This window comes from Mesorhizobium sp. M8A.F.Ca.ET.202.01.1.1, assembly GCF_004791595.1.
In the GTDB taxonomy this organism is placed as follows: domain Bacteria; phylum Pseudomonadota; class Alphaproteobacteria; order Rhizobiales; family Rhizobiaceae; genus Mesorhizobium.
In genome coordinates this window covers 53538-110317 of record NZ_SRUN01000018.1, presented here as the reverse complement: position 1 = coordinate 110317, position 56780 = coordinate 53538, and the positions used below count along the sequence as shown (strand labels likewise).

Genomic DNA, 56780 nt, shown 5'->3' with positions numbered 1-56780 from the left:
AGATATCGGAGTTCACCCGCCAGGGTCGCGATGGCGGCACGAGCGGATCGAGCCCGATGGACACCCCGCGGAAGAGAGCCGAGGGCACGGCAATGGTTCACCGTGGCGATGATATCCGGCCGTCAGCTATCGTCGAGGTCACGCGTTCGCGAGCCCTTATGTCGGCAAGCATCCATGCCGACAGCGACAAGGGCACCAACACGCCGATGCCAAGCCCGATGCCGTTCACCAGATGAGCGATGGCAGGATAGAGCCAGACGAGCGCCAGGAAAATCCGGGGCATGCTGGCGCGCCTCGAAAACAGGTAGGCGACGGCAACGGCGAGACCGACGGTGTCGTAGCTGTAGCCGTACGGCGTCGCGACCGTTGCCAGCACGGCGGTGAGGACCACTCTTTCGCCATGCACGACCTGCCGCCGTGGCAACCAGACCCAGATGGCGGCGCAGATTGCGGCAATGGTCGCAGCGGCTTGCATCGCATAGGCCACTGTCAGCCCGGCGCCGCATGCGCGCGCCAGGAAGAACATGGTTGCGGCATTGGCCTGGTAGGGTTGCGGATAGGGTGCCTCCAGGATCGCCGTCATCAGGGGGCGGGTTTCGGTCCAGAACAGATGCCAGACGTCGAATCCGAGTGAGAGCCCGGTCAAAATGAACAGCGCCGCCGATGACAGAGCCGCTGCGGCGATGGCACGCCAGTTGCCGCTGGCCAGCAGGCAGAACGGCACCAGAATGCCCAGATGCGGCTTGATCGTCAGCAGACCGAACAGCAGCCCGGCCAGGATTGGCCGCTTCGGCGCCACCGCCAGTCCGCCAATGAGAAGAGCGGTGGTCAGGGCGCCGTTCTGGCCGAAGATGGCGTTGACGAAGACGGCTGGACACACAAGGACGGCCGCTTCGGCCAGCGTGCCCAGTTTCAGCGGCCGCACCGCCAGCCACAGGCAGAAGACGGTGCCGAAAGTCCAGATGAAATAGGCCGCAAAGATCGGCAGCAGCGCGAGCGGCGCACCGAAGATCAGGATGCTGGGCGGGTAGCTCCATTCCTGGTTGGGAAGATCGGGCGAAAACATCCGCCGCAAGGCCGCGCGATAGCTGTCGACGTCAAACAGCCAGGCTACATGGCCGTCGAGCGCCATGCGTCCGCCGGCCCACAGATTGGTGAAATCCCAATAAGGCAGCCGGTCGCTGAGTTCGGAGAAGCCGTGCTCGTCGAAGGTCCACAAGGCAAGATGGTAGCGCAGCCCGATCAGGATTCCGGTGCACAGCACAAGTGCCGCGAACCGAAAATCGGCTCGATTGCGGGCAGTCTGATCGGCCTGTGCCATTGCGCTGTTTCCAAGACCCTGTCCGCCTTGATAAGCGACGCGCGTTAAGATCGGCTTATGTGGAGGTCTCGCCGGGCTTCGTCACCCGCCGCAGCGTCAGATTGATCCTGCCGCCGTTCTTGAGCAGCGCGGAGGTCGAAGGGTAGATGCGGTCGACGCCATGGAAGGCAAGACGGCCCTCGCCGCCAAGCACGACGACATCGCCGCTTTTCAGCCTGAACGATTTGGTAGCGCCATCGCGCGTTGTCTGGCCGACCCTGAACAGACAGTCGTCGCCCAGCGAGACAGAGACGACGGGAGCCGAGAAATCGGCCTCGTCGCGATCCTGATGCAGGCCCATCTTTGCGTCGGGCGTGTAGAAATTGATCAGGCAGGCCTCCGGTGGATTCGGATAGCCCGACACCTGCCGCCACAGGTCGAGCAGGCTGTCGGGGATAGGCGGCCATGGCTCTCCGGTCAGCGGATGCGTCGGCTGGTAGCGATAGCCGCGTTCCTTGTCGGTGACCCAACCGAGCGGACCGCAATTTGTCATGCGCACGCTCATCTCCTTGCCGGTCCGCGGCATGGCCGGCACGAACAACGGCGCTTGCTGGACGATGCTCCTCACCTCCTCGACCAGCGTCTCCTGGACGGCGCGGGACAGATGGGCCGGCATGTGGCGGACGCCTTTGGGCAGAACGAGCATGGACTGGTTCACCTTGCTAATGTTCGGAGCCGCAAGATGCCACCATCACAGGCAGAGGGCGACCCGAAAGCCGTCGTCGTTTTTCACTGAAATTGCCCGGGCAGAACGCGCGATGAATTCGTTTGCCCAATTGGCCAAAGGCGGTTGACGGGCACGATTGGCGTGCTGCTTAATCGTTCTCCACCCGGCCGCGCAGCCTCTTCACTGTCGATCGCCCGGCCTTGGTCTTGAGCCGCCGCTCGACCGCGCCTTTCGACGGCCGCGTCTTCTTGCGCGGCGGCGGCGGTGGTTCGGCGGCCTTGGCGACCAGTGCCGTGAGCCTGGCCCGCGCATCGGCGCGGTTCTGTTCCTGGGTACGGAAGCGTCCGGCCTCGATGACGATGACACCGTCCTTGGTGGCGCGCTGGCCGGCAAGTTTTATGGTCCGCTCGCGCACACGGTCCGACAGGCCCTCGGCGTTCTGCGCGTCGAAGCGAAGCTGCACCGCCGTCGCCACCTTGTTGACGTTCTGGCCGCCGGGACCGGACGAGCGGATGAAATCCTCGTGCAAGTCGCCCGGGTGGATCACGGCCTCGCCTGAGATGATGATGTCGTCGTCGATCGGCATGCCGCAGTCATGGCGCGACGGACCGAAAAAGAAAAGGCCCGATCGAAACCGGGCCTTCACTGGTGCCACGCGGCAATGATGCTGAGCGGCTTGGCGATTACTCCGCCGCTTCCTGCATGCGAGGTGCTGCCCCCAGCACCACGGCGTCGACATGGCTTTCGAATTTCTCGAAATTGACGGCGAACATGCCGACCAGCCTTGCCGCCTGCCGGTCGTAGGCCGCCTTGTCCGCCCAGGTTGAGCGCGGGTCGAGAATGGCGCTGTCGACGCCCGGCACCGCCACCGGCACCTCGAAGCCGAAATTGGCGTCGGTGCGGAAAGCGCCTGCCTTCAGCGAGCCGTCGAGGGCGGCAGCGAGCAGCGCGCGCGTCGCCTTGATCGGCATACGCTTGCCGGCGCCATGCGCGCCGCCGGTCCAGCCGGTGTTGACCAGCCAGCAATCGGCGCCATGGCGGGCAATAAGTTCGCGCAGAAGGTTGCCATATTCCGACGGATGGCGCGGCATGAAGGGCGCGCCGAAACAGGTCGAGAAGGTCGCCTCGGGCTCGGTCACGCCCTTTTCGGTTCCGGCGACCTTGGCCGTGTAGCCGGAGAGGAAATGATACATGGCCTGCGCCGGCGTCAGCCGGGCGATCGGCGGCATCACGCCGAAAGCGTCGGCGGTCAGCATGATGATGTTCTTCGGATGACTGGCGCGCCCGGTCTTCGAGGCGTTGGGGATGAAGTCGAGCGGATAGGCACAGCGTGTGTTTTCGGTGAGCCTGCCGTCATTGAAATCCGGCACTGCGTCGGCATCGAGCACGACATTTTCCAGCACCGTGCCAAAGCGTTGCGTGGTGGCGAAGATCTCCGGCTCGGCTTCCGCCGACAGCTTGATCGTCTTGGCGTAGCAGCCGCCTTCGAAATTGAAGATGCCGTGCGGGCCCCAGCCATGCTCGTCGTCGCCGATCAATGTGCGCGACGGATCGGCCGACAGCGTCGTCTTGCCGGTGCCCGACAGGCCGAAGAAGATGGCGGCATCGCCGGCCGGTCCTTCATTGGCCGAGCAGTGCATCGGCATCACGCCCTTCTCCGGCAGGAGGTAGTTGAGCATGGTGAACACCGACTTCTTCATCTCGCCGGCATAGGAGGTGCCGCCGATCAGGACGATCTTGCGCGTCAGGTCGACGGCAATAACCGTTTCAGTGCGGCTGCCATGGCGGGCGGGATCGGCGTGGAAGGACGGCAGGTCGATGATCGTCATTTCGGGCACGAACTGTTCGAGTTCGGCCGCTTCGGGACGGATGAGCAGGTTGCGGATGAACAGCGAGTGCCAGGCAAATTCGGTGATCACCCTGGTGGGCAGCTTGAGCTCCTCGTCGGCGCCGCCGACCAGATCCTGTACATAGAGATCCTTGTCCGCTGCGTGGGCCTGGAAATCGGCGAGCAAAACGTCGAATTGGGCCGGCGAGATCGCCTTGTTGTTGTCCCACCAGACGTGCGGCTCGGTAGCGGCATCGCGGATGACGAACTTGTCCTTGGGCGAGCGGCCGGTGTGCTGGCCGGTTTCGGCGACCAGCGCGCCATGCGCGGTCAGCCGGGCCTCGCCGCGTCGGATCGAGTCCTCGTAAAGGGCGGCCGCGCCGAAATTATAGTGGACCACGCCGGAGGTTCTCAGACCGATATGATCGATCGCGCAAGCAGGATTGCGTTTGCCGACTTCCGACATTGGTGTCCCTTCTTCGATTTTCCGCATCTTTGCCGGCGTCTTTCCGGCAAGCCCACTCCGCAGGCTGAGATGGTCAAAACCAGAAAAGCCAAATGATATCAAATCATTAATCGATTTAAATATTTTGAAAGTTGTTTAAATCGTTTATATATGCGAAAAGTTTCGTGGTTGCCCAAAGGATTGGCGATGTTGGTTCGTCCAATCCGTGTCGAGGTTGAATTGTGGCCGGCGGCACCTGCTCGTGACAGCGGACAAGGCCTACGCCACATTTTGTACCTAATTTGTCCTGCAAAAGCCCCTTCTCTACGAAAGAAGGGACAGCTCATGAGGGAGCCGCTTGAAATGGCAACAATCGCGCTTGTCGATGACGACCGCAACATTCTGACGTCGGTGTCGATCGCCCTCGAATCCGAGGGATATCGTGTCGAGACCTACACGGATGGTGCGTCCGCGCTGGAAGGCCTGGCGGCGCGGCCGCCGAATCTCGCCATCCTCGACATCAAGATGCCGCGCATGGACGGCATGGAGCTTCTGCGCCGGATGCGCCAGAAATCCGACCTGCCGGTGATCTTCCTGACCTCCAAGGACGATGAGATCGATGAATTGTTCGGTCTCAAGATGGGCGCCGACGACTTCATCCGCAAACCGTTCTCGCAGCGCCTGCTGGTCGAGCGGGTGCGCGCCGTATTGCGCCGGGCCAGTGCCCGCGAGGCCGCGGCAAAAGCGCCCAGCCAGCAGGCTCGCTCGCTCGAACGCGGCCAACTCGTCATGGATCAGGAGCGCCATACCTGCACCTGGAAGGGCGAGCCGGTAACGCTCACCGTCACCGAGTTCCTGATCCTGCATTCGCTGGCGCAACGCCCCGGTGTGGTAAAAAGCCGTGATGCGCTGATGGATTCGGCCTATGATGAGCAGGTCTATGTCGACGACCGCACGATCGACAGCCACATCAAGCGGCTGCGCAAGAAGTTCAAGGCCGTCGACGACGACTTTGAAATGATCGAAACCCTTTACGGAGTCGGATACCGGTTCCGCGAAGCGTAAAGCCTAGGCAGGAGCTGCTATTCGATGGCAGTGGAAGCACAACGAAGCAGACCGGCGGCCGCTGCCAGGCGGCCGTCGCGCATCATGCCGTCCTTCGTGTCGAAATTCACGGTGCCTATGCGCCGATTCCTCGGCCACCATATCTTTTCCAGCCTGACGCGGCGTATCCTCTTCCTCAATCTCGCCGGGCTGGCGGTGCTCGTCACCGGCATCCTCTACCTCAACACCTTCCGCGACGGTCTGATCGACGCGCGCGTCGAAAGCCTGATGACGCAGGGCGAGATCATCGCCGGCGCCATCGCGGCGTCGGCGACGGTCGAGACGGATTCGATCAGCATCGACCCGGAAAAGCTGCTCGAGCTGCAGGCCGGCGAAAGCCTGGGACCCGGCTCGGACCAGCTCGACAATCTGGATTTTCCGATCAACCCGGAGCGCGTGGCGCCGGTGCTGCGGCGGCTGATCTCGCCGACCCGCACGCGCGCCCGCATCTATGACCGCGACGCCAACCTGCTGCTCGATTCACGCCATCTCTATTCGCGCGGCCAGATCCTGCGCTACGACCTGCCGCCGGTCGAAGAGGAAGAACCCGACCTTGTCGAGCGCGTCCAGAAATTCATCTTCGACTTCTTCCGCAACACCGACCTGCCGGTCTATCACGAACAGCCGGGCGGCAACGGCGCCGCCTTTCCGGAAGTGGTCAAGGCGCTGACCGGCAGCCCGTCGACCATCGTGCGTGTCTCGGAACAGGGCGAGCAGATCGTCTCGGTGGCGGTGCCGATCCAGCGTTTTCGCGCCGTTCTCGGTGTGCTGATGCTGTCGACCGAAGGCGGCGATATCGACAAGATCGTCGCCGCCGAACGCAAGGCGATCCTGCGCGTCTTCGGCATCGCGGCGCTCGTCACCGCAATCCTGTCGATGCTTTTGGCTTCCACCATCGCAAACCCGCTGCGCCGGCTGTCGGCGGCGGCCGTGCGGGTGCGCCGCGGCGTCAAGAGCCGCGAGGAAATCCCCGACTTTTCCGACCGCCAGGACGAGATCGGCAATCTGTCGATAGCCGTGCGCGACATGACCAACGCGCTCTATGCGCGCATCGAGGCGATCGAGAGTTTCGCCGCCGATGTTTCGCATGAGCTGAAGAACCCGCTGACGTCGTTGCGCAGCGCCGTCGAAACATTGCCCCTGGCGAAAAATGATACCTCGCGCGCACGTCTGATGGAGATCATCCAGCATGACGTCAAACGGCTGGACCGCCTCATCACCGACATTTCCGATGCCTCCCGCCTCGACGCCGAACTGGCGCGCGAGGACGCGGGAACCGTCGACCTGAAGAAATTCGTCACCGACCTCGTCGCTGTTTCGCGTGAAACGACGCGCAACAAGAAGGCGGTCGAGATCGAGCTCAAGGTTGCCAAGCTGCCACAGGGCGCCAAGGGCTATGTCGTCGTCGGCCATGACTTGCGCATCGGCCAGGTCATCACCAACCTGATCGAGAACGCCCGCTCCTTCGTGCCCGAGGATCATGGCCACATCAGCCTGTCTCTGGCGCGCGCCGGCAAGTTCAACATCCTGACCGTCGACGACAATGGGCCCGGCATCCGCGCCGACACGATCGACCGCATCTTCGAACGCTTCTACACGGACCGGCCGGCCGGCGAGGCGTTCGGCCAGAATTCGGGGCTTGGCCTGTCGATCTCCAGGCAGATCGTCGAGGCCCATGGCGGCACGCTGACCGCCGAAAACATTCCCGGCACCAAGCCCGGCGAGATCAAGGGCGCACGCTTCGTCGTGACGCTGCCGGCCGAGGGATGACCTTGGCCCTGATATAACCATGCCCGAAGCCGCCGCGCAGCCTGAAAACATCCACGGAACCGCGATCCTGATCGGCGATCGCGGCGTACTCATCACCGGCCCGTCCGGGGCCGGCAAGACGACACTGGCGCTGACGCTCCTGGACCATTGCCGGGCGCGCGCGCTGTTCTCGCGGCTGATCGGCGACGACAGGCTGCTTGCCTCGGCACACGCCGGGCGGCTGGTCTGCCGCGTGCCGCCGACCATCGCCGGTCTCGCCGAGGTGCCTGGGTTCATGCCGCGCCCGCTACCATTCGAGCCGGGCGGCGTGATCGACCTGCATGTGCGGCTTGTGCCGAAGGCGGAAATGGCCCGTTTCCAGGAGGAACTCAGTGAGCCGGTCGCAGGCTGCCCGGTGCCGCGTATCGACCTTGCGGAGCGCAACGCCGCCACGGCCTTGCCGGCCATCATGGCGGGGCTGTCGATCGCGCCTTTTCTATGATCCGCCCTGGGTTTTTTGCTGCAATGCGTCAAAATGGCATGGGCCGGCGCAATTTTGGGCTTGTCAACGGGCCGCGCGTCGACAAGATAGCGCTCCCGCCGCCTGGATTGGCTGGCGAGCATAAAATGCGCCTGTGAAGCGGCGATGACGGGAGCCACCAAAGAATGATCGGACTCGTGCTTGTAACGCACGGTCAACTGGCCACCGAGTTCCGACATGCCGTCGAACATGTCGTCGGGCCACAAGACAATTTCGAAACCGTGGCGATCGGTGCCGACGACGATATGGAGCAGCGTCGCCGCGACATCGTCGACGCGGTCGCCCGTGTCGATACAGGGGCAGGTGTGATCGTGCTGACCGACATGTTCGGCGGCACGCCATCCAACCTGGCCATCTCGGTGATGGAGTCCGGCCGCACGGAAGTGATCGCCGGCATGAACCTGCCGATGCTGATCAAGCTGTCGTCGATCCGCAAGGGCGACAACATGGCGGCGGCGCTCGATGAGGCGCAGGCCGCGGGCCGCAAATACATCAATGTCGCCAGCCAGCTTCTGAGCAGCAAATGAACGCGATATTCCCGGAAAATGACCAGATCGTCCGGGAGTTTCCGATCGTCAACCAGCGCGGCCTGCATGCGCGCGCTTCGGCGAAATTCGTCCAGCTCGCCAGCGGCTTCAACGCCTCTGTCCATGTCGAGAAGGACGGCGTCCAGGTCGGCGGCACCTCGATCATGGGCCTGATGATGCTGGCCGCCAGCCCGGGATACTCGATCCGCGTCACCGCCAGCGGCCCGGAGGCGCTCGAGGTCATGGACGCGCTGGAGCAGCTCGTCGCCTCCCGTTTCGGCGAGGAGTGCTGACCCCGAAATCAGCCCTCCGGGACATGCACGAATAAAGATTTCTTTATATCCCATTGTCGTGTGAAGCCTGATCTGCTAGTCAGGCCGGCAATTCGCGCCCTTGGAAATGTCTTCCGGCACGGGCGCATCCGCAAACAATTCGCACGCATAACAATTCGCATCGGAGTACTGCCATGACGGGTAGCAAGGACTATGTGGTCGCCGACATCTCGCTTGCCGGCTGGGGCCGCAAGGAACTCGATATCGCCGAGACCGAAATGCCGGGCCTGATGGCCTGCCGCGAGGAATTCGGCGCCAAGAAGCCGCTCAAGGGCGCGCGCATCACCGGCTCGCTGCACATGACCATCCAGACGGCGGTGCTGATCGAGACGCTGAAGGTGCTCGGCGCCGATATCCGCTGGGCTTCGTGCAACATCTTCTCGACCCAGGATCACGCCGCCGCGGCGATTGCCGAGGCCGGCATTCCGGTCTTCGCCGTCAAGGGCGAAAGCCTCGAACAGTACTGGGACTACACCGACAGGATCTTCCAGTGGGCCGATGGCGGCCTCTCCAACATGATCCTCGATGACGGCGGCGACGCCACCATGTACATCCTGATCGGCGCCCGCGCCGAGGCCGGCGAGGACGTGCTGTCCAATCCGCAGAGCGAGGAAGAGGAATACTTCTACGCCCAGGTCAAGAAGCGCCTGAAGGCTTCGCCGGGCTTCTTCACCAAGCAGAAGGAAGCGATCCGCGGCGTCACCGAAGAGACGACGACCGGCGTCAACCGGCTCTACCAGCTGCAGAAGAAGGGCCTGCTGCCCTTCCCCGCCATCAACGTCAACGACTCGGTGACCAAGTCGAAGTTCGACAACAAATATGGCTGCAAGGAATCGCTGGTCGACGGCATCCGCCGCGGCACCGACACGATGATGGCCGGCAAGGTCGCGGTCGTCTGCGGCTATGGCGATGTCGGTAAAGGCTCGTCGGCCTCGCTCAAGGGCGCGGGCGCCCGCGTCAAGGTCACTGAAGTCGACCCGATCTGCGCGCTGCAGGCGGCGATGGACGGTTTTGAAGTGGTCACGCTGGAAGATGCGGCACCGACCGCCGACATCGTCATCACCACCACCGGCAACAAGGATGTCGTCACTCTCGACCATATGCGCTCGATGAAGGACATGGTGATCGTCGGCAACATCGGCCATTTCGACAACGAGATCCAGGTCGCGTCGCTGCGCAATCTGAAGTGGACCAATGTCAAGCCGCAGGTCGACATGATCACCTTCCCGGACGGCAAGCGGATGATCCTCCTGTCGGAGGGCCGCCTGCTCAATCTCGGCAACGCCACCGGCCATCCGAGCTTCGTCATGTCGGCGTCCTTCACCAACCAGGTGCTGGCCCAGATCGAGCTCTACACCAAGGGTGAGCAGTACCAGAACCAAGTCTATGTGCTGCCCAAGCATCTCGATGAGAAGGTCGCGCGCCTGCATCTCGACAAGCTCGGCGCCCGCTTGACCGAGCTGTCGGGCGAGCAGGCCGCCTATATCGGCGTCACGCCGCAGGGTCCGTTCAAGCCGGAACACTACCGCTATTAACCAAAGCCGAATTTACTACAAGATATTGATGCCGGGCGATTGACTTTTCGCCCGGCTTTATTTTTGCGCCGAATGATTCTTCACGCCGATTCCAGCAGGCGCTATTGTTGTGATTCGCGGGTCCAGGGGCGAGGACCGGCGCACGCGTCAGGGCGGTCTTGCATTCAGGCGGCGAAGAGGACCAAGACATGCCGGGGGAAAACCCGCTTCACGCGGGACAGGCCGTTTCCGGCGGCCACGATGATTCAGGGACCATGGGCTGCGCCACACGCGGCGAGCGCCTTTCCTGGCGCGCCCGTGCGGGATTGCTCCTTGCCGGTTCCGCGCTTGCCTGCCCCTTGGCGGGGGCGGTCGCGCATGCCCAAGCGGCCGGCGCCGCGGTGGCCGGTCTTTCGATCAGCACCGTCGAGGTCGTACAACTGGCGGTGTTCGTCGGCGTAACGGGTACGGCATTCCTGTCGGCCATCGTTCTCATCCGCGAACGGGCGCGTACCTCGGCGGAGAATGTCGAGCTGAGAAGCCGCGTCGCCGATGTCAGCGCGGCATTGCGGCGTTCGGAAGCGCTGCTCAATTTGCGCGACCAGCGTGTCGTCGTCTGGGCCTCGGAAAACAAGAAGCCCGAACTCATCGGCACATTGCCGACCGAAAGCGGCGCGCCGGAGGAACGGGCCGCGTTCCTCGCCTTTGGCCGCTGGCTGATGCCGCGTTCGGCGGCGGCACTCGAACATGCCGTGGCGGGTTTGCGCGAAAAAGGCAGGCCGTTCGACCTGGTGATCGAATCCCAGGCCGGCGCTCCATTGGAGGTGCATGGCCGCAAGAGCGCGGCCCATGTGCTGGTGCGGTTTGTCTCGCTGTCCGAGACACAGCGCAGCCAGGCCCGGCTCAAGATCGACAACCAGCGGCTGGCCGCTGACCATGACACGATGATCGGCCTGCTCGAAGCGCTGAAGATGCCGGCATGGCTGCGTGACGAGCATGGCCGCCTGAAATGGGTCAACCGGGCCTATGCCGACGCCGTCGAAGCCGAGAGCGCGGAAGCCGCCGTGCGCGACGCCAAGGAGTTCCTCGGCGGCCAGGCGCGCGACGCCATCGCCACGCAGCACAAATCGCATCCGGTGTTCGAGCAGTCGCTTTCGACGGTGATCGAAGGCGACCGTCGCGTGTTCGCCGTGACCGACTTTGCCGGCGCCGACGGTTCGGCCGGCCTTGCCTGCGACACCAGCGCCATCGAGGCCATCCGCGGCGAATACGAGCGGACTGTGCGCAGCCACGCTGATACGCTCGACCAGCTCAACACCGCGGTCGCCATCTTCGACACCGACGAGAAGCTGCGCTTCTTCAACCAGGCTTTCCAGAAACTGTGGGGGCTCGACAGCGGCTTCCTGCACAGCGCGCCCGACAACGCCCTTTTGCTCGACCGCCTGCGCAGCGAGGGCAAGATCGCCGAACAGCCGGAATGGCGCCGCTGGAAGGAAGGCCTGCTCGGCGCCTACCGTGCCGTCGAATCGCAGGAACACTGGTGGCATCTGCCCGACGGCAAGACGATCCGTGTCGTCGCCAATCCGCAACCCAAGGGCGGCGTCACCTGGGTGTTCGAGAACCTGACCGAGAAGATGGATCTCGAAAGCCGCTACCGCACCGCGGTTCGGGTCCAGGGCGAAACGCTCGACAATCTGGCGGAAGGCGTTGCGGTGTTCGGCCCCGACGGCCGGCTGCGCCTGTCGAACCCGGCCTTCGCCACGCTGTGGGGGTTGGACGCGGAAGCCGCCAAGCCCAATGTGCACGTATCGGCCATACGCGAGCTCTCCGACCGACAAGCGGTCGAGAGCCCCTGGCCCGGCTTCGTCGCCGCCATCACCGGCTTCGACGACGAGCGCCGCGACCGCCACGGCCAGACCGAGCTCAACAACGGCACCGTGCTGCGGTACGCCGTGATTCCGCTGCCCAACGGGCAAGTGATGATGACCTTCGTCGACGTTACCGACAGCGTCCACGTCGAACGCGCGCTCAAGGACAGGAACGAGGCGCTCGAGAAATCGGACCAGCTCAAGAACGAATTCGTCCAGCATGTGTCCTATGAACTGCGTTCACCGCTGACCAACATCATCGGCTTCACCGAGCTGCTGTCGCTGCCGGCAACCGGGCCGTTGACGCAGAAGCAGCGCGAATATGTCGAGCATGTCGGCTCGTCCTCCTCGGTGCTGCTGACCATCGTCAACGACATACTGGACCTTGCGACCGTCGATGCCGGCATCATGCAGCTCGACATTTCCGAAGTGCATGTCGACCGCACCATCGCGGCCGCCGCCGAGCTTGTCGCCGACCGGCTGGAGGAGCATTCGATCCGGCTTGCGGTCGACGCCGCCGCCGCGCCGAAGACGTTCCATGGCGACGAAACCCGCATCCGCCAGATCCTATACAATCTGCTGAGCAACGCCGCCAATTACGCGCCGGAGGCCAGCACGATTCGGCTGGCCTGCCGCCAGCTGGCGGACGGAGTCGAGTTCTCGGTTCACGACGACGGGCCCGGCATGCCGCCTGATGTGCTCGATTCGGTGTTCCGCCGCTTCGAGCCGCGCACCAATGGCGGCCGCCGCCGCGGCGCCGGCCTCGGCCTGTCGATCGTCAAGAGCTTTGTCGAACTCCATGGCGGCGCCGTTCGCATCGAAACCGGCAAGGACAAGGGCACGACCGTCATCTGCACCTTTCCCGACATGCCGGGTATCCGCGCAGCGGCCGAGTAGCGCGCTCGATGACGGAACCGGTGCTGGAGCGTTTGCTCGCCGACGAGACCCAGACGGCGCGACTGGGCGAGGATCTGGCGCTGGCGCTGCGCGTCGGCGACGTGCTGGCGCTCAAGGGCGATCTCGGCGCCGGCAAGTCGACGCTGGCAAGAGCGCTCATCCGAACACTGGCCGACGATGCCGATCTCGAAGTGCCGAGCCCGACCTTCACGCTGGTTCAGAGCTACGACACACGCATCCCGGTCCATCATTTCGATCTCTACCGCCTGTCCTCGGCGGCCGAGCTCGACGAGCTCGGCTTCGAGGAAGCAATCGCGCAAGGTGCCGCCCTCATCGAGTGGCCCGAACGGGCTGAGGGCTATTTGCCCAAGACGACGGTGCTGATCGAACTCGTCCAGCACGGCGAGGGCCGGCTGGCGCGCCTGTCGGGGCAAGGCGCGAGCTTCGACCGTGTGGCGCGCTCGCTGGCCATGCGCGGCTTCCTCGACAACGCCGGATGGGGGCAAGCGCGGCGCCGGCATTTCATCGGCGATGCCTCGGCCCGCTCCTACGAGATCGTCTCGCTTGCCGGCGAGGCGCCGCGCGTGCTGATGAATTCGCCGCGGCTGGTGCTCGGCCCTCCAGTGCGCGACGGCAAGCCCTATGCCGTGATCGCCCACACCGCGCAGTCGGTGTCGGCTTTCGTCGCCATCGACCGTGCGCTGCAGGCTGCCGGCGTCGCGGTGCCCAGGATTGACGCGCAGGATCTCGACCAGGGCTTCCTGCTGCTCGAGCATCTGGGCTCGGAAGGCTTTCTCGCCGGCAATGGCGGGCCGGTCGCCGAACGCTACGAGGCAGCGGCCGAACTGCTTGCCATGATGCATGGCAAGGCGTGGCCACATCGCATGGAGGCCGCTCCCGGCGTCGTTCATGACGTGCCGCCCTTCGATCGCGATGCCATGCTGATTGAGGCGGACCTGCTGATCGACTGGTACGTGCCGGCGATATCGGGCGGCCCGGCGAGCGACGCGCTGCGTTCCGGCTACCACAGGACATGGAACGCGCTTGTCGACCGGCTGCAAGGCAGCGAATACACGTTGATGCTGCGCGACTTCCATTCACCCAACATCATCTGGCGCGGCGAGCGGTCCGGCCTCGACCGGCTCGGCATCGTCGACGTGCAGGACGCGCTGATCGGTCCCGCCGCCTATGATGTCGCCTCGCTTGCCATGGACGCCCGCGTCACCATCCCGCCCGAGATCGAGAAGCGGACGCTTGCTGCCTATGTCGCGGCGCGTCACAAAGCCGGCGGCTTCGATGAAGCAGGCTTCCTCGAAGCCTACGCAATCATGGCCGCGCAGCGCAATTCCAAGATCCTGGGCATTTTCGTGCGCCTCGAAAAACGCGACGGCAAACCCTATTATCTCAAGCACCTGCCGCGCATCCGCGACTATCTCAGGCGGGCACTGTCGCATCCCGCGCTCGCCGAGCTGCGGGATTTCTACGGCGCGCACGGGTTGCTGGAGGAACGAGCGCTGTGACAATGAGACCGGACACCGCCATCGTACTTGCCGCGGGGCTTGGCAAGCGCATGCGGCCGATCACCGACACCATCCCCAAACCGCTGGTTCGGATCGCCGGCAAGACGCTGCTCGACTGGGGCCTCGACAGCCTGGCCGCGGCCGGCGTCGGCACGGCGGTGGTCAATGTCCATTACCTTCCCGAACAGATCGTCGCCCATGTCGCCGCGCGCCGCGCGCCGCGCATCGTCATTTCCGATGAAAGCGACCGGCTGCTCGATTCCGCCGGCGGCATCGTCAAGGCGCTGCCGGAACTCGGCCAACAGCCGTTCTACATCCTCAACGCCGATACATTCTGGATCGACCACGGCCCGCTCAATCTCAGGCGGCTCGCCCTTGCATGGGACGCGGCGAAAATGGATATTCTGCTGATGCTGGCGGATCTCCATCAGGCGACAGGCCATTGTGGCAGCACCGATTTCCTGGTGGCGCCGGACGGCGCGCTGCGGCGTTCGAAAGGCGATCCTGCCGGCCTGATCTATGCCGGCGCCGCGATCATCCATCCGCGCCTGTTCAAGGACGCAACCGCCGAACCGCATTCGCTCAACGCCTATTTCGACAGGGCGATTGCCGGGGGCCGCCTGTTCGGCATGCCGATGCATGGCCACTGGATAACCGTCGGCACGCCCGACGCCATTCCGCTTGCCGAAGAAGCGGTGGCCGGCGCACTCATCGGATCGCAATGAGCGGCTCAAGCCGCGTTTTTTCCATTCCCTCCGGAGCGCCGTTTCTGCCGACGCTGGCCGAGGCGCTGCTTGCCGGCCGGCTTGTCCCCGGATTTCGTTTCGACGGCGATCCGCTCGCCCTGGCCGACGTCACCATCTATGTGCCGACGCGCCGTGCCGCACGTGCCCTGCGCGGCGTGTTCGTCGACAGCCTGAAGGCGCGTGGCGGCGGCGGTTCGGCGATCCTGCCGGTGATCCGTCCGCTCGGCGAATTCGACGAGGATGAAGCCTTGTTCGAGGCCGAGCCATCGGCGGCAATCGATCTGGCGCCGCCGATCGCCGCCACCGAACGGCTGTTGCTGCTGACGCCGCTGGTGCGGGCGTGGAAACGCCGGTTGCCCGCCCATGTCGCGGCGCTCTTCGCCGAGGAGATCGTTGTGCCTGCCTCCACCGCCGACGCGATCTGGCTGGCGCGCGATCTGACCGGACTGATGGACGAGATCGAGACGGAAGGCACCGACTGGGCCAAACTTGCCGGCCTGGTGAGCGGGAACCTTGCCGGATGGTGGCAGGTGACGCTCGAATTCCTCGGCATCGTCACCGATGCCTGGCCGAAATTCCTCGAAGAAAGCGACCGCTCCAACCCGGCAGCGCATCGCAGCGCCTTGATCCGCGCCGAGGCCGCGCGGCTGCGGCGCAATCCGCCCGCCGGGCCGGTCATAGCCGCGGGGTCTACCGGCTCCATCCCCGCCACGGCGGAGCTGCTTGCGACCATCGCCGGCCTCACCGGTGGCGCCATCGTGTTGCCCGGGCTCGACCAGTTACTGGACGAAGCCTCCTTCCAGGCGCTCGTGGCGCCAGGCGCGCGTCCAGCCGTGCTTGGCCATCCGCAATACGGCCTGGCGAAGCTGATCGGCAAGATTGGCGTGCTGCGCGGCGATGTCGAGGAGATCGGCGCGGCCGAGCCGAAGCTCGCGCTCCGCGCGGCCCTTGTCGGCGAGGCGTTGCGGCCGGCCGAGACCACCGAATTGTGGGCGGAGACGCGAAACGGGTTTTCAGCGTTCGATATTGCCGCCGCCTTCGCCGACGTGACGCTGCTCGAAGCGGCAAGCGAGCGCGACGAGGCCGTCGCGATCGCGGTCGCACTCAAGCAGGCCGTGGAAGAACCCGGCCAAAGGGCCGCTCTCGTGACCGGCGACCGCGCCCTGGCGCGCCGCGTCAGTGTCGAGCTCAAGCGCTTCGGTGTCGTTGCCGACGATTCCGGCGGCACGCCGCTTTCCAACACGCCGGCGGCCAGCCTGCTCAGGCTGGCGCTCGAGGCGGTGTTCCGGCCGGGTGATCCGGTCGGCCTGTTGTCGCTGCTCAAGCATCCATTGCTCGGCCTCGGCCTGGAACGCGGCGATGTGCGCCACGCGGCGGAATTGGTCGAACTGGTGGCGCTGCGCGGCGGCACCGGCCGCCCCGACATTGCGTCGCTGCCGGACCTTTTCGAAGTGCGCCTCACCGGCCTTGGCGATGACAGCCGGCCGCCCTTCTGGTTTGCGCGGCTGACCGTGCGCTCCATCGAAGGCGCGCGGAATTTGCTTGAACGTCTCAAGCAAGCGCTGGCGCCGCTTTCAGCCTTTCGGGGCCAGGCGGAAGCCGGCCTTGCCGCGCTGGTCGAGACCAGCGTCGTTGCCCTGGAGAATCTCGGCAGTTCCGCCGATGGCGGCCTTGGCGAACTCTACGCCGGCGATGCCGGCGAAAAGCTCGCCGACCTTTTGCGCGGGCTGGTCGCGGCTTCGGCGCCGCTGTCGTTCGCGGCAATCGAATGGCCTGACGTGATGGAGGCGCTGATCGCGCCCGAGACCGTCAAGCCGGCGCAAGGCACCGACAGGAACATCGCCATCTGGGGCGCGCTGGAAGCCCGGCTGCAGCATGTCGACACACTGGTCATCGGTGGGCTCAACGAAGGGGTCTGGCCGCGCAAGCCGGAGAGCGACCGCTTCATGTCGCGGCTGATGAAGACCGGCATCGATCTCGAACCGCCGGAGCGGCGCATCGGCCTCGCCGCGCATGACTTCCAGATGGCCATGGGTGCCAGGAAGGTGCTGCTGGCGCGCTCGGCGCGCGCCGGCGACGCGCCCGCGGTGCCGTCGCGCTGGTTGCAGCGGCTGCTCACCTTCATCGGCAACGACCAGGCGACAGCGCTGCGCCGGCGCGGCGATGAATTGCTTGCCTGGGCACGCGCGCTCGACACAGGGCCGAAGCGGGATTTCGCGCCGCGGCCGCAGCCGAAACCGCCATTGCCGGTTCGCCCGGGCCATTTCTCGGTCACCGAGATCGAGACGCTGCGCCGCGACCCCTACGCCATCTACGCCCGAAGGATCCTCGGCCTGATGCCGCTCGATCCGCTCATCCGTGATCCGGGCGCGGCCGAGCGCGGCACGCTGTTTCACGCCATCCTGCATCTCTTCTCCTCCGAGGTGGCCGACCCGCGCGCGCCGGACGCGCTGGCCGGGCTCATCGCCGCCGGCCGCGCCTGTTTTGCCGAGGCGGCGCTTCCGGCCGATGTCGAGGCCGTGTGGTGGCCGCGTTTCGAAAAGCTCGCCGCCAACATCATCGAATGGGAGCGCACGCGCGCCGATGCGGTGGTCCAGCGGCATGCCGAGGAGAGGGCTGGGAAAACCGTCGTCGGACAGTCCGGGGTGACGCTGTCCGGTTACGCCGACAGGGTCGACCTGCTGGCCGGCGGCATGGCCGACATTCTGGACTACAAGACGGGTTCCTCGCCTTCGAAGGCGCTGGCGCATACGCTGCTGGCGCCTCAACTGGCGCTGGAAGGCGCGCTGCTGAGGCGTGGCGCGTTCAAGGATCTGGGGATGCGCGAACCGTCGCAACTGGCCTTCATCAGGCTGAAGCCGAATGGCGAGGTGTTCGAAGAGTCCATACTCGAACACAACCGCCAGCCACGCACCGCGGCCGATCTCGCCGAAGAGGCCTGGGCGCGGCTGGAAAAGCTGCTGATCCATTATGCCGACCCGGCGACCGGCTATCTGTCGCGCGCGCTGCCGTTTCGCGAAGGCGAAACCGACGGCGACTACGACCACCTCGCCCGCGTACTCGAATGGTCCGCCGGCGGAGACGCCGGGGACGAGGGCGGAGAGGCATGAAGAAAGCCTATCCGATCCCGACCGACACGGCTTCGAGCCAGGCCCGCGCCGCCGATCCCGGCAATTCCGCCTGGGTGTCGGCCAATGCGGGATCGGGCAAGACCCATGTGCTTGCCCAGCGCGTCATCCGGCTGCTGCTCAACGGCACCGACCCGTCGAAGATATTGTGCCTGACCTATACGCGCGCCGCGGCCGCCAACATGTCGAACCGGGTTTTTTCCACGCTGTCGGAGTGGACGACGCTTGGCGACGCGGAGCTGGCTTCCAAAGTCGGGGCGCTGGAGGGGCGCCGGCCCGATCGCGATACCATGCGCAGAGCCCGCCGCCTGTTCGCCGAGGCCCTGGAAACGCCTGGCGGGCTGAAGATCCAGACGATCCACGCTTTCTGCGAATCCGTGCTGCATCAATTCCCGCTCGAAGCCAACATCCCCGCCCATTTCGAGATGCTCGACAGCCAGATGGAGGCCTCGCTTTTTGCTGCCGCGCGCCGCGAGATGATCTCTGCCGCCGGCGACAGGAATTTAGCCGAGGCCTTCGCCACTGTCCTGGAACGTGGGGGGGAGGCCGGTCTCGACGCCCTGCTCGGCGAGATCGTGCGCAAGCGCGATGGGTTGCGCCATTTCCTCGATGCCGTCGGGCGCGACGGCTTCCAGCCCTTGTTCGATGAGTTCCATTTCCGCCCCGGCCAGACCGCCGAAGGCATAGCGGCGTCGATATGGCCGCTGCCCGGCTTCCTGCCGGACTATTTTGCCGGCTTTGTCCAGGCAGCCGAAGCCACCGACGCCAGATCGGTGCTGAACAACATCCTGCCCTATGCGCGCCAGGCTTTCGCCGAGGGCGATCCCGTTCGTCGGCTGCAACTCCTGGCAAGAGCCTTCCTCAAGACCGATGGCGATCCCTATGATCCGGCAAAGGCCTTCAAGAAGGCGCTGGCCGACCGGCTGCCGGACCTTGCCGAGCGCTATCTCTCGGCGGCCGGCGCCATCGTGGAGACCGTCGACCGCCTGGCGCTGTTCCGGATGCTGGAAGGCACACGTGCGGCGCTCACCATCGCCGACTGGCTGATCGCGCGCTACGAAGTGCTGAAACGCAGCCGCGGCTTTCTCGACTTCAACGACCTGATCACCCGCACGGTGAACCTTCTGGCGCGGCCCGATGCCGGCCCATGGGTGCAGTACAAGCTCGACCAGGGCATCGACCACATCCTGCTCGACGAGGCGCAGGACACCAGCCCGGATCAATGGGAAGTGGTGAAGAGGCTGGCGGAAGAATTCTTTGCCGGCTTCGGTGCGCGCGATCGGGTGCACCGCACGGTCTTTGCCGTCGGCGACGAGAAACAGTCGATTTATTCCTTCCAGGGTGCCGCCCCGGACTCCTTCGCCGACAGCCGGCTGTTGTTCGCCGGGCGGGTGCGCGAGGCCGATGCATCCTTCGCCGACCTCAAGCTGACCTGGTCGTTCCGCTCCACGGACGATGTGCTGGCCGCCGTCGACCGCGTCTTTGCCGATCCGACCGTGCGGCGCGGCATCAGCCATGACCCCGATCCGCTGGACCACAAGGCGATCCGCACCGATGCGCCGGGCTATGTCGAGGTGTGGCCGTCGATCGGCGCCGAGGCCGTCGACGAGCCCGACGACTGGACGCAAGCGATCGACCATGCCCATGCGCCGGCGGTGCGCGTCGCCGAGAATGTCGCGGCCACCATTGCCGGGTGGATCGGCATGGGCGAAATCATCGAGGGCCGTGGCAAGCGGCTGCGGCCGGGCGACGTGCTGGTGCTGGTGCGCAAGCGCGACAGCTTCGTCCACGCGCTGACCCGCGCGCTCAAGCGTCGCGACATTCCGGTCGCCGGCGCCGACCGGCTGAGCTTGCCCGGCCATATCGCGGTCAAGGATCTGATCGCGCTCGGCCATCTGCTGATCCAGCCGCAGGACGACCTGTCGCTCGCCGCCGTCCTGCGCAGCCCGATCTTCGACCTGCAGGAGGAGAGGCTGTTCACGCTCGCCGCGCAGAGGCCGCCCGGCGTGTCGCTGGCGGCATCGCTGCGCCAGCAAGCCGGCGAAAGCGAAGCGCTCTCGGCGATCGTCGCGCAGCTCGACGCCTGGGCTGAGGAGGCTGCCTTCAAGCCGGTGTTCGAATTCTATGCCGCCCTGCTGGCGCGCGATGGCGTGCGCCGCAGGATGGTCGCGCGGCTCGGGCCGGAAGCCGGCGATATTCTCGATGAGTTCCTGAGCTTCTGCCTTGCGGACGAGCGGACCGGCCTGCCCGGGCTGGAAGCCTTCCTGTCGACACTGGAAAACGCCGGCCCCGAGATCAAGCGCGAGATGGATCAGACCCGCGACGAGGTCCGGGTCATGACCGTGCACGCCGCCAAGGGCCTGGAGGCGCCGGTGGTGTTCCTGGTCGACGGCGGTTCCGCTCCCTTCAGCGACCAGCATTTGCCGCGCCTGATGCCTTTCGAGGGATCGGGCAGGCATTGGGACGGCAAGGGCTATCTCTGGCGTTCGGCCAGCGACGTCGCCAACGGCTTTTCGAAAACGGCGGCTGCTCGCGCCCGCGAACTCGCCGACGATGAATACCGCCGGCTGCTCTATGTCGGCATGACGCGCGCGGAGGACCGGCTGATCGTCTGCGGTTATCACGGCAAGCGGGCGCCGAACACCGGAACCTGGCATTCGATCGTCAGCCGCGCGCTGATCGGTGCGCCGGAAAGCGAACAGCGTCCGCACCCCGCCGGCGGCGAGCCGGTGCATCGTTTCCATGTCACCAACTTGCCGCCGGTCGCGCCAGACGTCAGTGAACAGGCGCGGCAAGCCGATGCTTTCGGCCCGTTGCCGGCGACCCTGTTCCGGCCCTTGCCGCCTTTCGAGGACCTGCCGCGACCGTTGTCGCCATCGGGCGCCTCGGCGCTGATCGAGGAAGGCAAGGAAGCGGTTGTCGACAAGGCCTCGCCGGTGCTGGACGCCGATGCCGAGCCGGGTTTTGCAGTGATGCGCGGGCTCGCCTTGCACAAACTGCTGCAGATGCTGCCCGGCATGGCCGAGAGCGGCCGCCAAAGTGCGGCGGAGCGTTACCTCTCGCGAACGGGTGCGGGGTGGCCGCAAGCCGAGCGTGAAAAGGCCCTGGCGTCGGTCATGGCCATCCTTGCCGACCCCGGCCTCGGTCAACTGTTCGCGCCCTCGTCACGTGCAGAGGTCGCGATCATGGGCAGCCTGGAGGTCAAGGGCAAAATTCGCTCCATCTCCGGCAAGATCGACCGGCTGGCGGTGACGCCGGATACGGTCTCGATCGTCGACTACAAGACCAACCGGCCCGCACCCGCCTCCCCGGCCGAGGTCCCCCCGGCCTATCTGCTTCAGCTCGCGCTCTATCGCGCCCTGCTGCAGCCGCTTTATCCAGGGCGGGAAATCAAGGCGGCCCTGCTGTTCACCGAAACGCCTAGGCTGATCGAGCTCCCGGCCCGGGCCATGGACGACGCCCTTGCCCGACTCACGGGAGCGTGACACAAGAACTGCTTGAAGAAGGGCGCGGCAACCACCACATTTGGTGCGACGAAAAATTTCGAAAGGATTTCCGCATGACCACCGTCAAGGTCGACAAGAACAATTTCCAGGCCGATGTGCTCAATGCCCAGGTACCGGTCGTGGTCGATTTCTGGGCGGAGTGGTGCGGCCCCTGCAAGATGATCGCACCGGCGCTTGAGGACATCGCCACTGAACTCGGCGCCAAGGTCAAGATCGCCAAGCTGAACATCGACGAGAATCCCGAGCTTGCCGCCCAGTTTGGCGTGCGCTCGATCCCGACGCTGATGATCTTCAAGGGCGGCGAAGTGGCCGACATCAAGGTTGGCGCCGCGCCCAAGACCGCGCTGTCGCACTGGGTCAATGGCAATCTCGCCTGATACCATCTGAATTCGAAGCATTGAGCCCGGCCATCGCGCTGGGCTTTTTGTTGGCGCCATCGGTGCGCCGCTCTGGCACTCACGTCGGGGGCTTCCATGTCTTCTGTTGGCGGCAGAAGCAGGAGAGAGAAATGACCGGATCCGCCAAGGCCACAGTCTTCATCGACAATGAGCGCGTCATCGTCACCGAATACCGCTTCCAGCCGGGCGACAACACCGGCTGGCACCGCCATGGCCACGACTATGTCGTGGTTCCGCTGATGGACGGCAAGCTGAAGCTGGTGACCAAGGACGGCGAGACCTTCGCCGAGATGAAGAAAGGTTCCCCCTATTTCCGCAAGGAGGGCGTCGAACACGACGTCATCAGCGCCAATGACGGCGAGTACGCTTTTATCGAGATCGAGCTGAAGTAACCGTTAGATGGCGTGACATCAATTGCCATCTTGATGGCAGGTAAAAATCGACATATATTTCCCTTTTCGAATGGGAGTTTGGAATGGCCGAACCACAGCTGTCAGTCCGCAGTGCAAAAGCGCGCGACCTAGCCCATAGACTTGCTCGCCGCGAAAATCGTTCGATAGCCGATGTGGTCGAACGTGCGCTTGAATCCTACGAGATTCGTGAAGCGGGTCGCGAGCCGGCATCCGCCTTCTATGCTCGACTTGCGTCAACCAGTGGCACCGACATCGATCTGGAGAACATTATCCGCGAAGGCCGCCAGGTCCATCCAGGACCTGAGCTTTGATTTTCGTCGACACCAACGTGATTTCGGAGACCTTCAAGAAGGCGCCGAACCCGGCCGTGCTGGCGTGGCTCGTCCGCAACGACGCCGAACTGGCCCTTCCCACGGTGACGATTGCGGAAATCGCCTTTGGCATTCAAAAGATACGGCCCGATGAGCGAGCCGATCGGCTGGAGCAGGGACTTTCCCAATGGCGCCATCGATTTGCCGACCGGATCTTTGGGCTGACGGAAGAAGCTGCCTTGGCTTATGGCGAGATCATGGGGTTCGCCACGCGCCAAGGCCGCGGCATGTCAGCTCCCGATGGCATGATCGCGGCAATAGCGCGGGTGAATGGTGGTCGACTGGCAACGCGCAATCTCAATGACTTTAGTGCCACCAGCCTTGACCTAATCTCGCCGTGGGACTTCTGAACCGCCCTCGGATCTTTCGGTCAAAAGCGAGATAGCAGAATTCCGCCGCAGGCGTCTAAAGATGCAAGGCGTCGAAACTGTAGCCGCCCTCAGGTCGGCGGCGTGCCGTTTTCAGCCAGCACCGCACCGGCCAGATAGAGGGACCCGCCAATCAGGATGCGTGGCGGCGGGCCGTCCCAGGTGTCGCGCAGCAGCATGAGCGCGCTGGCGACGGAGCTTACCGGTTCGGCCGTCAGTCCGGCTTCCGTGGCGCGGACCGCCAGTTCGTCGTTCGGCACGCCGGCATCGCTCTGGCTCACTGGCACCGTGTAGACATGCCTGACCAAGCCCTTGAAGGCGCGGAAATAGCCGCTCTGGTCCTTGGTGTTGATCATGCCCGAAATGAGGAACAGCGGGCGCGGGTTCTTTTCTTCCTGCTCGGCCAGCGCTTCGGCGACGACCACGCCGGCGCCCGGATTGTGGCCGCCATCGAGCCAGATGTCGGCGCCCTTCGGCGCCAGTTCCGCCAGCCTGCCCTGCCCCAGCTTCTGCATGCGGCCGGGCCAGGCGACGTTGGTCATCGCCTTCTCGGCGGCGCGGTGGCTGATCTCGAAGCCGGCGGCCTTGACCGCGGCGATCGCGGCGGCGGCATTGGCGAACTGGTGGCGACCGGGCAGGCGCGGCGACGGCAGGTCCATCAAGCCATCATCGTCCTGGTAGACCATGCGGCCGTTTTCCTCGAAAGCGAGAAAATCCTGGCCATAGACGAGGGTCGGGCATTCCAGCCGCTCGGCGGTGTCGATCAGCACCTGCAGCGCCGTCTCGCTTTCCTGGGCGCCGATGACCACGGGACAGCCGCGTTTCATGATGCCGGCCTTTTCGGCGGCGATCAGCTCCACACGGTCGCCGAGATAGGCCTCGTGGTCCATCGACACCGGCATGATCACCGACACGGCCGGCCGCGCGATGACGTTGGTGGCGTCGAAGCGGCCGCCAAGACCGACCTCGATGATGGCGGCATCGGCCGGATGTTCCGAAAACAGGATGAAGGTGACGGCAGTGAGGATTTCGAAGACGGTGATCTTCTGGCCTGCATTGGCCTTGGCGACGCGGGCGATGGCCTCGGCGAAGATGTCATCGTCGACCAGCCTGCCGCCGCCCTCGGCGGCCAGCCTGTAGCGCTCGTGCCAGCTGACCAGATGCGGCGAAGTGTGGACGTGGACGAGGCGGCCGGAAGCTTCCAGCAGCGCCCGCGAGAAGGCGGCGCAGGAGCCCTTGCCGTTGGTGCCGGCAATGTGGATGACCGGCGGCAGCAAATCCTGCGGATTGTCCAGCCGCTCCAGCAGCCGCGTGATGCGATCGAGCGAAAGGTCGAAGCCTTTCGGGTGAAGCGCCATCAGGGCTTCGATTTCGCGGTCGGCGGCAAGCGTCGTCATGGCACAATCCCGGCGCATGGCCCGAGAGCCAGAATCGCTCCCGCAATGACCACGGCTATCAAAAGGCTACAGCGCGTCATGGGCGGCGCGCAATCGCTGTTCGCGGCGGCCAATGTCGCGCCAGGCCGGGGTCACCTCCGGCCATCGTAGCGTCAAGCCTGTGGCCGGGCTTCGGCGGCAAGCACGGCCGGCGGCAGGATTTCCGGTTCCAGCGGCTTTTGCTCTTCCGGCATCTTGAGCAGCATCTTGAGCAGACGCGCGATCGTCTGGCGCATCTCCAGCCGGGACACCACCATGTCGACCATGCCATGCTCCATCAGATATTCGGAGCGCTGGAAGCCGTCCGGCAATTTCTCGCGGATGGTCTGCTCGATGACACGCGGCCCGGCAAAACCGATCAGCGCGCCGGGCTCGGCAATGTGCACGTCGCCCAGCATGGCGTAGGAGGCGGTGACGCCGCCGGTGGTCGGATTGGTCAGCACGACGATATAAGGGAGGCCGGCTTCCTTCAGCCGGTCGACGCCGACCGTGGTGCGCGGCAATTGCATGAGGGACAAAATACCTTCCTGCATGCGGGCGCCGCCGGAAGCGGCGAACAGGATCAGCGGCCGCTTGCGCTGCAAGGCGACCTCGAAGCCATGTACGATGGCATCACCCGCCGCCATGCCGAGCGAGCCGCCCATGAAGGCGAAATCCTGCACCGTCACCACCACCGGCAGGCCCTCGACGGTCCCAAGCGCATTGATGATGGCGTCTTCCAGACCGGTCTTGGCCTTGGCGTCCTTCAGCCGGTCGACATAGCGCTTCTCGTCGCGGAACTTCAGCGGATCCTGCATGACCTTGGGGTTGTCCAGGGTCTCGTACTTGCCGTCATCGAAGAAGAATTTCAGCCGCTCCTTGGCCGAGATCTTCATGTGATGGCCGGAGGACGGGATGACGAACTGGTTGGATTCCAGGTCCTTGTGGAACACCATCTCGCCGGTCTCGGGATCCTTGATCCAGAGATTCTCGGGCATGTCGGTGCGTCGGCCGAGCATCGAGTTGATCTTCGGGCGAACGTAATTGGTGATCCAGTTCATCGCTTCGGCTCCTGTCCTGACGAAGAGTTGGGTAAAGACCTAGGAAAACTATTCGGCAGCAGCAAGGCGGGCCGAGCGCACGCCTTGCGCCAGGCCGCTGACCAGCGTGGCGACGGCCTCGGCCGGATCGGCGGTCTTATCGCCCTTCGGCCCCAGCACATTGGCGACCGCGTTGACGATCGCCGTGCCGACCACCACGCCGTCGGCATTGGCGCCGATGACGCGCGCCTGTTCGGCGGTCTTGACGCCGAAGCCGACGCAGACAGGCAGGTCGGTGTGACCCTTGATGCGCTTGACCGCCGCCGCCACCTTGCCGGTGTCGGCGAGTGCCGCACCGGTGATGCCGGTCATCGAGACGTAGTAGACGAAGCCGGACGTGTTCTGCAGCACCTTGGGCAGGCGCTTGTCGTCGGTGGTCGGCGTCGCCAGCCGGATGAAGTTGATGCCGGCCTTCAGCGCCGGAATGCACAGTTCCTCATCCATTTCCGGCGGCAGGTCGACGACGATGAGCCCATCGATGCCGCTCGCCTTGGCGTCGACGAGGAAGCGGTCGACGCCGTAGATGTAGATCGGGTTGTAATAGCCCATCAGCACGATAGGCGTTTCGTCATCGCCGGCGCGAAAGTCGGACGCCAATTTCAGCGTCTTCACCAACGTCTGGCCGCCCTTCAGTGCGCGCAGGCCGGCGGCCTGAATCGCCGGGCCGTCGGCCATCGGGTCGGAGAACGGCATCCCCATCTCGATCACGTCGGCGCCCGCCTTGGGCAGCGCCTTCATGATCGACAGCGAGGTTGCATAGTCGGGGTCGCCACCCATGAAATAGGTGACGAGCGCCGGGCGGCCCTCGGTCTTCAGCTTCGCCATGCGGCGGTCGATGCGGGTGGTCATGTCTGGCCCTTTGGACGAATTTTGCTCATAATCAACTCCCAAATCGAAACTGTCCAAAGGGCCTAGATCTCCATGCCCAGCATCGAGGCCACCGTGTGCACGTCCTTGTCGCCACGGCCGGACAGGTTGACGATGACGATCTGGTCCTTGTCCATGGCGGGTACGATCTTGACCGCATGGGCGATGGCGTGCGCCGATTCCAGCGCCGGGATGATGCCTTCGACGCGCGTCGTCAGCTTGAAGGCTTCGAGCGCCTCGTCGTCGAGGATCGGCACGTATTCGACACGGCCGGAATCGCGCAGCCAGGAATGCTCCGGGCCGACGCCGGGATAATCGAGGCCGGCCGAGATCGAATGGCCGTCCATGATCTGGCCATCGGCGTTCTGCAGGAGATAGGTGCGGTTGCCGTGCAGCACGCCGGGAGAGCCGGCATTCATCGAGGCACAATGCTCGATGCCGTCGAGGCCGCGCCCGCCGGCCTCGATGCCGATGATGCGGACTTGCCTGTCATCGAGGAAGGGATGGAACATGCCGATGGCATTGGAACCACCGCCGACTGCGGCGATGATGGTGTCGGGCAGCCGTCCCTCCTGTTCGAGGATCTGCGCGCGTGCCTCGGTGCCGATCACCGACTGGAAGTCGCGCACCAGTTCCGGATAGGGATGCGGGCCGGCGGCGGTACCGATCAAATAATAGGTGTCCTCGACATTGGTCACCCAATCGCGGAGGGCTTCGTTCATGGCGTCCTTCAGCGTGCCGTGGCCCGCGGTCACCGGCCGCACTTCGGCGCCAAGCAGCTTCATGCGGAAAACGTTGGGGCTCTGCCGGGCAACGTCGGTCGCACCCATATAGACGACGCAGGGAAAGCCGAAGCGGGCGGCGACGGTCGCGGACGCCACGCCATGCTGGCCGGCACCTGTCTCGGCGATGATGCGCTTCTTGCCCATGCGCTTGGCCAGCAGGATCTGGCCGAGGCAATTGTTGATCTTGTGCGAGCCGGTGTGGTTCAAATCCTCGCGCTTGAAATAGACTTTCGCGCCGCCAAGATGCTTCGTCAGGCCTTCAGCGAAATACAGCTTTGACGGCCGCCCGGCATAGTGGGTGGACAGATCGGTCAGCTCGGCCCTGAAATCCGGATCGTTCTTGACCTCGTTCCAGTTTTTCTCCAGGTCGAGGATGAGGGGCATCAGCGTTTCGGCAACGAAACGGCCGCCGAAAATGCCGAACATGCCCTGCTCGTCGGGTCCAGTACGGAAGGAATTGGGTGTCGCCGGCTTGTTCATCGCCGATCTCCTAGATCTGTACTTTGAGCATGTCCCTGTCGGAAAACCGGGTTCCCGCTTTTCCGGGACATGCTCAGGGTTCGAAATTTGTTCAGGCGGCGCGGTCGTCGCGCGCGGCCCTGACGGCCCGGAAAAACTGTTCGATCAGCGCCGGATCCTTGACGCCCGGCGCGCTCTCCACGCCCGAGGAAATGTCTATTGCGGGCGGGTTTGCAAGCCGAAGGGCGTCGCCGATGTTGGCGGCGTTGAGCCCACCGGAAAGCATGTAATCGATCCCGGCGTCAAGGCCGGCAAGGATGCGCCAGTCGAAGGCGACGCCATTGCCGCCCGGCAGCTCGGAGCCCTTTGGCGGCTTGGCGTCGAACAGGAAGCGGTCCGCGATGCCGACGAACGGCTTTATCCGTTCGAGATCGGCAGCATCGCCGAGCGGCAACGCCTTCATCACCGGCAGGCCATGGAGGGCTTTCAGTTCGGCCACTCGCTCGGGGGTTTCGGAGCCGTGCAATTGCAGAATGTCGGGCTGCATCTTTTCCACGATTTCATCGAGGAAGGGGTCATTGGCGCCGACGGTGACGGCAACCGCCAGGGCCTTGCCGCGCGCCGCTTGGCGCAGACGGCCAGCTTCGGCCGGTTCGACGTAGCGCGGGCTTTTGGCGAAGAAAATGAACCCGACATGGCTGGCGCCGCCGGCCAGCGCCGCGCCTATTGCCTGGTCGGTCTTCAAGCCGCAGATCTTGATGTCGAGCGCCATGGCGCGGGAATTGACATGAAAAGCGCCAAGAGTCGAGAAAAAGCATGCTGTTTGCCGGCAAGGCCAAAGGCGCTACCTATGGAAGGACAGCATGCAAGGCGGGAGCACAGCCATGGCCGACCAGACCGTTGCCGAACTGAAGCAGAAGATCGCGCAGGCGCGCGAGGTGATCGCGCATCTCATGGACAAGGCCGCCTTCAACGGCGCCGAAGCGCATCGGGCGCTGGATTATTTCGGCGGCGATGCCTTCGACCGGAATTTTCTGCCCTGGCCGCATACCGACGAAGGACTGCGCCCGGAGGAGCTCAATGCGGCGAACGATGATTGAGTGCGTGGCCGGTAGCTGAAACGCCGCCGTCCGCTATCCCTATTCGAAAACGATCGCCTGCAGGGCGCCGCCGTTGCGCTTCAGCCAATCCTTGCAGCGGTCCGTGTCGGGGCAGAGCTTTTCGCACAATTTCCAGAATTTCGGGCCGTGGTTCATCTCCTTGAGATGCGCCACTTCATGCGCGACGAGGTAGTTTATCACAGGCTGCGGCGCCATCATGATGCGCCAGGAGAAGGACAGATTGCCTTCGGAGGTGCAGGAGCCCCAGCGGCTGGAGGTGTCCTTGTAGCGGATCGCCTTGGCGCGCTTGCCGAGCGCCTCCGTATGCCTGACCACCAGCTTCTCGATATCCTTCTTGGCCTCGCGCTTCAAAAAATCGGCGATGCGGCGCGGCAGATGGATGCGCTCGCCATGCACGATCAGCAGCGGGCCGCGCTCGTCGCGCGATATGGTGACGGTGCCGCGCTTTGACGGTTCGTGGACAATGCGATGCGGCACGCCGCGCACCGGGATCTTGATACCTGGTCTTACTTGAGGACGAGCCGGCACCTTGGCCAGACGCTGCTCCAGCCAGTCCTGGTGGCGGTCGAGGAACCTGTCGACCTCGCCGCGCCGCAGGCCTGGCGGCACGGTGATGCGCAGGCCCTGGCCGCCGGAATCGATGCGCAGCGTCAGGCGCTTTGCCCTGGCGCTCTCGACGATCTTGAGCGGCAGCGTACGCCCGGCGACACAGTATTCCCGTTCCACGGCAGGCGTGGGCTTGGGCTTCGTCAGATTGCGGAAGAACCCGATGGTCATGGCGGGACGATACGCGATTCGAGGAAAACGAATAGAACAAAAAAGAAACGGCGCCGCTCGCGCGACGCCGTCATCATACCTTGGCCCTGTCGCTGGGCCTCAGTCGTCGAGCAGGTTCGAGCCTTTGCCACGCTTGGTGGGCGTCGTTCCGGTGCTCGGGTCGGTCTTCGCCGGAGCCGTCGATTTGTTGCGGTTGGCCATGAACCGGTCGAACTCGTCCTGATCCTTGGCGCGGCGCAATTCGCGAGCGTACTCGTCGAACTGGGTCAGCATCTCGTCGAGCTTGCGGCGCTCTTCGTTCAGACGCTCAAGCTCCTTTTCGCGCCAGTCATCGAAAGCGACGTTGCCGGTGCGGGCGGAGCCATTGCCCCAGCGCGCGGCCTTGTCGGACCCACGGCGGCAGCCGGCGAAGATGCCGTCGGTCGCACGGTTGACGTCACGCTTGAAGCCCTCGAGCCGGTCGCCCCAGATGATGTAGGCGAGCATGGCGAAGCCGAGCGGCCAGAACACCATGAAGCCGATCACCATCAACGCGATGGTCGCCGGCGTCCAGGCCGGGCGGATCAATGCAGATGTGTTCATTTTCTCCCATTCCTTCGGTTGGAGACAGCCAGAACCGGCTGCGTGGAATCGAAATGGGAAGGAGAAAACCGCGATTCAAGACAATGTTCGCCAAAACCGGACAAGCTTCTGAAATGATTATCGCTTTTTGAGCGCATCGAGGAAAAGCACGACCAGCCCGGCGATCAGGCCCCAGAATGCGGCGCCGACACCGAACAGTGTCAGCCCGGAGGCGGTGACGACGAAGGTGACGGTGGCGGCCATGCGGTCGCCTTCGTCCTTCAGCGCGATCGCCAGCGCGTTGGCCAGCGACGCCATCAGCGCAAGACCCGCCACCAGCACGATCAGGCTCTGCGGCAGGACGGCGAAGATCGCTACCAGCGAGGCGCCGAAGATCGCGAAGATCAGATAGGCAAGCGCATAGAACGGCCCGGTCTTCCAGCGCTCGGCGGGGTCGGGATGAACGTCCGGCCCGGTGCAGATCGCCGCCGAAATCGCCGCCAGATTGGTGGTCGAACCGCCGAACGGCGCCGACAGCAGCGAAAACAGGCCGGTGACGCCGATCAGCGGGCCCGGCTCGGGGTGGTAGCCGGCGGCGCGCAGCACGGCGAGCCCGGAGAGATTCTGCGAAGCCATGGTGACGAGATAGAGCGGCAGCGCCAGCCCAATCATCGCCTTGGCGGTGAAATCAGGTGTAATCAGTGTCAGAGTCGACAGCTCGGGTGTCGGCAGCCCGCCGACACGGCCGGTGAGGAACGCGGCGAGACCGCCGCCGACCAGCACCGCCAGTACCGACAGTGCCGGATTGAACAGCCGGATGACAAAGAACGCCGCGATCAGCGGCAGGATGAGCCAAGGGTCCGCCGGAATGGCTTTCATGGCATTGATGGCGAAAGTGACGACGATGCCGGCCAGCATGCCTGAGGCGACCGAAGCCGGTATTCTCGATATCAGCCGGGTCAGCGGCCCAAACAGGCCGGTCGCGACCAACAGCACGCCCGTGACGATATAGGCGCCGACGGCCTCGCCCATCGAAAAGCCGCTCGAGGCGGCGACCAGTGCCAGGCCCGGCGTCGACCAGGCAGTGATGACAGGCATTTTCGTGCGCCATGACAGCAACAGGCACTCGACCGTCATGGCCAGGCAGATCGCCGTCACACCGCTCGCCGTCTCGACCTGCGTCGCGCCGACCGCCTTGGCGGCGGCGATGACGATGGCCAGCGTGCCGCCGAAACCGACGATTGCCGCGACAAAAGCGGAGATCGGGATGGAAAGGCGCATCGTTACTTGCCTCGTCCGGCGATGTCGCCGACCGCCCGCACCAGCATGTCGAGATCCTGCGGGCGCGACAGGCGATGGTCGCCGTCGGGGATCAGCGACAGCGTGACATCGTCGGCCGGCAGCAGGGCGGCGAGCTTCAACGCGTGGCTCGATGGCACGTCCGCATCGGCCAGCCCCTGCAGGATGTGAACCGGGCAATGCGTGTCGATCGGCCCGGTCATCATCCGGTTTTCGCGCCCGTCGTCGATCAGCGCGCGCGTGTAGACGTAAGGCTCGGCGGAATAGTCCGACGGCTCCGCGAAGAACCCCTTTTCGGCGAGGTCGCGTTTCTGCGCCTCGGTCAGCACCGGCTCGATCAGGTCGCTGGTGAAATCGGGTGCCGGCGCCAGCAACACCAGGCCGACGACGCTTGCATCGCCCGCCTTGCGCAACTCCTGCACCATGCGCAGCGCGATCCAGGCACCCATCGACGAGCCGACCAGGACCTGATCGCCCTTGGCGAAATGCCGGAAAACCGCAAGGCTTTGCGCAAGCCATTTCGAGATCGTACCGTCGGCGAAGGCGCCGCCGGATTCGCCATGGCCCGAATAGTCGTGGCGCAGGAAGGCCCGGCCTTCCCGTGCCGCCCAGTCCGACAGCGTCTCGGCCTTCGTGCCCAGCATGTCCGACTTGTAGCCGCCGAGCCAGACGATGCCGGGCGTCGAGCCACCCGCATGGCGCACGGCGATATCGGATCCATCAACATCAAGAAAGGTCGGAGCGGAGGTCATGGCTGTGGGGCGGTCCCGGTTTTTTTCACGCGTCGCTTTTGGCACGGCCAAAGGCAAGACGGAAAGTGCTCGCGATGTTTCTTTGCTTGGCACAGGCTCGTGATCAGGTGATTTCTTGAGAACGCTGTGCTATTGACTTGCGCCGCGCGCTTCCCACATTGGCGCGTCCGCACACAGATTCATGCGAACCCTGAACGAAACGGCCAAGGAGACCACGACCATTCGCAGACCTTTCAAAGCAGCGGCGCCGACCAAGGATGGGCCGCGCTCCAACCGTGACATCCGGGTTCCCCGGGTCCAGCTTATCGACGCCGAAGGCCAGAACCGCGGCGATGTTTCCATCAACGACGCATTGCTGCTCGCCGAAGAGGCCGGGCTCGATCTGGTCGAAATATCGCCCAACGCGGTGCCCCCCGTCGTAAAAATCCTCGATCTCGGCAAATTGAAATACGCCAACCAGAAGAAGGCGGCCGAGGCGCGCAAGAACCAGAAGGTCATCGAGATCAAGGAGATCAAGATGCGCCCGAACATCGACAGCCATGACTACGAGACCAAGATGAAGGCGGTTCGCCGCTTCTTCGAGGAAGGCGACAAGGTCAAGCTGACGCTGCGCTTCCGCGGCCGCGAGATGGCGCATATGGAACTCGGCATGCAGCTTCTGAACAAGGTGCGCGAGGAAGTGGCGACCATCGCCAAGGTGGAAGCCGAGCCGAAGCTCGAAGGTCGCCAGATGATGATGGTGCTGGCGCCGCGCTAAGCAGACTCCGCTCGCTTCGCAACGCGTCGTCGGCATAGTTTCCATGGTTGTCGCGGATTCTCACCGCAAAACCGTGGACACTTTTGCGGAACCCGCTTGGATCACGATGACGTCAGGCCTCGTCATCGCGCCAAAATCCGCCTGAATTGTGCTACAGAGGCGTCCCGGCGATCGGCGGGACGCCATTCCTGGCTAGAGCTGCGATCGCCGGCCAGGCTCCTCGACGATCGGATCCCAATCTTGGACACAGAATACAAACACGGGCTGGGCAACTACCAGCAGATGCGCCGGCTGGTGCTTGCCGTGCTCGTGGTGGTGCTGTTTCTGGCATTGCTTTTCGGCCAGTCGACCTTCCCGCCGGACACGCCGGTCCATGAATCGATCGAGATGTTCGGCGTGCTCTTGATTTTCCTCGGCATCGTCGGGCGCCTGTGGGCGACGCTCTATATAGGCGGACGCAAGTCGTCCGAGGTGGTGACCGGCGGCCCCTACTCGATCACCCGTAATCCGCTCTACGTGTTCTCGACCGTCGCCGCCGCCGGCGTCGGCGCGCAGATCGGCTCGTTCTCCGGCATCATCCTTTTCGCGGTTCTGTGCGCCGGTGCCTTCCATATCGTCATCCTGCGCGAGGAGAAATTCCTCAAGGAGGCGCTCGGCGCACCCTATGCGGACTATCTGGCGCGCGTGCCGCGCTTCTTCCCCAAGCTTTCGCTCTACCAGGAAGGCGACACCGGCAGCTTCAAGCCGCGCCTGCTTTTGACCACACTGCTCGACGGGCTGGTGTTTCTCATTGCGCTGCCGGCTTTCGAACTGATCGACGGCGCGCAACTGTCGGGCGTGCTGCCGGTGTGGTTCAGGCTGCCCTGAGAGGGGACAGTGCGTCGCACGGCCTGAGGTGTTGCGCCCGCGCCATCTTTGATCTATAGCACCGCCGTTCCAAGAAAACCGCCCGGCAGGGCATGCCGTGGCGGTTTCATTTGCTTTTCGGGCTTTGGTCGGCCTGGAGCGAACAAGAAGCGCGATCGTGCGCCAACAATACGGAGTAGCAAAATGCCCAAGATGAAGACCAAATCGGCCGCCAAGAAGCGGTTCAAGATCACAGGTACGGGTAAAGTGCTGTCGGCTGCGGCCGGCAAGCGTCACGGCATGATCAAGCGTTCCAACAAGTTCATTCGAAATGCCCGCGGCACGATGGTTCTGGCTGAACCGGATGGCAAGAAGGTCATCAAGAATTTTCTTCCGAACGGCCTTTAAGTTTTAAGGAGATCATGACATGGCACGCGTAAAAAGAGGCGTCACCTCGCACGCCAAGCACAAGAAGGTCCTGAAAGCCGCCAAGGGTTTTTACGGCCGTCGCAAGAACACCATCCGCATCGCCAAGCAGGCGGTGGAAAAGTCCCTGCAGTACGCTTATCGCGACCGCAAGAACCGCAAGCGCTCGTTCCGCGCGCTGTGGATCCAGCGCATCAACGCCGCGACCCACGAGCACGGCCTGACCTATGGCCGTTTCATCGACGGTTTGAACAAGGCCGGCATCGAGATCGATCGCAAGATCCTGTCCGACATGGCCATCCACGAGCCGCAGGCTTTCGCCGCCCTGGTCGCCAAGGCCAAGGTCGCGCTCGAATACCTGAAGAACACCACGCCGAACGCTTTTGAAAGCGCTGTCGCCTAGAGCATGATGCCAAAAAGTTTCTGACTTTTTGGACAACATCATGCTCCAGGGAAATTAGCGAGGAGCGCGATCTTTTCCGAAAAGTCTGCAACTTTTCGGGATCGGGCTCCGAGCCCAGCGCTTCCCAAGCATTCGCAATTCTGATTTGGGGAACCCGCGCTGGCACGGCTGGCGCGGGTTCTTTTGTCTCTGATGCCTGAACTTTCAACTTAGAAGTGACTTTCACTTTAAAGCTGACTTCCAACGTAGCGAGTTTGACCGTGAACGACGCAACTACCGGCTTGGATACGCTCGAAAATTCCCTGATGGCTGAGATCGCGTCGGCCGCCGATGAGCCGGCCATCGAGGCCGTGCGCATCGCTGCCTTCGGCAAGAAGGGCACCGTGTCCGAGATGCTGAAAACCCTTGGCGCCATGACCGCCGAGGAGCGCCAAGTCAAGGGCCCCGCCATCAACGGCCTCAAGAACCGCGTCACCGAGGCGCTGACGGCCCGCAAGGCTGATCTGAAGGATGTGGCGATCGCCGCCCGGCTGGCCGCCGAAAAGGTCGACGTGACGCTGCCGGTGCGGCAGTCGCCGGCCGAGCGCGGCCGCATCCATCCGATCAGCCAGGTCATCGACGAGATCGCGGCGATCTTCGGCGATCTCGGCTTCGCCATCGCCGAAGGTCCCGACATCGAGACCGACTACTATAATTTCACCGCGCTGAATTTCCCGGAGGGCCATCCGGCGCGTGAGATGCACGACACCTTCTTCTTCCAGCCGGACGAGAAGGGCGAACGCAAGCTGTTGCGCACCCACACCTCGCCAGTGCAGATCCGCACCATGGAGAAGCAGAAGCCGCCGATCCGCATCGTCATTCCCGGCAAGACCTACCGCCAGGATTCCGACGCCACCCATTCGCCGATGTTCCATCAGGTCGAGGGGCTGGTGATCGACAAGTCGGCCAACGTCGCCAACATGAAGTGGGTGCTGGAAGAGTTCTGCAAGGCCTTCTTTGAAGTGCCGCAAGTCAAGATGCGCTTCCGGCCGTCCTTCTTCCCGTTCACCGAACCGAGCCTCGAGGTCGACATCCAGTGCGACCGCTCAAGGCCAGGCGAGGTGCGCTTCGGCGAAGGCTCCGACTGGATGGAGATTCTCGGCTGCGGCATGGTGCATCCCAATGTGCTCAGGGCCGGCGGGCTCGACCCCGACGAATACCAGGGCTTTGCCTGGGGCATGGGCATCGACCGCATCGCCATGCTGAAATACGGCATGCCGGACCTGCGCGCCTTCTTCGACGCGGATGTGCGCTGGCTGTCGCATTACGGCTTCCGGCCGCTGGACATGCCGACGCTGTTCGGAGGCTTGAGCGCGTGACACCCCTGAAGACTCCTGCCGCCAGCCATTACGGAACAGCCCAATGAAATTCACCCTCTCCTGGCTCAAGGATCACCTTGAAACCGACGCCACGCTGGCCGAGATCGTCGAGCGGCTGACCTCGATCGGCCTCGAGGTCGAGCATGTCAACGACAAGGCAGGCCTGAAACCCTTCGTCATTGCCAAGGTGCTGACGGCAGTGCAGCATCCCGACGCCGACCGGCTGCGGGTGCTGACCGTCGATACCGGTGACGGCAAGCCGCCGGTGCAGGTCGTCTGTGGCGCGCCCAACGCTCGCGCCGGCCTGATCGGCGCCTTCGCCGCGCCCGGCACCTATGTGCCCGGCATCGACGTCACTTTGGCGGTCGGCAAGATCAGGGGCGTCGAAAGCCACGGCATGATGTGTTCCGAGCGCGAGCTGGAACTGTCCGACGAACATAATGGCATTATCGACCTGCCCGAGGATGCGCCGGTCGGCACCAGCTTTGCGTCCTATGCCCATCTCGACGATCCGGTCATCGAGATCAATCTGACCCCGAACCGGCCCGATGCCACCAGCGTCTTTGGCATCGCCCGGGATTTGGCGGCGAGCGGCCTCGGCCGCCTCGTCGGCGGCGCGATCATGCCGCATGTCGGCAGCGGCATGTGCCCGGTGAAGGTGACGATCGAGGCGCCGGAGCTTTGCCCGGGCTTCGCGCTCAGGCTGGTCAAGGGCGTCAAGAACGGGCCGTCGCCGAAATGGCTGCAGCAGCGGCTGATCGCCATCGGGCTGAGGCCGATCAGCGCGCTGGTCGACATTACCAATTACGTCACCTTCGACCGCGGCCGACCGCTGCACGTCTTCGACGCCGCCAAGGTCGCCGGCAATCTGGTCGTGCGCCGCGCCAGGGATGGCGAAAAGGTGCAGGCGCTCGATGGGCGCGAGTACACGCTGACGCCGGAAATGTGCGTGATCGCCGACGATAATGGCGTCGAATCCATTGCCGGCATCATGGGCGGCGAGCATTCCGGCTGTGACGAGACCACGACGGACGTGCTGATCGAATCCGCTCTGTGGGACCCGATCACCACGGCCCGCACCGGGCGCACGCTCGGCATCATCACCGATGCGCGCTACCGGTTCGAGCGCGGCGTCGATCCTGAATTCATGGTTCCGGGCATCGAACTGGCCACCAAGCTGGTGATCGACTTCTGCGGCGGCACACCGACGGAGACCGAGGTGGCCGGCTATGCCGGGCATCAGCCGAAGATCGTTTCCCTTCCGCTGTCGGAAGTGAAGCGGCTGACCGGCATCGAAGTGCCAAAGGCGGAGAGCCTCGACATCCTGTCGCGTCTCGGCTTCCACGCGCAGGGATCGGGCGACGTCGTCGACGTGACCGTGCCTTCCTGGCGTCCCGATGTCGACGGCAAGGCCGATCTGGTCGAGGAGGTCATGCGCATCCATGGCGTCGACAACATCGCGCCGCAGCCGCTCGGCGCGCATGACGTGGTCAACGGCAAGATCCTGACGACACTGCAGATCCGCACCCGTGCCGCCAAGCGTTCGCTTGCCGTGCGCGGCATGATGGAGGCCGTCACCTGGTCGTTCATTCCGGCCAAACACGCCGAACTGTTCGGCGGCGGCCAGACGGCGCTGAAACTCGCCAACCCGATCGCCGCCGACATGTCCGACATGCGGCCCTCGCTGCTGCCGGGGCTGATTTCGGCTGCGCAGCGCAATGCCGACAAGGGCATCGGCGACGTGGCGCTGTTCGAGGTCTCGGGCACCTATGAGGGCGATGGCGCCGACCAGCAGCGGCGCGTCGCCGCCGGCGTGCGCCGCGGCACGGCCAAGCTCGACGGCTCCGGCCGCAACTGGGCCGGCAATTCCGGTCCGGTCGGGGTGTTCGACGCCAAGGCCGACGCGGTCGCCGCACTCGAAGCCTGCGGCGCGCCGGTCGAACGGCTGCAGATCGAGGCCGGCGGACCGGCCTGGTATCATCCCGGCCGTTCCGGCACGATCAAGCTCGGTCCGAAGACCGTGCTCGGCACGTTCGGTGAGTTCCATCCGAAGACGCTGGAAGGGCTCGACGTCTCCGGGCCGCTATGCGGCTTCGAAGTGTTCGTCGACGCCGTGCCCGAGCCGAAGGTAAAGCCGACCAAGACCAAGCCGAAGCTGGAACTCTCCGCCTTCCAGGCGGTGAAGCGCGATTTTGCTTTCGTCGTGGACAAGGCGGTCGAGGCGGGCACGCTTGTTCGCGCCGCACTGGCCGCCGACAAGAAGCTGATCACCGGCGTCTCGGTCTTCGATATTTTCGAGGGTGGGTCGCTCGGAGCCGACAAAAAATCGATTGCCGTCGAAGTGTCTATCCAGCCGGTCGAGAAGACACTGACCGACGAGGATTTCGAGGCGCTGGCCAAGCGCATCGTCGAGAATGTCGGCAAGCAAACGGGTGGCGTGCTGCGGGGATAAAGGATTGCGGGTAGATGGCGAATCGCCCTCCAAAGGGTGATGAACCATCTGCGTCATTCCGGGCTCCCGTTTGAGAAACAACGAAGTGCGTTTCTCGGCATCGTCGAGGCTGATCCGCTGCTTGTCGAAACGCTGGCACGAGTGCGCGCGTTTGCCTTGCCGGATTGGCTGGTGGTTTCCGGCGCGCTCTACAACAGCGTCTGGAACCAGCTGACCGGCAAGTCGTCGGGCTACGGCATCAGGGATGTCGACCTCTTCTATTTCGACGACTCCGACCTGTCCTATGAGGCAGAGGACGCGGTGATCCGCCGGGCGGCTCGGTATTTCGAGGGACTGCCGCTGCCGGTCGAAGTGCGCAACCAGGCCCGCGTGCATCTGTGGTATCCGCGGAAGTTCGGACAGCCCTGCCCGCGTTATACGAGTTCCAGTGAGTCCGTCAGCTATTTCGCCTCGAAGACACATGCGGTCGGGGTGCGCTACGGCGCCGATGGGCAATTGGAGCTGGTGGCGCCGTTCGGACTCGACGATCTCTTCTCGTTTCGCATCACGCCGAACCGGGTGATGGACAACCAGCGGACGCATGAAGTGAAGGGTGCGCGGGCAAAGGAGAACTGGCCGGAGATTACGGTGGTGCCTTGGTAGGGCGCTGGCGCAAGGCGCCCCCCCTCTGGCCTGCCGGCCATCTCCCCCACTTGGGGGGAGATCGGCAGCTTGGCGGTCTCGCCCTCTTTCGACGTCGGCGATTGGCGAAGGCCGAAATGACATCCAATCTCCCCCTGGTGGGGGAGATGTCCCGGAGGACAGAGGGGGCGCCTCGCGCCAGCGTCTGAAAGCTAGCGGATGCCGAAAAATCTACCCATTCACCAGCGTCAGCAGTTCCTCCGTATAGCGCTTGCCCATCACCTTATCCGGTGACAGCGCATCGCCGATCGCCGCCACCTCGGCCGCACTTAGCTCGATCGCGGCCGCCGCCGTGTTCTGCTCGAGATGGCGGATTTTTCGTGCACCAGGGATGGGGACAATAAAGTCGCCCTGGTGCAGCACCCAGGCCAGCGCCAGTTGCGCCGAGGTGACGCCCTTGTCGGCCGCCATCTTTTCCAGCGTGGCGATCACCTCGGCATTGGCGGCCATGGCATCGGCCTGGAAGCGCGGCAGGACACGGCGCCAGTCATCGTCGCTCAAGGTCTCCGGCTTGGCGATGGTGCCGGTGAGCAGGCCGCGGCCGAGCGGGCTGTAGGGCACGAAGCCGATGCCCAACTCGCGGCAGACAGCGAAGACATCGTCTTCAGGGTCGCGGCTCCACAGCGAATATTCGCTCTGCACGGCCGCGATCGGGTGTACGGCGTGTGCCCGGCGGATGGTGGCGGCGCTCGCCTCCGACAGGCCCAGCGCCCGCACCTTGCCCTCACGCACCAGCTCTGCCATGGCGCCGACCGTATCCTCGATCGGCACGTTCGGATCCACACGGTGCTGGTAGTAGAGGTCGATGACATCGGTGCCAAGCCGCTTCAGCGACGCCTCGGCAACAGCCTTGACGTGCTCGGGACGGCTGTCGACACCGGCCATGCGATCCATGCCGGTGCCTTCCTCCAGGATCTTGAAGCCGAATTTGGTCGCGATCGTCACCTTGCCGCGAACCGATTTCAGCGCCTTGCCGAGCAGGATCTCGTTCTCGAAGGGGCCGTAGACCTCCGCCGTGTCGAAGAAGGTGACACCGATCTCGACGGCGCGGTGCAAGGTGGCGATCGCCTCGGCTTCCGGCTGGCCGCCATAGGCAAAGCTCATGCCCATGCAACCAAGGCCGACCGGGAAGACTTCGAGTTCAGTACCGAGTTTGCGGGTTTTCATCACGCGTCTCCTTGTTGTGATGCGGCAGAAATAATGCCTTGCGGTCCGTTCGATAATCGGCTCTTCTTAGTACGGGTCGTTCCAAGAAATAGATCAATGAACCGAGCGCATCTCTCACAGCTTGCGGTGCTGGCAACCGTTGCCCAATGCGGCAGTTTTCGCGGCGCGGCCAGGGAACTGGCGATCGCGCCTTCGGCGGTCAGCCACGCAGTCTCCAGCCTGGAAGCACGGCTTGGCGTGCGACTTTTGGCGCGCAGCACGCGCAGCGTCGCTCCGACCGAGGAAGGCGCACGGCTGCTTGAACGGTTGCGGCCGGCGCTGTCCGAGATCGACCTGGCGCTGGAAACGGCCGTCGAGGCGCGCGACCGGCCTGCCGGCAATCTGCGGCTGACCGTCCCGCGCACGGCTGCGCATCTGACGCTGACGCCGCGGCTCGGCGCCTTTGCCGCCGCCTATCCCGAGATCGTGCTGGAGATCGTCATCGAGGACCGCTTCACCGACGTGGTCGAAGGCGGTTTCGACGCCGGCGTGCGGCTCGGCGAAAGCCTGCAGCGCGACATGATCGCGGTGCGCATCGGGCCCGATCTTCGCGGCGCCGTCGTCGGCGCGCCGTCCTATTTCGCGAAGATGCCGAAACCTCGCCATCCGCGCGAGCTTGCCGACCATCGCTGCATCCGCTTCCGTTTCTCCAGCGGCGTCCTCTACCGCTGGGAATTCGAGAAGGACGGCGAGGAGATCGAAATTGCCGCGCAAGGACCGCTGATCCTCGACGAGGACCATCTGATCGCCCAGGCGGCGGTCGACGGCGCCGGGCTCGCCTTCGTCTTCGAGGACTATGTCCGCGCGCCGCTCGCCGACGGCCGGCTGATCCGCGTGCTGGAGGACTGGTGCCCGCCCTTTGAGGGATTCTTCGTCTATTACCCCAGCCGCCGTCAGATGCGGCCGGCGCTGAGGGCTTTCGTCGATTTCTTCAGGGTGAGCGGGTAGGCAACTCTGCCCCTTGGCGGCAAGGGGAAGAAAGCTGACCGCGCCAACGTTCGCCTCCCATGCAGACCATCACCAACACCACGACCCGCTATGGCTGGGCAACCATCGTCCTCCACTGGCTGATCGGGATCATCTTCATCGGCCAGTTCACACTCGGCTTCGTCATGGTCAGGACCCAGAGCCAGCGTACCGCCTTCGAGCTGATCCAGCTGCACAAATCACTGGGCTTTCTGCTGCTTGGGCTCATCATCCTGCGTATCGCCTGGCGGCTCGGCAACGCCGCACCGCCCTTGCCGCCTTCTGTCGGCGCCCTGGAGCGCCGCTCGGCGCCGTTGGCGCATCTGGCGCTCTATGTCTTCCAGCTGGCCCTGCCTCTGTCCGGCTGGGCGCTGGTTTCGGTCTCGACGCTGGAAATCCCCAGCATGCCGTTCAACCTGTTCGTCATGCCCAACCTGCCGCTACCCGAATCCGACGCCGCCGAAAGTTTTTGGGCGTCGGCGCACTGGTATCTCGCCTATGCCGGCATCGCACTGGTTGCGCTGCATGTCTGCGCGGCCCTGCGCCATCATTTCCTGCTGCGCGACAGCGTGCTGACACGCATGATCACGCCTTCGTCAACCGGGGAATAGAACGGGCCTTGATCTCGTTGGTGGGGTGAGGACGCGAGAGAGCGTTGCCTCCGAACAAGGAACAATCCAATGCGTGCGCGAATCCTCGGATTGGCGGCTGCCGCCGCCTGTCTTGCCATGCCCGTCTATGCGGCAGTCGTACTCGGCGATGCCGCCGGCAGCTATACGATCAGCCAGGCTGGTTCCGCGATCCGCTTCACCATCGGCAAGGCCGGCGGCGGCGGCTTCGATGGCGCCTTTGCCCGTTTCAAGGGCACGATCCGCATCGACAACAATGATGTCGGGCGCTCGAAAGTCGACCTCACCATCTATCCCGAAAGTGTCGGCACCGGCCAGGGCCGCATCGATGCCTTCCTGCGCTCCGATGCGGTGTTCGATGCGGCCAACAGTCCCGAAATCCAGTTCCGCTCGACAAGCGTGAGCCGCACCGGTGACACGACGGCGCTCGTCACCGGTCGGCTGACGGCGCGCGGCAAGACGTTTCCGGAAAAATTCACCGCCGAGCTCGACGGGTTGAAGGGCGGGGCGATCAAATTCCATGTCACCGGCAAGGTGCTGCGCTCGCACTACGGCATGGATGTCGGCACGCCGCTCTATTCCAACGTCGTCGATTTCGACATGACGCTGACTGGGAGAAGGGGCTAGGCGCGACCTGTTTCCTCGCCACAGCTTCGTGGGGCGGGGGACAGAGCACCCGCATTGGCTTTTCCGGCGATTTCGGGCAAACCTCCTTGCCTGTAACCGACAAGGAGAAGCGCGATGTTCCGATGGGGTGTGTTGTCGACGGCAAAGATCGGCCGCGAGCAGTTGTTGCCGGCAATCGTCGAGGCGGAGAACGGCGTGCTGTCGGCGATCGCCAGCCGCGACCTGTCGAAGGCCAAGGCATTGGGCGACCGCTTCGGCGCGCGCCATGCCTTCGGCTCCTATGAGGAGCTGCTCGCTTCCGACCAAGTCGACGGCGTCTATATCCCCTTGCCGACCTCGCAGCATGTCGAATGGACGGCCAAGGCCATCGAGGCCGGCAAGCATGTGCTGGTCGAAAAACCGCTGGCGCTCGACGCCAAGGACATCGCGCCCCTGATCAAGCTGCGCGATGCCAAAAAGGTGCTGGTCTGCGAAGCCTTCATGGTCATCTACCATCCGCAATGGATCAAGGTGCGTGATCTCATCGCCAGCGGCGCCATCGGCCGGCTGCGCCATGTGCAGGGCGCTTTCTCCTACTACAATGTCGATCCCAACAACATGCGCAACAAGCTCGATCTCGGCGGCGGCGCGCTGCCCGACATCGGCGTCTACCCGACCGTGTCGACACGCTTTTCGACCGGCAAGGAGCCGCTGCGCGTACAGGCGACGATCGAGCGCGACAAGACATTCGGCACCGACATCTATTCCTCGATCCGCGCCGATTTCGGCGATTTCGAACTGTCCTTCTACCTGTCGACCCAGATGGCGGCACGCCAGGTGATGGTGTTCCACGGTGAGAAGGGTTTCATCGAAGTGTTCTCGCCGTTCAATGCCGGGCTGTACGACCATCACCGCGTCGAACTGCACAACCAGAACCACACCGAGGCGCAGGTGTTCCGCTTTCCCGGCACGCAGCAATACAGGCTCGAGGTCGAGACCTTCGCGCGGGCGGCGCAGGGCGGCAAGGAGCGGGTCTTCACGCTGGAAGAATCCGTGCTCAACCAGAAAGTCATCGACGCCATCTTCCGCGCCGGCGACAACAAGGGCGGCTGGGAGACCGTCTGAGCCATTGTTTGACGCAATTCCGGACGGAAAACCGCCTCACACTTTTCCTGGAATTGCTTGCTTAACCGGCTAATTCTGGGGGGAACAAATGGCTGACGACGCGGACGTGATCATTGTCGGCGCCGGCCTTGCCGGGCTGGTTGCCGCCGCCGAGCTTGCCGAGGCCGGCAAGAAAATCATCATCGTCGACCAGGAGCCGGAGCAATCGCTGGGCGGCCAGGCGTTCTGGTCGTTCGGCGGGCTTTTCCTGGTCGATTCGCAGGAGCAGCGGCGCATGCGCATCCGCGACTCCCATGATCTGGCGCTCGAGGACTGGATGGGCACCGCCGCTTTCGACCGGCCGGAGGATTTCTGGCCGCGCAAATGGGCGGAGGCCTATGTCGGCTTTGCCGCCGGCGAGAAGCGCTCCTGGCTCCTGCAGCGCGGCCTGAAATTCTTTCCTGTCGTCGGCTGGGCCGAACGCGGCGGCGGCAATGCCATCGGCCATGGCAATTCGGTGCCGCGCTTCCACATCACCTGGGGTACCGGTCCCGGCGTGCTAGAGCCGTTCGTCCAGTGCGTGCGCGAGGCGCAAAAGCGCGGATTGATCGACTTCAGGTTCCGCCATCGGGTCAATGAGCTGACGCGGACGGGTGCGGCCGTGACCGGCGTGCGTGGCGACATCCTGCAGCCGAGCACTGTCGAGCGTGGCCACAAGAGTTCGCGCGATGTGTCAGGCGACTTCGAACTGCATGCCCAGGCGGTGATCGTCGCCTCCGGCGGCATTGGCGCCAACCATCAGCTTGTCCGCGAGAATTGGCCCAAGCGGCTGGGCACGGCACCGAAGCGCATGATCACGGGCGTGCCCGACCATGTCGATGGCCGCATGCTGGCCATATCGGAACAGGCCGGCGGCTCGATCATCAACCGCGACCGTATGTGGCACTATGTCGAGGGCATCAAGAACTGGGCGCCGATCTGGACCGATCATGCCATCCGCATCCTGCCCGGACCGTCCTCGCTGTGGCTCGATGCCCGGGGAAAACGCCTGCCGGTGCCGCTTTATCCCGGGTTCGACACGCTGGGCACGCTCAGCCACATCATGAGTACCGGCTTCGATTATTCCTGGTTCATCCTGACTAGGAAAATCATCCAGAAGGAATTCGCGCTGTCGGGCTCGGAACAGAACCCCGATCTGACGGGAAAAAGCTGGCGCCAGGTGCTCGGCCGCGCCACGTCGGGCATCCCCGGTCCCGTCAAGGCGTTCATGGAAAAGGGCGAGGATTTCATCGTCGAGGCCGATCTTTCGAAGCTGGTGGCGCGCATGAACGCGCTGGCCGGCGGCGAACCGCTGCTCGATGTAGCAGGGGTCGAGCGCGAGATCCGCGCCCGCGACATGCAGCTCGACAATCCGTTCTCCAAGGACATGCAGATCACCGCGCTGCGCGGCGCGCGCGCCTATCTTGGCGACCGGCTGATCCGCACGGCAAAGCCGCACAAGATGCTCGACCCGGCGAACGGACCGCTGATCGCGGTGCGCCTCAACATCCTGACCCGCAAGACGCTGGGCGGCCTGCAGACCGATCTCGACAGCCGCGTGCTGGGTCCCGACGGCCAGCCGGTACCGGGCCTCTATGCCGTCGGTGAAGCCGCCGGTTTCGGCGGCGGCGGCGTGCACGGCTACGCGGCGCTCGAAGGCACGTTCCTGGGTGGCTGCATCTTCTCGGGCCGCAGCGCGGGCCGGGCAGCGGCACGTTCGGTGGGGTGAGATGGCGGCGTCTTGCAGGCCTTTGGCCAGGCATGGCAAGGCCGACGCCATCGGCCGTGCAACCGACGAACCGCAGCGGTGGTTGAACGCGACCCGTGTCGCCGCTCCATGCTTGGCCGGGTGGACGTTAAACGCAGTCAAGTTGTGTTAAGTTGGGTAAAATCCCGCCGCCCGCCCGCATTTGTGCCTTAGGGGCCGGCATGAATGACGGACGGAATGGAATGAACAAGGTCCTCCTCATCGACGACGATGTCGAGTTGACGACGCTGCTGCAGGAATACCTGGTCGAAGAAGGGTATGACGTGGCGACAGGCACGGACGGCGGCACGGCGATTGCCGCCGCCGCGCGCAAAGCGGCGGACCTGATCGTGCTCGATATCATGATGCCCCGAATGAACGGGATCGAGGTCCTGCAAAGGATCAGGAAGCTGAGCCAAGTTCCGGTGCTGCTGCTCACGGCAAGAGGCGATGACATCGACCGGATATCGGGCCTTAACCTCGGTGCCGACGACTATGTGACAAAACCCTGTTCGCCGGGAGAGCTCGCGGCCCGAGTGCGCGCGATCCTTCGTCGTGCGAACCAGCCCGCGGTCGGCGCGTCCACTGACACGCTGAGAGCCGGACGGCTGGTGATCCATCCGAGCAACAGAACCGCCGAATGGGACGGGCAGTTGCTGGAGCTTACCGGTACGGAGTTCAGCCTGCTCGAAGTTCTCGCTCGCCATGCCGGTCAGTTGGTGCCGAAGCAAGACATCTCGAAACGGGCTTTTGGAAAGCCGCTAGCCCCGTTCGATCGCCGCATCGACGTCCATATCAGCAGCGTGCGTCAGAAGCTCGGCCTCAGGGACGATGGACAGTCATGGATAAGGTCTGTTCGCGGCCAAGGCTATCAACTTCTTTTGGACTGACATGCCCCGGCTGTTCAAGAAGTTCTTCGTGATAACCTGGCTGACGCTTGCCGCGTCCGTCGCGATCATAGTCCTGACGCTCGACTTCTTTCAGACGCTTCCTTCCGCTTCGAAACTGGAACGCCAGAAGCAGGCGGTCGTCCTCGACCTGACTGAAAACCTCCTTGTCAAGGACGGTGAAGATGCCGCTCGGCGCTTTGCCCGTGCAAGCGAGGACACGGTGCCGGTCGGCCTCACGATCTCCGAGATCGCGGGATCCGGCGCATGCACCGATAGGAGCACGGCGGAGACAAGAACCGTCCTGAAGGACGGGAGTTGCTACCGGATCTCCGTGCCTCGGCAATACAGTGTCATTCTCGACAAGCTTGGTCCGTTCGTACCAGGGCTCGGTATTTTGATTTCGAGCGCGATATCGGCGGCCGCGCTCGCCCGATATCTCATTCGTCCCGTCGTGCACCTTCGCGACGGCCTGAGCGCGCTCGCCCATGGCCGCTTCGACGTCCGCATCGGACACAAGATGGCAGGCCGGAAGGACGAGGTCTCCGCGCTCGCGCATGATTTCGATTCCAGCGCTGCGCGGTTGCAGGAGCTGCAGGAGGCACAGCAGAGACTTTTCCACGACGTGTCCCATGAGCTGCGCTCCCCGCTGTCACGTCTGCAAGCCGTTGGGGGTGTCCTTCGGCAGAGTCCGGGCAAACTCGATGCCATGCTGGACCGCATGGACCGGGAGATCGAACGGCTCGATGCGCTGGTCGGCGAAGTGCTGACGCTCGCCAGGCTGACGGCCGGTTCCCGCCTCCCTCTGTCGACACAGAGGCTGGACGTCATCGATCTCCTGAACGAAATCCTGAGCGACGCGGCGTTCGAAGCCCAGGCACGCCAGGTTTCGATCACCACCAATGTCGACGACAGCTTTCTTGCCGAGGTCGAAGGCGAGCTGATCTGCCGGGCGCTGGAAAACGTCATTCGCAACGCTGTCAAATACACCGCCGAACATTCGCAAATCATCGTGCAATGCGAGACCACGGAACACCTCCTCAAGGTGTGCGTCGTGGATCAGGGGCCGGGCGTCAGGCGAGACGAACTCGAACGAATCTTCCAGCCATTCTCCCGCGGCAACGACGCGGCACCCAGAGGCGGGTACGGTCTTGGCCTTGCGATCGCGAGACAGGCAATCGAGCGCCATGGCGGGCGCGTATACGCGTCGCTGCCGGACGTCGGCGGCTTGGCCATCATGCTGGAGATTCCTCGGCAGCCGGCCAACGATCGAGGTTGATGGCAAGGTTTACCCAACTTTACACTGCCTTTACCGCCATTAACGCTGGCATCGCTAAAGCTGGACCGTGACCCCGGTTCTTCAAATGCGAGAGAGTGGACTGATGTCGGTGACCACGACGGTGTTTCAGCAGGGCAAGAGGATGCGGTTCCTCTGGCTGGCCGTGCCATTACTTTTGACGCCGGTCCTATTGTCGCAGAGCGCCTGGCCGCCGGAGACTCTTGCTCGCCAAGGCATGGAGCTTATTGGCTCCGCATTTATCATAATATGTGTCGCCGGTCGGTGCTGGGCATCGCTGTATATAGGCGGACGCAAGAACCGGGAACTCATAACGAACGGCCCTTATAACCACACCCGCAATCCGCTGTACTTCTTTTCTTCCCTAGGGCTTGCCGGCATCGGCCTGATTTTCGGGTCAGTGGCGATTGCGGCCTTCTACTTCCTGTTTGGGTATCTGGTATTCGCTTATGTCTCAGGCCGCGAATCGATTGCTCTTGACGGGCTTTTTGGCGATGCCTACCGGGAATATTGCCATGAGGTGCCCGCCTTCCTCCCTCGCTTCGGACGAAGCGTTGGCGACGTCGCGCATCAATTGCCCAGGACGTTCAACCCGGTTGCGCTGAAGCGTACCGCTATCGACAGTTCCTGCTTTCTCCTTGCAATCCCCGGGTCCGAACTCATCGAGTCGTTGCAATCCGCAAAGCTCCTCAAACCAATACTGCACCTCTTTTGATGGCTGGGCTGCCGGCCCGATGAAACAAGTTTCCTCCGGCCCGCGTACGGTTCTGAGGCGAAACGCCCCGCTGGCCGCACCATCACGCTGGCGCTTCCGGCGACGTATGCGCCGGCTGAAGATCCGTGCCGATCGTGGGTTTTACCCAACTTTACACTGCCTTTACCGCGATTAACGCTGGGGCCGCTAGAGCTGAACCCATGATGCCGGTTCAGACGATTTGACAATGATCCTGAAGCTTCGACGACTTGAAATGCGGCCGCGAGCAGCGCTCTGCGCGGCCCTGTGGTTGTCCGCGTGCACGAGTGTGCCCTTGCCCCAGGGCACGTCCCTCAGTTCCTACGCCGGAATGAGCCCATCCACGGGCATCCTCGCAAAAGCGAGATTGCGTGTGGATCCGGCGCCGTTGCTCGCCGCACAGACCGTGCGCATTGTACCGACCGCGACGCAGATCGGCAGCAGTGGCTTCGATCCCAAAGACCTGGCGCTCGTCGCCAACGCGGTCGACCGGGCGCTCTGCACCGACCTTAGCGACCGCTTCCAGGTCGTGGCCCCGAGCCTGCCGGCGGACCTCATCGTCCACGCTACCGTCACCGACATCGTTGCGACCAATCGTACGGCGGCGGCGGGTTCCGTCGTTGCGTCGCTCGGCGCCTCGGTGGCGGGGCTCGGCGTTCCAGTCCCCCGGCTTCCGATCGGCCTCGGCGGCCTGGCCATCGAGGCCGAGGCCGTCGACAAGGACAGTTCCCAGAAGGCAGCCATGCTCTGGTCGCGCGGTGCAAACATAATCACGACCAAGGCTCGGGTGTCCACGGTGGGGGATGCGTATTCCCTCTCTTCGGCCTTCGCCGCTGACTTCAGCCGCATGCTGCTCAAGGGCAAGGACCCGTTCAAGGGAATGCCGGCGATACCATCGATGCAAAGACTCCGGGCCTCGCTCGGCGGTGATCCGAAATACGATGCCTGCAAGGCGTTCGGATCGGCTCCCGGCATTCCGGGAATGGTCGCCGCCCGCTTCGGCCTGCCGCCCACCTGGACCGACAAGGGCGCCGCGGTCTCCCGCTAGCGATAGCGGATATTTGTCGCGAGAAGCGGCGCTCTGCCGCACTTCGAGCAATCTAGAGCCGTTCCAGGAAAAGCGTGTAACGGCTTTCCGTCCGGAATTGCGTAAAAACAAAGAGTTAGAAGAAGCACGTCCAAGATTGACAGCGGTGGCGGTCGCAATCATGGATCATGGGATCGAGATCGGAACTGCCGCGAACCCTCGTTTCCGCTTCCAGCGAAGAATCGGCCGCGTCGGCGTTCATAGTTCTGTACCGAAATGGCGCGCCCGAAGAGATTCGAACTCCTGACCCCCAGATTCGTAGTCTGGTGCTCTATCCAGCTGAGCTACGGGCGCGCATCAGGCCATGTTTTCGACGGCCCCGCGATCCGATCCGAAAGACCGGCCGCGAATGTGTGCAGTTCCCTAACGACTGAATTTGCGAAAAGCAAGCCGATCCGGCAAAAGTTTTGTCGCAAGCCTGTCATCCAGCGATGCCGGCGCCGATCCCGGCACTTCGAGCCGTGGGATCAGCCTGAATCCAGACGGCGGACAATCGGGCAAGGTCAGGGAAGAGGCGGGTCCGGAAGGCGAGTAATCCTCAGCAAACGGCCGGACGCCGTCAGGCCGGGCGGCGCAGGCTGCCACGGGCCTGGTCGAGGCGCACCGGCTGGTCGGGGATGGTGACGGCGAATGTCGTGCGCCCGCCAATCGACTCGACCAATTCCACAGTGCCGCCATGCGCGCGGATCAGTTCATGCGCGATGGCCAAGCCAAGACCGGTGCCGCCGCTGCGCGCGGAGCCGCGGAAGGCCGCGAACAGGTTTTCGCGCGCCTTCGGCGGCAGGCCGGGGCCGGTGTCGGTGACGGCGATGCGGCTGACACTGCCCATGCGCTCGGCCGAGACCGCCAGCCGGCGCACCACGGCGCTTTCGGTATCGGCCGCCATCGCCTGCACCGCGTTACGGCAAAGATTGGTGAGCACCCGGAACAACTGGTCGGAATCGGCGTCCACCTCGAACGCCGTCTCGACGGCGTTGATGAACTCGATGCCCTCCTCGATCGCCAGCAGGCCGTGCACGTCCTCGACAAGCTGGCGCAGCCGCACCCTGCGGCGCGAGGGCGGCGGCTCCTGCGTGCGGCCGTAATGGAGCACGCCCTCCGAATAGGCGACGGCGCGGTCGAGCGCGCGCACCAGTTTCGGCGCGAAGGCCTGCACGGTCGGATCCTTGACCTGGCGCAGGCGGTCCGACAGCAGCTGGGCCGAGGCCAGAATGTTGCGCATATCGTGATTGATCTTCGATACGGCGAGGCCGAGGTCGGCCAGATGCTTCTGCTCGGCCAGCATCTTTTGCAGCCGCTCCTGCATCTGCGACAGTTCGCGTTCGGCCACGCCGATCTCGTCGGCGCGATCGGCGGGGTGAATGATCCGCCCAGGATCGTCAGGGGCCTGGGAAAAGGACAGCATCGAACGCGTCATGGTGCGGATCGGGCCGATCATGATCAGGTCGATCGCGGCATAAACCAGCATGGCCGTGAACAGCGAGATCAGGAGCGAGACGAAGGCGACGTTGCGCGAATAGATGAGCATGGCCTTGCGCAGGGAGTAGTCCGGCATGATCAGCTCGAACTCCTTGTCGCTGTCGCCGACCGGTCCAAAAACCCGCAGCATCCTGTCGCCGCCGAAAAACAGCGTGTCCAGCGCGCCGGTCATGCCCTTGACCATGCCGACGCTGGCGAGATCGATGTGTTCGTCGACCTGTGGCGGCATGTCGGCCACCACCAGAAGCCGCGAGACACCGCCGTCGCGCACCGCGATCGCCTTGGCGCCGATGGCCATCAGCACGTCGTTCTGGGCCGTGCGCGACAGCGAGGTCGACTCGCCCTGCACCAGCACGATCGACACGGCGGCGGCCGTGCTCAGCCTCTCCTTGAGCCAGCTCAACCTATAGCTGGCGATCCAGGGCAGGAAGATCAGCACTTCGGCCAGCAGCACGAAAACGATGGTGAGCAGCAGCAGCTTCGTCGACAAACCGCGCGACAGGGGTACCGTGCGGACGGCGGCTGATGCCGTTCCGGTCCCTTCCCCTGCTTGGCTGGCTTCGCTCATGCGACTCGATCTTCACAATCACTTGATCAGCCAAGATTAGGCGATTACGGCTTTTTTGCCAATTTCTCCCTTGGTCGGAAAAATAGATGCTCCAAAAGAGGTGCGTCTTTAGCGCGCCGACGCCGGATTGACTTCCAAAACCCTTCTTTCTATAAGCCCGCTCACGCTCGGGCCATTCGTCCCGGCGCGGTTTCGATCGCGCCAAAACCGGCCCGGCAAAGCTCCTGTTACAAAGTGACAGAATCAAGAAGGGCCGCACCCCGCGGTATTAAAACAAATGAAGCGTACCTACCAACCGTCCAAACTCGTCCGCAAACGCCGGCACGGCTTCCGTGCTCGCATGGCCACCAAGGGTGGCCGTGGGGTCGTCGCAGCTCGCCGCAACCGCGGCCGCAAGCGGCTCAGCGCCTAAGCGAGACGAGATCGTTGCCCGCAACCGGCAAGCCAGTGGGGCAAAATCCCAAGCGGCTTCTGAAACGCGCGGAATTCCTGGCCGTCCGTCGTGGTGAAAAGCGACGCGGACGGTTTTTCCTCGTCGAGGTCCTCGACCGCGGCGACGGCGGGATGCCGCGCGTCGGCTACACCGTCACCAAGAAGGTCGGCAACGCTGTTGTGCGCAACCGCGTCAGGCGGCGGCTGAAAGAGGCCGTCCGCGTCCATGCCGCAGATGACATGGTGCCCGGCAATGATTATGTCATCGTCGGGCGCGATGATGCGCTGCGCGCCCCCTTCGGCCAGTTGAAGGCCGAACTCTCCCGCCGGATTCGCGGAACACGATAGGCCAAGGGCTCTCGATGGAAAACAACCGGAACTTCTTCATCACCATCGCCCTGTCGGTGCTGATCCTGGCGCTGTGGCAGTATTTTTATGTCCTGCCGCGCAGCGAGCAGCAACGCGAGGCGGCTCGCATCGAGCAGCAGCGCGTGGAAGAGCAGAAGAAAGCGGCCGAGGCGGCCAACCCGGGTGCGGCAACGCCCGCCCCGGCTCCCGGCGCCATTCCCAACGCGCCGGGCGGCGACGTCGTCACTGCGGCCGGCCGCGACCAGGCACTGGCGACTTCGAAGCGCGTCAAGATCGATACGCCGAGCGTCGAGGGCTCGATCAATTTGACCGGCGCGCGCCTCGACGACCTCAAGCTCAAGCACTACACCGAGACCGTCGACAAGAATTCGCCCGAGATCGAACTGCTCAACCCGCAAGCGCTGCCCACCGGCTATTTCGCCGAGATCGGCTTTGTCGGCAACGACAAGACCGGTGCGGTGCCGGGCGCCGAAACGGTGTGGAGCGTGGACGGCAATCCGACGCTGACCCCGTCGACGCCGGTGACGCTCACCTACACCAACGACAAGGGCCTGACCTTCAAGCGCACCTTCTCCGTCGACGGCAATTACATGTTCACGGTGTCGGACACGGTGCAGAATGCCGGATCGAGCGCGGTTTCGCTGTTCAACTACGGCCGCGTCACGCGCTACGACAAGCCGGCCGTCGCCAGCACCTATGTGCTGCATGAAGGCCTGATCGGCTTCACCGGCACGGAAGGCCTGCAGGAACACAAATACGCGTCGGTCGAGAAGGACAAGCAGTACCAGCCCGGCAAGTCGACCGACGGCTGGCTCGGCATCACCGACAAATATTGGGCCGTCACGCTGGTGCCGACCGAGAAGCAGCCGTTCCAGCCGCGCTATGCCTATTTCGAGGATGGCCGCCACCGCTACCAGTCCGACTTCCTGACCGACCCGATCAATGTCGAGGCCGGCCAGTCGGCGACCGTCGAGACCGAGGTCTTCGCCGGCGCCAAGGAAGTCGCCAAGATCAACGCCTATGCCGAAGAACGCCACATCAAGCGGTTCGACCTCTTGATCGACTGGGGCTGGTTCCACTTCATCACCAAGCCGATGTTCTGGCTGATCGACACGCTCTACAAATTCCTCGGCAATTTCGGCCTGGCGATCCTGGCCACCACCGTCATCGTCAAGGCCATCTTCTTCCCGCTCGCCAACAAGTCCTACGCGTCGATGGCGAACATGAAGAAGGTGCAGCCGAAGATGCTCGAGATCCGCGAGAAATACGCGGACGACAAGATGAAGCAGCAGCAGGCGATGATGGAGCTGTACAAGACCGAGAAGATCAATCCGCTCGCCGGCTGCTGGCCGGTAGCGCTGCAGATCCCGGTCTTCTTCTCGCTCTACAAGGTGCTCTACATCACCATCGAGATGCGGCACGCGCCGTTCTTCGGCTGGATCCAGGATCTGGCGGCGCCCGATCCGACCTCGCTGTTCAACCTGTTCGGCCTCGTTCCGGTCACCCTGCCGCACATGCTGATGATCGGCGTCTGGCCGCTGATCATGGGCGTCACCATGTTCCTGCAGATGCGCATGAACCCGACGCCGCCGGATCCGACGCAGGCCGCGATCTTCACCTGGATGCCCGTCATCTTCACCTTCATGATGGCCGGGTTCCCGGCGGGTCTGGTCATTTACTGGGCCTGGAACAACACGCTGTCGATCCTGCAGCAGGGCGTGATCATGAAGCGCCAGGGCGCCAAGATCGAGCTCTGGGACAATCTGGTGGCGCTGTTCCGCAAGAAACCTTCGCCGGCGGAATAGCCGGCTTCGAGAACACAACCCAATGTCAAAAGCGCCGGCTCGTCCGGCGCTTTTTTCGTTCAGGCAAGCCTCTGTTCACGTTCCCGTGATCGGCGAAACTGAAGCCGCTCGCGGGGCGTGACTGCGTGTGCATTTCCAAAGGCTATCAATTCCGATCAGCCCTCACCGGAGGAAGACCACATGCGCTTGCCGTCACTCAAGACCATCGCCCTTTCCGCACTTGTCGTCAGCGCGGCAATCGCCGCTCCAGCCTATGCCAAGGACCCCATGGTCGGCGGCGCGCCGATGTACGCCACCAAGACCATCGTCGAGAACGCGGTCAAGTCGAAGGACCACACGACGCTGGTCGCCGCCGTCAAGGCCGCCGGCCTGGTCGAGACGCTGCAGGGCGCCGGCCCGTTCACCGTGTTTGCCCCGACCAACGAAGCCTTCGCGGCGCTGCCGGCCGGCACGGTCGACACGCTGCTGAAGCCCGAAAACAAGGACAAGCTCACCAAGGTGCTGACCGCGCATGTCGTGGCCGGCAAGATTTCGGGCGCCGATATGATGAAGAAGGCCAAGGCGATGGGCGGCAAATACGAGATGAAGACCGTCTCGGGCGACACGCTCACCGCCGAAGTCAAGAAGGGCAAGCTCTACATCATGGACGAGTCCGGCGGCGAGTCGAAGGTGACGATCGCCGACGTCAACCAGTCGAACGGCGTCATTCACGTCGTCAACAAGGTTCTGTTGCCGAAGTAGCGGCTTCCGGCGAAAAGGGGGCGTCGGCGGATCGTTGGGGCTTTCCCGGTCCGCCATCCCCGCCTCATGACGAGGTGCCATGTTTCTTGCGAAGCCGTATCGGCGAGGCCGGGGTCCTGTCGTCCCTCACAGGGCCCCGGTTTCTTTTGGTGAGAGCGCTTTGCCTCGGCGTTCGAAGCCCGACCGCTTCCGCCACATCACTCCATGACGGCGCTGTGGTCGACCTTGGCCGGCGTCCCCGGCTTGCGCAGCAGGAGCAACAGCGGGATCGCCGCCAGCGACAGGATCATCATCAGCTTGAAGTCATTCATGTAGCTGATAACAGTCGCCTGCAGCGTCACCACGCCGTCGAGCGCGGCGCGGCCGGCGGCGGTATAAGGGTTCATCGCCTGGAAGATCGCCGGATCGCTGAACGCCTGGTTGAAGGGCGTCACATAGGTGGCAATGTTGGCGTGGTTGATCTGCACATTCTGCGTCAGAAGCGCGGTGACCACCGATATTCCGACGCTGGAGCCGATGTTGCGCGACAGATTGTAGAGGCCGGTGCCTTCCGCGCGCCGCTCCGGCGCCAGCGTGGCGAAGGTGATGGTGGTCAGCGGCACGAACAGGAAGCCCAAGCCCGCACCTTGGATGAAGCCGGTGGAGATGATGGTCCACTGCGAAACGTCAGGCGTCCAGCCGGTCATGTCGTACATCGCCCAGGCGGTGATCAGCAGGCCGATGAGCAGCAGCCAGCGCGTGTCGACCTTGCCGATCAGCCTGCCGACCAGGAACATGCAGGCCATCGTGCCAAGCCCGCGCGGCCCCATGACGATGCCGGCCGTCACCACGGGATAGCCCATCAGCGTCTGCAGGTAAGGCGTCATCAGCGCCAGCGAGGCGAGATAGGTGATGCCGATGATGAAGATGAAGATCATGCCGACGGCGAAATTCCGGTCGAGGAACAGCCTCGGATTGACGAAGGTGTTGCGGGCGGTGAAGGTGTGGACGAGGAAGATGTAGAAGGCCGACGCGCAGATCAGCGCCTCGACGATAATCTCGGATGACGAGAACCAGTTGAGCTGCTCGCCGCGATCGAGAAACATCTGCAAGGCGGCGATGGTGATGCTGAGCATGCCGAAACCCAGCCAATCCAGCCTCGCCTTGAAATCCAGCTTGGTTTCCAGGACGTACAGCGACACGCCGGCGAAGGCCAGCGCGCCGATCGGCACGTTGATGTAGAACACCCAGCGCCAGCTGACATTCTCGGTCAGCCAGCCGCCGATGACAGGCCCCAGCACCGGCCCGACCATCACCGAGACGCCGAACAGCGCCATGGCGGAGCCGCGCTCTTCCACACTGTAGATATCGAGCAGGATGCTCTGCGACAGCGGCACCAGCGCCGCGCCGAACAGGCCCTGCAGCAGGCGGAAGCCGACGATCTGCGGCAGCGACTGCGCGAAACCGCACAGCACCGAGGCGACGACGAAGCCGGTGATCGAGGTCAACAGGATGCGCTTGCGGCCGAAGCGGTTGGCAAGGTAGCCGGAAGGCGGCGTCATCACCGCCGCCGCCACGATGTAGGAGGTCAGCACCCAGTTGATCTGGTCGGCGCTGGCCGAGACGCTGCCCTGGATATAGGGCAGCGCGACATTGGCGATGGTCGTGTCCAGCGCCTGCATGATGACGGCCAGGATCACGCAGGCGGTGATGGCGCCGCGATTGGCGACCACCGGCGTGGCACCTGTCGCGGACGCGCTGGTCA

The 56780-nt window shown here is 64.1% G+C and carries 54 protein-coding genes and 1 tRNA gene (3 of these 55 running past the window's edge); 37 read left to right on the top strand and 18 right to left on the bottom strand.

Annotated elements, in window-relative coordinates:
• On the top strand, window position 1 holds a 1-nt sliver of the coding sequence (locus EN845_RS30300; protein ID WP_167531525.1) for a nucleotidyltransferase family protein. 1484 nt of this gene lie to the left of the window's left edge; a 1-nt sliver of its 1485-nt coding sequence is all that appears in the window; its start codon lies off the left edge, out of view; only part of the stop codon is in view: it crosses the left edge, with 1 base visible at window position 1.
• A 96-nt stretch (window positions 2-97) separates the two neighbouring features.
• Here EN845_RS30300 and EN845_RS30295 read toward each other — a convergent pair whose 3' ends face one another.
• The 4 genes from EN845_RS30295 to EN845_RS30280 form a co-directional block, all read right to left on the bottom strand.
• On the bottom strand, window positions 98-1321 hold the full coding sequence (locus EN845_RS30295; RefSeq protein ID WP_245511841.1) for a glycosyltransferase family 87 protein: 1224 nt from the start codon (window positions 1319-1321) through the stop codon (window positions 98-100).
• Window positions 1322-1376: 55 nt separating this feature from the next.
• Window positions 1377-2006, bottom strand: coding sequence for an alpha-ketoglutarate-dependent dioxygenase AlkB (locus EN845_RS30290; RefSeq protein ID WP_127275656.1), 630 nt, complete (start codon window positions 2004-2006; stop codon window positions 1377-1379).
• Between the two features lie 169 nt (window positions 2007-2175).
• Complete coding sequence (arfB, locus tag EN845_RS30285; RefSeq protein WP_127275655.1) at window positions 2176-2613, bottom strand: alternative ribosome rescue aminoacyl-tRNA hydrolase ArfB; 438 nt, start codon at window positions 2611-2613, stop codon at window positions 2176-2178.
• A gap of 97 nt (window positions 2614-2710) precedes the next feature.
• The gene (locus EN845_RS30280; protein WP_127873340.1) at window positions 2711-4321 is read right to left on the bottom strand and encodes a phosphoenolpyruvate carboxykinase; all 1611 of its coding nucleotides are present in this window, start codon (window positions 4319-4321) and stop codon (window positions 2711-2713) included.
• Between the two features lie 342 nt (window positions 4322-4663).
• Between EN845_RS30280 and EN845_RS30275 the strand changes: the two genes are divergently transcribed.
• The 15 genes from EN845_RS30275 (at window position 4664) to EN845_RS30200 (ending at window position 23264) form a co-directional block, all read left to right on the top strand.
• Entirely contained in the window at window positions 4664-5365 is a 702-nt protein-coding gene (locus tag EN845_RS30275) for a response regulator transcription factor (protein ID WP_010912942.1), read from the top strand.
• Between the two features lie 24 nt (window positions 5366-5389).
• Entirely contained in the window at window positions 5390-7174 is a 1785-nt protein-coding gene (locus EN845_RS30270; protein ID WP_127275653.1) for a sensor histidine kinase, read from the top strand.
• Between the two features lie 19 nt (window positions 7175-7193).
• Window positions 7194-7655 (top strand): HPr kinase/phosphorylase, encoded by a 462-nt coding sequence (locus EN845_RS30265; protein WP_127873339.1) that lies wholly within the window; start codon window positions 7194-7196, stop codon window positions 7653-7655.
• 164 nt (window positions 7656-7819) lie between these two features.
• Window positions 7820-8221 carry a PTS sugar transporter subunit IIA gene (locus tag EN845_RS30255; protein WP_010912939.1) on the top strand — a complete coding sequence of 134 codons (402 nt, stop codon included), beginning with the start codon at window positions 7820-7822 and terminating at the stop codon, window positions 8219-8221.
• On the top strand, window positions 8218-8514 hold the full coding sequence (locus EN845_RS30250) for an HPr family phosphocarrier protein (protein ID WP_127873338.1): 297 nt from the start codon (window positions 8218-8220) through the stop codon (window positions 8512-8514). Before EN845_RS30255 ends, EN845_RS30250 begins: the two co-directional genes overlap by 4 nt.
• A gap of 173 nt (window positions 8515-8687) precedes the next feature.
• Window positions 8688-10088, top strand: coding sequence for an adenosylhomocysteinase (gene ahcY / locus EN845_RS30245; RefSeq protein WP_127279621.1), 1401 nt, complete (start codon window positions 8688-8690; stop codon window positions 10086-10088).
• 188 nt (window positions 10089-10276) lie between these two features.
• A complete protein-coding gene (locus EN845_RS30240) occupies window positions 10277-12832 on the top strand; it encodes a PAS domain-containing sensor histidine kinase (RefSeq protein ID WP_127873337.1) in 2556 nt (851 codons plus the stop codon).
• Between the two features lie 8 nt (window positions 12833-12840).
• The gene (gene tsaE, locus EN845_RS30235) at window positions 12841-14352 is read left to right on the top strand and encodes a tRNA (adenosine(37)-N6)-threonylcarbamoyltransferase complex ATPase subunit type 1 TsaE (protein ID WP_127873336.1); all 1512 of its coding nucleotides are present in this window, start codon (window positions 12841-12843) and stop codon (window positions 14350-14352) included.
• 2 nt (window positions 14353-14354) lie between these two features.
• A complete protein-coding gene (locus EN845_RS30230) occupies window positions 14355-15077 on the top strand; it encodes a nucleotidyltransferase family protein (protein WP_167531532.1) in 723 nt (240 codons plus the stop codon).
• Window positions 15074-18208 (top strand): double-strand break repair protein AddB, encoded by a 3135-nt coding sequence (gene addB / locus EN845_RS30225; RefSeq protein ID WP_127873334.1) that lies wholly within the window; start codon window positions 15074-15076, stop codon window positions 18206-18208. Before EN845_RS30230 ends, addB begins: the two co-directional genes overlap by 4 nt.
• Window positions 18205-21711, top strand: a complete 3507-nt coding sequence (gene addA, locus EN845_RS30220) for a double-strand break repair helicase AddA (protein WP_127873333.1) — start codon at window positions 18205-18207, stop codon at window positions 21709-21711. The genes addB and addA overlap by 4 nt, the downstream gene beginning before the upstream one ends.
• A 74-nt stretch (window positions 21712-21785) precedes the next feature.
• Window positions 21786-22109, top strand: coding sequence for a thioredoxin (trxA, locus tag EN845_RS30215; RefSeq protein WP_015314366.1), 324 nt, complete (start codon window positions 21786-21788; stop codon window positions 22107-22109).
• 131 nt (window positions 22110-22240) lie between these two features.
• Entirely contained in the window at window positions 22241-22522 is a 282-nt protein-coding gene (locus EN845_RS30210; RefSeq protein ID WP_127873332.1) for a cupin domain-containing protein, read from the top strand.
• Between the two features lie 83 nt (window positions 22523-22605).
• The gene (locus tag EN845_RS30205) at window positions 22606-22854 is read left to right on the top strand and encodes a type II toxin-antitoxin system VapB family antitoxin (RefSeq protein ID WP_127873331.1); all 249 of its coding nucleotides are present in this window, start codon (window positions 22606-22608) and stop codon (window positions 22852-22854) included.
• The gene (locus EN845_RS30200) at window positions 22851-23264 is read left to right on the top strand and encodes a type II toxin-antitoxin system VapC family toxin (RefSeq protein WP_127873330.1); all 414 of its coding nucleotides are present in this window, start codon (window positions 22851-22853) and stop codon (window positions 23262-23264) included. Before EN845_RS30205 ends, EN845_RS30200 begins: the two co-directional genes overlap by 4 nt.
• An 89-nt stretch (window positions 23265-23353) precedes the next feature.
• Here EN845_RS30200 and EN845_RS30195 read toward each other — a convergent pair whose 3' ends face one another.
• The 5 genes from EN845_RS30195 to EN845_RS30175 all read right to left on the bottom strand — a co-directional run bounded on the left by EN845_RS30195 (window position 23354) and on the right by EN845_RS30175 (window position 28680).
• Window positions 23354-24679, bottom strand: coding sequence for a folylpolyglutamate synthase/dihydrofolate synthase family protein (locus EN845_RS30195; RefSeq protein ID WP_127873329.1), 1326 nt, complete (start codon window positions 24677-24679; stop codon window positions 23354-23356).
• A gap of 152 nt (window positions 24680-24831) precedes the next feature.
• Entirely contained in the window at window positions 24832-25758 is a 927-nt protein-coding gene (accD, locus tag EN845_RS30190; protein WP_127279848.1) for an acetyl-CoA carboxylase, carboxyltransferase subunit beta, read from the bottom strand.
• A gap of 48 nt (window positions 25759-25806) precedes the next feature.
• Window positions 25807-26646: a tryptophan synthase subunit alpha gene (gene trpA / locus EN845_RS30185; protein ID WP_127873328.1), complete on the bottom strand. Its 840-nt coding sequence runs from the start codon at window positions 26644-26646 to the stop codon at window positions 25807-25809.
• A 62-nt stretch (window positions 26647-26708) separates the two neighbouring features.
• Window positions 26709-27929: a tryptophan synthase subunit beta gene (gene trpB / locus EN845_RS30180; RefSeq protein ID WP_127279846.1), complete on the bottom strand. Its 1221-nt coding sequence runs from the start codon at window positions 27927-27929 to the stop codon at window positions 26709-26711.
• 91 nt (window positions 27930-28020) lie between these two features.
• Entirely contained in the window at window positions 28021-28680 is a 660-nt protein-coding gene (locus EN845_RS30175) for a phosphoribosylanthranilate isomerase (RefSeq protein ID WP_127873327.1), read from the bottom strand.
• Window positions 28681-28792: 112 nt separating this feature from the next.
• Between EN845_RS30175 and EN845_RS30170 the strand changes: the two genes are divergently transcribed.
• Window positions 28793-29008 (top strand): hypothetical protein, encoded by a 216-nt coding sequence (locus tag EN845_RS30170; RefSeq protein WP_127873326.1) that lies wholly within the window; start codon window positions 28793-28795, stop codon window positions 29006-29008.
• Between the two features lie 39 nt (window positions 29009-29047).
• Here EN845_RS30170 and EN845_RS30165 read toward each other — a convergent pair whose 3' ends face one another.
• The 4 genes from EN845_RS30165 to EN845_RS30150 all read right to left on the bottom strand — a co-directional run bounded on the left by EN845_RS30165 (window position 29048) and on the right by EN845_RS30150 (window position 32418).
• Window positions 29048-29806 carry a M48 family metallopeptidase gene (locus EN845_RS30165; RefSeq protein ID WP_127873325.1) on the bottom strand — a complete coding sequence of 253 codons (759 nt, stop codon included), beginning with the start codon at window positions 29804-29806 and terminating at the stop codon, window positions 29048-29050.
• A gap of 99 nt (window positions 29807-29905) precedes the next feature.
• Window positions 29906-30388, bottom strand: a complete 483-nt coding sequence (locus tag EN845_RS30160) for a DUF2852 domain-containing protein (protein WP_127873324.1) — start codon at window positions 30386-30388, stop codon at window positions 29906-29908.
• Between the two features lie 117 nt (window positions 30389-30505).
• A complete protein-coding gene (locus EN845_RS30155) occupies window positions 30506-31648 on the bottom strand; it encodes a benzoate/H(+) symporter BenE family transporter (protein ID WP_127873323.1) in 1143 nt (380 codons plus the stop codon).
• Between the two features lie 2 nt (window positions 31649-31650).
• On the bottom strand, window positions 31651-32418 hold the full coding sequence (locus tag EN845_RS30150; RefSeq protein WP_127873322.1) for an alpha/beta hydrolase: 768 nt from the start codon (window positions 32416-32418) through the stop codon (window positions 31651-31653).
• Between the two features lie 220 nt (window positions 32419-32638).
• Between EN845_RS30150 and infC the strand changes: the two genes are divergently transcribed.
• The 7 genes from infC to EN845_RS30115 all read left to right on the top strand — a co-directional run bounded on the left by infC (window position 32639) and on the right by EN845_RS30115 (window position 39302).
• Window positions 32639-33175: a translation initiation factor IF-3 gene (infC, locus tag EN845_RS30145; RefSeq protein ID WP_010912915.1), complete on the top strand. Its 537-nt coding sequence runs from the start codon at window positions 32639-32641 to the stop codon at window positions 33173-33175.
• 240 nt (window positions 33176-33415) lie between these two features.
• The gene (locus EN845_RS30140; protein ID WP_127873321.1) at window positions 33416-34042 is read left to right on the top strand and encodes an isoprenylcysteine carboxylmethyltransferase family protein; all 627 of its coding nucleotides are present in this window, start codon (window positions 33416-33418) and stop codon (window positions 34040-34042) included.
• Window positions 34043-34225: 183 nt separating this feature from the next.
• A complete protein-coding gene (gene rpmI, locus EN845_RS30135; RefSeq protein ID WP_006201248.1) occupies window positions 34226-34429 on the top strand; it encodes a 50S ribosomal protein L35 in 204 nt (67 codons plus the stop codon).
• 19 nt (window positions 34430-34448) lie between these two features.
• Complete coding sequence (gene rplT, locus EN845_RS30130) at window positions 34449-34850, top strand: 50S ribosomal protein L20 (RefSeq protein ID WP_006201247.1); 402 nt, start codon at window positions 34449-34451, stop codon at window positions 34848-34850.
• Window positions 34851-35155: 305 nt separating this feature from the next.
• Entirely contained in the window at window positions 35156-36208 is a 1053-nt protein-coding gene (gene pheS, locus EN845_RS30125) for a phenylalanine--tRNA ligase subunit alpha (protein ID WP_245511840.1), read from the top strand.
• 43 nt (window positions 36209-36251) lie between these two features.
• Window positions 36252-38660, top strand: a complete 2409-nt coding sequence (gene pheT, locus EN845_RS30120) for a phenylalanine--tRNA ligase subunit beta (RefSeq protein ID WP_127873319.1) — start codon at window positions 36252-36254, stop codon at window positions 38658-38660.
• A 39-nt stretch (window positions 38661-38699) separates the two neighbouring features.
• Entirely contained in the window at window positions 38700-39302 is a 603-nt protein-coding gene (locus EN845_RS30115) for a nucleotidyltransferase family protein (protein ID WP_127873318.1), read from the top strand.
• A 210-nt stretch (window positions 39303-39512) separates the two neighbouring features.
• On the opposite strand, the gene EN845_RS30110 is transcribed toward EN845_RS30115, so the two are convergent.
• The gene (locus EN845_RS30110) at window positions 39513-40508 is read right to left on the bottom strand and encodes an aldo/keto reductase (RefSeq protein ID WP_127873317.1); all 996 of its coding nucleotides are present in this window, start codon (window positions 40506-40508) and stop codon (window positions 39513-39515) included.
• A 96-nt stretch (window positions 40509-40604) separates the two neighbouring features.
• Here EN845_RS30110 and EN845_RS30105 point away from each other — a divergent pair, with 96 nt between their 5' ends.
• From EN845_RS30105 to EN845_RS30065, 9 genes are all read left to right on the top strand, one after another.
• Window positions 40605-41495: a LysR family transcriptional regulator gene (locus EN845_RS30105; RefSeq protein WP_127873316.1), complete on the top strand. Its 891-nt coding sequence runs from the start codon at window positions 40605-40607 to the stop codon at window positions 41493-41495.
• Window positions 41496-41554: 59 nt separating this feature from the next.
• A complete protein-coding gene (locus tag EN845_RS30100) occupies window positions 41555-42124 on the top strand; it encodes a cytochrome b (RefSeq protein ID WP_127278795.1) in 570 nt (189 codons plus the stop codon).
• Window positions 42125-42193: 69 nt separating this feature from the next.
• The gene (locus EN845_RS30095) at window positions 42194-42769 is read left to right on the top strand and encodes a YceI family protein (protein WP_127873315.1); all 576 of its coding nucleotides are present in this window, start codon (window positions 42194-42196) and stop codon (window positions 42767-42769) included.
• A gap of 114 nt (window positions 42770-42883) precedes the next feature.
• Window positions 42884-43873, top strand: coding sequence for a Gfo/Idh/MocA family oxidoreductase (locus tag EN845_RS30090; protein WP_127873314.1), 990 nt, complete (start codon window positions 42884-42886; stop codon window positions 43871-43873).
• Window positions 43874-43961: 88 nt separating this feature from the next.
• On the top strand, window positions 43962-45620 hold the full coding sequence (locus EN845_RS30085; RefSeq protein WP_127873313.1) for an FAD-binding dehydrogenase: 1659 nt from the start codon (window positions 43962-43964) through the stop codon (window positions 45618-45620).
• A 221-nt stretch (window positions 45621-45841) separates the two neighbouring features.
• Window positions 45842-46528 (top strand): response regulator, encoded by a 687-nt coding sequence (locus tag EN845_RS30080; RefSeq protein ID WP_127278796.1) that lies wholly within the window; start codon window positions 45842-45844, stop codon window positions 46526-46528.
• Window position 46529: 1 nt separating this feature from the next.
• Complete coding sequence (locus tag EN845_RS30075) at window positions 46530-47804, top strand: ATP-binding protein (protein WP_127278791.1); 1275 nt, start codon at window positions 46530-46532, stop codon at window positions 47802-47804.
• Between the two features lie 103 nt (window positions 47805-47907).
• Window positions 47908-48537: an isoprenylcysteine carboxylmethyltransferase family protein gene (locus EN845_RS30070; protein WP_167531523.1), complete on the top strand. Its 630-nt coding sequence runs from the start codon at window positions 47908-47910 to the stop codon at window positions 48535-48537.
• A 226-nt stretch (window positions 48538-48763) separates the two neighbouring features.
• A complete protein-coding gene (locus tag EN845_RS30065; protein ID WP_127873311.1) occupies window positions 48764-49603 on the top strand; it encodes a DUF3313 domain-containing protein in 840 nt (279 codons plus the stop codon).
• 256 nt (window positions 49604-49859) lie between these two features.
• Here EN845_RS30065 and EN845_RS30060 read toward each other — a convergent pair.
• Together EN845_RS30060 and EN845_RS30055 are read right to left on the bottom strand one after the other, a co-directional pair.
• Window positions 49860-49936: transfer RNA gene (locus EN845_RS30060), tRNA-Arg, on the bottom strand.
• A gap of 265 nt (window positions 49937-50201) precedes the next feature.
• Window positions 50202-51689, bottom strand: a complete 1488-nt coding sequence (locus tag EN845_RS30055; protein WP_127873310.1) for a HAMP domain-containing sensor histidine kinase — start codon at window positions 51687-51689, stop codon at window positions 50202-50204.
• Window positions 51690-51966: 277 nt separating this feature from the next.
• Between EN845_RS30055 and rpmH the strand changes: the two genes are divergently transcribed.
• From rpmH to EN845_RS30035, 4 genes are all read left to right on the top strand, one after another.
• Entirely contained in the window at window positions 51967-52101 is a 135-nt protein-coding gene (gene rpmH, locus EN845_RS30050; protein ID WP_008833937.1) for a 50S ribosomal protein L34, read from the top strand.
• Between the two features lie 14 nt (window positions 52102-52115).
• Window positions 52116-52469, top strand: a complete 354-nt coding sequence (gene rnpA, locus EN845_RS30045) for a ribonuclease P protein component (protein ID WP_127873309.1) — start codon at window positions 52116-52118, stop codon at window positions 52467-52469.
• A gap of 14 nt (window positions 52470-52483) precedes the next feature.
• Window positions 52484-54295: a membrane protein insertase YidC gene (gene yidC / locus EN845_RS30040; RefSeq protein ID WP_127873308.1), complete on the top strand. Its 1812-nt coding sequence runs from the start codon at window positions 52484-52486 to the stop codon at window positions 54293-54295.
• A 180-nt stretch (window positions 54296-54475) separates the two neighbouring features.
• Window positions 54476-55036 (top strand): fasciclin domain-containing protein, encoded by a 561-nt coding sequence (locus tag EN845_RS30035; protein WP_127873307.1) that lies wholly within the window; start codon window positions 54476-54478, stop codon window positions 55034-55036.
• A gap of 197 nt (window positions 55037-55233) precedes the next feature.
• Here EN845_RS30035 and EN845_RS30030 read toward each other — a convergent pair whose 3' ends face one another.
• Window positions 55234-56780: the 3' portion of a DHA2 family efflux MFS transporter permease subunit gene (locus EN845_RS30030; protein ID WP_127278553.1), read on the bottom strand. The gene runs 1 nt beyond the window's last position; the window shows 1547 of its 1548 coding nt (coding positions 2-1548); only part of the start codon is in view: it crosses the right edge, with 2 bases visible at window positions 56779-56780; it ends in the stop codon at window positions 55234-55236.
• Window positions 56778-56780 carry the final stretch of an HlyD family secretion protein gene (locus EN845_RS30025; RefSeq protein WP_127278554.1) on the bottom strand. Its footprint extends 1290 nt past the window's final position, so only the last 3 of its 1293 coding nucleotides appear in the window; its start codon lies beyond the right edge, outside the window; the stop codon is at window positions 56778-56780. The genes EN845_RS30030 and EN845_RS30025 overlap by 4 nt, the downstream gene beginning before the upstream one ends.

Excerpts from the sequence above, each read along its gene's own strand:
- tsaE (WP_127873336.1), top strand. The coding sequence starts at position 12,841 with ATGACGGAACCGGTGCTGGAGCGTTTGCTCGCCGACGAGACCCAGACG.
- rplT (WP_006201247.1), top strand. The coding sequence starts at position 34,449 with ATGGCACGCGTAAAAAGAGGCGTCACCTCGCACGCCAAGCACAAGAAG.
- EN845_RS30115 (WP_127873318.1), top strand. The coding sequence starts at position 38,700 with ATGAACCATCTGCGTCATTCCGGGCTCCCGTTTGAGAAACAACGAAGT.
- pheS (WP_245511840.1), top strand. The coding sequence starts at position 35,156 with ATGGCTGAGATCGCGTCGGCCGCCGATGAGCCGGCCATCGAGGCCGTG.
- EN845_RS30150 (WP_127873322.1), bottom strand. The coding sequence starts at position 32,418 with ATGACCTCCGCTCCGACCTTTCTTGATGTTGATGGATCCGATATCGCC.
- EN845_RS30075 (WP_127278791.1), top strand. The coding sequence starts at position 46,530 with ATGCCCCGGCTGTTCAAGAAGTTCTTCGTGATAACCTGGCTGACGCTT.
- EN845_RS30100 (WP_127278795.1), top strand. The coding sequence starts at position 41,555 with ATGCAGACCATCACCAACACCACGACCCGCTATGGCTGGGCAACCATC.
- EN845_RS30070 (WP_167531523.1), top strand. The coding sequence starts at position 47,908 with ATGTCGGTGACCACGACGGTGTTTCAGCAGGGCAAGAGGATGCGGTTC.
- EN845_RS30105 (WP_127873316.1), top strand. The coding sequence starts at position 40,605 with ATGAACCGAGCGCATCTCTCACAGCTTGCGGTGCTGGCAACCGTTGCC.
- EN845_RS30255 (WP_010912939.1), top strand. The coding sequence starts at position 7,820 with ATGATCGGACTCGTGCTTGTAACGCACGGTCAACTGGCCACCGAGTTC.
- ahcY (WP_127279621.1), top strand. The coding sequence starts at position 8,688 with ATGACGGGTAGCAAGGACTATGTGGTCGCCGACATCTCGCTTGCCGGC.
- rpmH (WP_008833937.1), top strand. The coding sequence starts at position 51,967 with ATGAAGCGTACCTACCAACCGTCCAAACTCGTCCGCAAACGCCGGCAC.
- trpA (WP_127873328.1), bottom strand. The coding sequence starts at position 26,646 with ATGACCACCCGCATCGACCGCCGCATGGCGAAGCTGAAGACCGAGGGC.
- EN845_RS30290 (WP_127275656.1), bottom strand. The coding sequence starts at position 2,006 with ATGCTCGTTCTGCCCAAAGGCGTCCGCCACATGCCGGCCCATCTGTCC.
- EN845_RS30295 (WP_245511841.1), bottom strand. The coding sequence starts at position 1,321 with ATGGCACAGGCCGATCAGACTGCCCGCAATCGAGCCGATTTTCGGTTC.
- EN845_RS30110 (WP_127873317.1), bottom strand. The coding sequence starts at position 40,508 with ATGAAAACCCGCAAACTCGGTACTGAACTCGAAGTCTTCCCGGTCGGC.
- EN845_RS30080 (WP_127278796.1), top strand. The coding sequence starts at position 45,842 with ATGAACAAGGTCCTCCTCATCGACGACGATGTCGAGTTGACGACGCTG.
- EN845_RS30195 (WP_127873329.1), bottom strand. The coding sequence starts at position 24,679 with ATGACGACGCTTGCCGCCGACCGCGAAATCGAAGCCCTGATGGCGCTT.
- EN845_RS30265 (WP_127873339.1), top strand. The coding sequence starts at position 7,194 with ATGCCCGAAGCCGCCGCGCAGCCTGAAAACATCCACGGAACCGCGATC.
- pheT (WP_127873319.1), top strand. The coding sequence starts at position 36,252 with ATGAAATTCACCCTCTCCTGGCTCAAGGATCACCTTGAAACCGACGCC.
- EN845_RS30170 (WP_127873326.1), top strand. The coding sequence starts at position 28,793 with ATGGCCGACCAGACCGTTGCCGAACTGAAGCAGAAGATCGCGCAGGCG.
- yidC (WP_127873308.1), top strand. The coding sequence starts at position 52,484 with ATGGAAAACAACCGGAACTTCTTCATCACCATCGCCCTGTCGGTGCTG.
- trpB (WP_127279846.1), bottom strand. The coding sequence starts at position 27,929 with ATGAACAAGCCGGCGACACCCAATTCCTTCCGTACTGGACCCGACGAG.
- EN845_RS30055 (WP_127873310.1), bottom strand. The coding sequence starts at position 51,689 with ATGAGCGAAGCCAGCCAAGCAGGGGAAGGGACCGGAACGGCATCAGCC.
- EN845_RS30065 (WP_127873311.1), top strand. The coding sequence starts at position 48,764 with ATGATCCTGAAGCTTCGACGACTTGAAATGCGGCCGCGAGCAGCGCTC.
- EN845_RS30210 (WP_127873332.1), top strand. The coding sequence starts at position 22,241 with ATGACCGGATCCGCCAAGGCCACAGTCTTCATCGACAATGAGCGCGTC.
- EN845_RS30085 (WP_127873313.1), top strand. The coding sequence starts at position 43,962 with ATGGCTGACGACGCGGACGTGATCATTGTCGGCGCCGGCCTTGCCGGG.
- EN845_RS30160 (WP_127873324.1), bottom strand. The coding sequence starts at position 30,388 with ATGAACACATCTGCATTGATCCGCCCGGCCTGGACGCCGGCGACCATC.
- EN845_RS30155 (WP_127873323.1), bottom strand. The coding sequence starts at position 31,648 with ATGCGCCTTTCCATCCCGATCTCCGCTTTTGTCGCGGCAATCGTCGGT.
- EN845_RS30095 (WP_127873315.1), top strand. The coding sequence starts at position 42,194 with ATGCGTGCGCGAATCCTCGGATTGGCGGCTGCCGCCGCCTGTCTTGCC.
- EN845_RS30090 (WP_127873314.1), top strand. The coding sequence starts at position 42,884 with ATGTTCCGATGGGGTGTGTTGTCGACGGCAAAGATCGGCCGCGAGCAG.
- trxA (WP_015314366.1), top strand. The coding sequence starts at position 21,786 with ATGACCACCGTCAAGGTCGACAAGAACAATTTCCAGGCCGATGTGCTC.
- accD (WP_127279848.1), bottom strand. The coding sequence starts at position 25,758 with ATGAACTGGATCACCAATTACGTTCGCCCGAAGATCAACTCGATGCTC.
- rpmI (WP_006201248.1), top strand. The coding sequence starts at position 34,226 with ATGCCCAAGATGAAGACCAAATCGGCCGCCAAGAAGCGGTTCAAGATC.
- EN845_RS30275 (WP_010912942.1), top strand. The coding sequence starts at position 4,664 with ATGGCAACAATCGCGCTTGTCGATGACGACCGCAACATTCTGACGTCG.
- addB (WP_127873334.1), top strand. The coding sequence starts at position 15,074 with ATGAGCGGCTCAAGCCGCGTTTTTTCCATTCCCTCCGGAGCGCCGTTT.
- addA (WP_127873333.1), top strand. The coding sequence starts at position 18,205 with ATGAAGAAAGCCTATCCGATCCCGACCGACACGGCTTCGAGCCAGGCC.
- EN845_RS30165 (WP_127873325.1), bottom strand. The coding sequence starts at position 29,806 with ATGACCATCGGGTTCTTCCGCAATCTGACGAAGCCCAAGCCCACGCCT.
- arfB (WP_127275655.1), bottom strand. The coding sequence starts at position 2,613 with ATGCCGATCGACGACGACATCATCATCTCAGGCGAGGCCGTGATCCAC.
- EN845_RS30035 (WP_127873307.1), top strand. The coding sequence starts at position 54,476 with ATGCGCTTGCCGTCACTCAAGACCATCGCCCTTTCCGCACTTGTCGTC.
- EN845_RS30230 (WP_167531532.1), top strand. The coding sequence starts at position 14,355 with ATGAGACCGGACACCGCCATCGTACTTGCCGCGGGGCTTGGCAAGCGC.
- EN845_RS30270 (WP_127275653.1), top strand. The coding sequence starts at position 5,390 with ATGGCAGTGGAAGCACAACGAAGCAGACCGGCGGCCGCTGCCAGGCGG.
- EN845_RS30175 (WP_127873327.1), bottom strand. The coding sequence starts at position 28,680 with ATGGCGCTCGACATCAAGATCTGCGGCTTGAAGACCGACCAGGCAATA.
- EN845_RS30205 (WP_127873331.1), top strand. The coding sequence starts at position 22,606 with ATGGCCGAACCACAGCTGTCAGTCCGCAGTGCAAAAGCGCGCGACCTA.
- EN845_RS30280 (WP_127873340.1), bottom strand. The coding sequence starts at position 4,321 with ATGTCGGAAGTCGGCAAACGCAATCCTGCTTGCGCGATCGATCATATC.
- EN845_RS30250 (WP_127873338.1), top strand. The coding sequence starts at position 8,218 with ATGAACGCGATATTCCCGGAAAATGACCAGATCGTCCGGGAGTTTCCG.
- EN845_RS30240 (WP_127873337.1), top strand. The coding sequence starts at position 10,277 with ATGCCGGGGGAAAACCCGCTTCACGCGGGACAGGCCGTTTCCGGCGGC.